At 63.3% G+C, this 50,777-nt stretch carries 70 protein-coding genes and 2 pseudogenes (1 of these 72 running past the window's edge); 51 read left to right on the plus strand and 21 right to left on the minus strand.

Annotation, left to right across the window (positions count from 1 at the left end; genetic code table 11):
- From MUG78_RS17675 to MUG78_RS17685, 3 genes are all read right to left on the minus strand, one after another.
- Positions 1 to 940, minus strand: the start of a protein-coding gene (locus MUG78_RS17675; protein ID WP_246997573.1) for a DEAD/DEAH box helicase family protein. It extends 2,357 nt beyond the left edge of the window; 940 of the gene's 3,297 nt are visible here — the first part of the coding sequence; the start codon lies at positions 938 to 940; the stop codon falls past the left edge of the window.
- The gene (locus MUG78_RS17680; protein WP_246997574.1) at positions 933 to 1,481 is read right to left on the minus strand and encodes an outer membrane protein assembly factor BamD; all 549 of its coding nucleotides are present in this window, start codon (positions 1,479 to 1,481) and stop codon (positions 933 to 935) included. Before MUG78_RS17680 ends, MUG78_RS17675 begins: the two co-directional genes overlap by 8 nt.
- Before the next feature lie 844 nt (positions 1,482 to 2,325).
- Positions 2,326 to 3,639 carry an ISL3 family transposase gene (locus tag MUG78_RS17685; protein ID WP_246997576.1) on the minus strand — a complete coding sequence of 438 codons (1,314 nt, stop codon included), beginning with the start codon at positions 3,637 to 3,639 and terminating at the stop codon, positions 2,326 to 2,328.
- 526 nt (positions 3,640 to 4,165) lie between these two features.
- On the opposite strand from MUG78_RS17685, the gene MUG78_RS17690 reads away from it, so the two are divergent.
- The gene (locus tag MUG78_RS17690; RefSeq protein WP_246996860.1) at positions 4,166 to 5,185 is read left to right on the plus strand and encodes an IS30 family transposase; all 1,020 of its coding nucleotides are present in this window, start codon (positions 4,166 to 4,168) and stop codon (positions 5,183 to 5,185) included.
- A 796-nt stretch (positions 5,186 to 5,981) separates the two neighbouring features.
- Here MUG78_RS17690 and MUG78_RS17695 read toward each other — a convergent pair.
- The 3 genes from MUG78_RS17695 to MUG78_RS17705 form a co-directional block, all read right to left on the minus strand.
- Positions 5,982 to 8,507, minus strand: a complete 2,526-nt coding sequence (locus MUG78_RS17695) for a DEAD/DEAH box helicase family protein (RefSeq protein ID WP_246997578.1) — start codon at positions 8,505 to 8,507, stop codon at positions 5,982 to 5,984.
- The gene (locus MUG78_RS17700; protein ID WP_246997580.1) at positions 8,504 to 10,717 is read right to left on the minus strand and encodes a site-specific DNA-methyltransferase; all 2,214 of its coding nucleotides are present in this window, start codon (positions 10,715 to 10,717) and stop codon (positions 8,504 to 8,506) included. The genes MUG78_RS17695 and MUG78_RS17700 overlap by 4 nt, the downstream gene beginning before the upstream one ends.
- Before the next feature lie 90 nt (positions 10,718 to 10,807).
- The gene (locus tag MUG78_RS17705) at positions 10,808 to 11,254 is read right to left on the minus strand and encodes a hypothetical protein (protein WP_246997582.1); all 447 of its coding nucleotides are present in this window, start codon (positions 11,252 to 11,254) and stop codon (positions 10,808 to 10,810) included.
- 184 nt (positions 11,255 to 11,438) lie between these two features.
- Here MUG78_RS17705 and MUG78_RS17710 point away from each other — a divergent pair, with 184 nt between their 5' ends.
- The 11 genes from MUG78_RS17710 (at position 11,439) to MUG78_RS17760 (ending at position 17,882) form a co-directional block, all read left to right on the plus strand.
- Positions 11,439 to 12,752 (plus strand): ISL3 family transposase, encoded by a 1,314-nt coding sequence (locus tag MUG78_RS17710; RefSeq protein ID WP_246997584.1) that lies wholly within the window; start codon positions 11,439 to 11,441, stop codon positions 12,750 to 12,752.
- 1,278 nt (positions 12,753 to 14,030) lie between these two features.
- On the plus strand, positions 14,031 to 14,438 hold the full coding sequence (locus MUG78_RS17715) for a hypothetical protein (RefSeq protein WP_246997586.1): 408 nt from the start codon (positions 14,031 to 14,033) through the stop codon (positions 14,436 to 14,438).
- Positions 14,439 to 14,595: 157 nt separating this feature from the next.
- Positions 14,596 to 14,838: a hypothetical protein gene (locus tag MUG78_RS17720; protein ID WP_246997588.1), complete on the plus strand. Its 243-nt coding sequence runs from the start codon at positions 14,596 to 14,598 to the stop codon at positions 14,836 to 14,838.
- Positions 14,839 to 14,860: 22 nt separating this feature from the next.
- The gene (locus MUG78_RS17725; protein ID WP_246997590.1) at positions 14,861 to 15,601 is read left to right on the plus strand and encodes a cutinase family protein; all 741 of its coding nucleotides are present in this window, start codon (positions 14,861 to 14,863) and stop codon (positions 15,599 to 15,601) included.
- A gap of 66 nt (positions 15,602 to 15,667) precedes the next feature.
- Positions 15,668 to 15,826: a hypothetical protein gene (locus MUG78_RS17730; RefSeq protein ID WP_246997592.1), complete on the plus strand. Its 159-nt coding sequence runs from the start codon at positions 15,668 to 15,670 to the stop codon at positions 15,824 to 15,826.
- A 17-nt stretch (positions 15,827 to 15,843) separates the two neighbouring features.
- The gene (locus MUG78_RS17735) at positions 15,844 to 16,113 is read left to right on the plus strand and encodes a hypothetical protein (protein ID WP_246997594.1); all 270 of its coding nucleotides are present in this window, start codon (positions 15,844 to 15,846) and stop codon (positions 16,111 to 16,113) included.
- Between the two features lie 9 nt (positions 16,114 to 16,122).
- Positions 16,123 to 16,488: a hypothetical protein gene (locus MUG78_RS17740; protein WP_246997596.1), complete on the plus strand. Its 366-nt coding sequence runs from the start codon at positions 16,123 to 16,125 to the stop codon at positions 16,486 to 16,488.
- 150 nt (positions 16,489 to 16,638) lie between these two features.
- On the plus strand, positions 16,639 to 16,875 hold the full coding sequence (locus MUG78_RS17745; protein ID WP_246997598.1) for a hypothetical protein: 237 nt from the start codon (positions 16,639 to 16,641) through the stop codon (positions 16,873 to 16,875).
- A gap of 129 nt (positions 16,876 to 17,004) precedes the next feature.
- The gene (locus MUG78_RS17750) at positions 17,005 to 17,244 is read left to right on the plus strand and encodes a hypothetical protein (RefSeq protein ID WP_246997600.1); all 240 of its coding nucleotides are present in this window, start codon (positions 17,005 to 17,007) and stop codon (positions 17,242 to 17,244) included.
- 60 nt (positions 17,245 to 17,304) lie between these two features.
- Positions 17,305 to 17,586, plus strand: a complete 282-nt coding sequence (locus MUG78_RS17755) for a hypothetical protein (protein ID WP_246997602.1) — start codon at positions 17,305 to 17,307, stop codon at positions 17,584 to 17,586.
- A gap of 65 nt (positions 17,587 to 17,651) precedes the next feature.
- Positions 17,652 to 17,882: a hypothetical protein gene (locus MUG78_RS17760; protein WP_246997604.1), complete on the plus strand. Its 231-nt coding sequence runs from the start codon at positions 17,652 to 17,654 to the stop codon at positions 17,880 to 17,882.
- Between the two features lie 91 nt (positions 17,883 to 17,973).
- Here MUG78_RS17760 and MUG78_RS17765 read toward each other — a convergent pair whose 3' ends face one another.
- The 4 genes from MUG78_RS17765 to MUG78_RS17780 form a co-directional block, all read right to left on the minus strand.
- Positions 17,974 to 18,252 carry a hypothetical protein gene (locus MUG78_RS17765; protein ID WP_246997606.1) on the minus strand — a complete coding sequence of 93 codons (279 nt, stop codon included), beginning with the start codon at positions 18,250 to 18,252 and terminating at the stop codon, positions 17,974 to 17,976.
- Positions 18,253 to 18,270: 18 nt separating this feature from the next.
- Positions 18,271 to 18,774 (minus strand): hypothetical protein, encoded by a 504-nt coding sequence (locus MUG78_RS17770; protein WP_246997608.1) that lies wholly within the window; start codon positions 18,772 to 18,774, stop codon positions 18,271 to 18,273.
- Positions 18,775 to 18,854: 80 nt separating this feature from the next.
- Entirely contained in the window at positions 18,855 to 19,094 is a 240-nt protein-coding gene (locus MUG78_RS17775) for a hypothetical protein (RefSeq protein WP_246997610.1), read from the minus strand.
- A gap of 119 nt (positions 19,095 to 19,213) precedes the next feature.
- Positions 19,214 to 19,459: a hypothetical protein gene (locus tag MUG78_RS17780; protein WP_246997612.1), complete on the minus strand. Its 246-nt coding sequence runs from the start codon at positions 19,457 to 19,459 to the stop codon at positions 19,214 to 19,216.
- 308 nt (positions 19,460 to 19,767) lie between these two features.
- On the opposite strand from MUG78_RS17780, the gene MUG78_RS17785 reads away from it, so the two are divergent.
- From MUG78_RS17785 to MUG78_RS17910, 26 genes are all read left to right on the plus strand, one after another.
- The gene (locus tag MUG78_RS17785; RefSeq protein ID WP_246997614.1) at positions 19,768 to 20,082 is read left to right on the plus strand and encodes a hypothetical protein; all 315 of its coding nucleotides are present in this window, start codon (positions 19,768 to 19,770) and stop codon (positions 20,080 to 20,082) included.
- Positions 20,082 to 20,390 (plus strand): hypothetical protein, encoded by a 309-nt coding sequence (locus MUG78_RS17790; protein ID WP_246997616.1) that lies wholly within the window; start codon positions 20,082 to 20,084, stop codon positions 20,388 to 20,390. The genes MUG78_RS17785 and MUG78_RS17790 overlap by 1 nt, the downstream gene beginning before the upstream one ends.
- 46 nt (positions 20,391 to 20,436) lie before the next feature.
- A complete protein-coding gene (locus MUG78_RS17795) occupies positions 20,437 to 20,733 on the plus strand; it encodes a hypothetical protein (RefSeq protein WP_246997618.1) in 297 nt (98 codons plus the stop codon).
- A 325-nt stretch (positions 20,734 to 21,058) separates the two neighbouring features.
- Positions 21,059 to 21,367, plus strand: a complete 309-nt coding sequence (locus MUG78_RS17800; RefSeq protein ID WP_246997620.1) for a hypothetical protein — start codon at positions 21,059 to 21,061, stop codon at positions 21,365 to 21,367.
- A gap of 509 nt (positions 21,368 to 21,876) precedes the next feature.
- Complete coding sequence (locus tag MUG78_RS17805) at positions 21,877 to 22,122, plus strand: hypothetical protein (protein ID WP_246997621.1); 246 nt, start codon at positions 21,877 to 21,879, stop codon at positions 22,120 to 22,122.
- A gap of 67 nt (positions 22,123 to 22,189) precedes the next feature.
- The gene (locus tag MUG78_RS17810; RefSeq protein ID WP_246997624.1) at positions 22,190 to 22,438 is read left to right on the plus strand and encodes a hypothetical protein; all 249 of its coding nucleotides are present in this window, start codon (positions 22,190 to 22,192) and stop codon (positions 22,436 to 22,438) included.
- Positions 22,439 to 22,485: 47 nt separating this feature from the next.
- A complete protein-coding gene (locus MUG78_RS17815; RefSeq protein WP_246997626.1) occupies positions 22,486 to 22,716 on the plus strand; it encodes a hypothetical protein in 231 nt (76 codons plus the stop codon).
- 24 nt (positions 22,717 to 22,740) lie between these two features.
- Positions 22,741 to 22,914, plus strand: coding sequence for a hypothetical protein (locus MUG78_RS17820; RefSeq protein WP_246997627.1), 174 nt, complete (start codon positions 22,741 to 22,743; stop codon positions 22,912 to 22,914).
- Positions 22,915 to 23,038: 124 nt separating this feature from the next.
- On the plus strand, positions 23,039 to 23,395 hold the full coding sequence (locus MUG78_RS17825) for a hypothetical protein (RefSeq protein WP_246997629.1): 357 nt from the start codon (positions 23,039 to 23,041) through the stop codon (positions 23,393 to 23,395).
- 115 nt (positions 23,396 to 23,510) lie between these two features.
- The gene (locus MUG78_RS17830) at positions 23,511 to 23,777 is read left to right on the plus strand and encodes a hypothetical protein (protein ID WP_246997631.1); all 267 of its coding nucleotides are present in this window, start codon (positions 23,511 to 23,513) and stop codon (positions 23,775 to 23,777) included.
- Positions 23,778 to 23,890: 113 nt separating this feature from the next.
- A complete protein-coding gene (locus MUG78_RS17835) occupies positions 23,891 to 24,157 on the plus strand; it encodes a hypothetical protein (protein ID WP_246997633.1) in 267 nt (88 codons plus the stop codon).
- A 79-nt stretch (positions 24,158 to 24,236) separates the two neighbouring features.
- The gene (locus MUG78_RS17840; RefSeq protein WP_246997635.1) at positions 24,237 to 24,410 is read left to right on the plus strand and encodes a hypothetical protein; all 174 of its coding nucleotides are present in this window, start codon (positions 24,237 to 24,239) and stop codon (positions 24,408 to 24,410) included.
- A complete protein-coding gene (locus MUG78_RS17845) occupies positions 24,407 to 24,673 on the plus strand; it encodes a hypothetical protein (protein WP_246997636.1) in 267 nt (88 codons plus the stop codon). The genes MUG78_RS17840 and MUG78_RS17845 overlap by 4 nt, the downstream gene beginning before the upstream one ends.
- Before the next feature lie 57 nt (positions 24,674 to 24,730).
- Positions 24,731 to 24,904 (plus strand): hypothetical protein, encoded by a 174-nt coding sequence (locus tag MUG78_RS17850; protein WP_246997638.1) that lies wholly within the window; start codon positions 24,731 to 24,733, stop codon positions 24,902 to 24,904.
- Between the two features lie 104 nt (positions 24,905 to 25,008).
- Entirely contained in the window at positions 25,009 to 25,350 is a 342-nt protein-coding gene (locus MUG78_RS17855; RefSeq protein WP_246997640.1) for a hypothetical protein, read from the plus strand.
- A gap of 255 nt (positions 25,351 to 25,605) precedes the next feature.
- Positions 25,606 to 25,947: a hypothetical protein gene (locus tag MUG78_RS17860; protein WP_246997642.1), complete on the plus strand. Its 342-nt coding sequence runs from the start codon at positions 25,606 to 25,608 to the stop codon at positions 25,945 to 25,947.
- A gap of 125 nt (positions 25,948 to 26,072) precedes the next feature.
- Positions 26,073 to 26,315 (plus strand): hypothetical protein, encoded by a 243-nt coding sequence (locus MUG78_RS17865; protein WP_246997644.1) that lies wholly within the window; start codon positions 26,073 to 26,075, stop codon positions 26,313 to 26,315.
- A gap of 65 nt (positions 26,316 to 26,380) precedes the next feature.
- Positions 26,381 to 26,581, plus strand: a complete 201-nt coding sequence (locus tag MUG78_RS17870; protein WP_246997645.1) for a hypothetical protein — start codon at positions 26,381 to 26,383, stop codon at positions 26,579 to 26,581.
- A 7-nt stretch (positions 26,582 to 26,588) separates the two neighbouring features.
- Positions 26,589 to 27,119 (plus strand): hypothetical protein, encoded by a 531-nt coding sequence (locus MUG78_RS17875; RefSeq protein ID WP_246997647.1) that lies wholly within the window; start codon positions 26,589 to 26,591, stop codon positions 27,117 to 27,119.
- A gap of 233 nt (positions 27,120 to 27,352) precedes the next feature.
- Entirely contained in the window at positions 27,353 to 27,553 is a 201-nt protein-coding gene (locus MUG78_RS17880; RefSeq protein WP_246997649.1) for a cold-shock protein, read from the plus strand.
- The gene (locus MUG78_RS17885; RefSeq protein ID WP_246997651.1) at positions 27,553 to 27,804 is read left to right on the plus strand and encodes a hypothetical protein; all 252 of its coding nucleotides are present in this window, start codon (positions 27,553 to 27,555) and stop codon (positions 27,802 to 27,804) included. The genes MUG78_RS17880 and MUG78_RS17885 overlap by 1 nt, the downstream gene beginning before the upstream one ends.
- Before the next feature lie 809 nt (positions 27,805 to 28,613).
- On the plus strand, positions 28,614 to 29,417 hold the full coding sequence (locus MUG78_RS17890) for a hypothetical protein (protein WP_246997653.1): 804 nt from the start codon (positions 28,614 to 28,616) through the stop codon (positions 29,415 to 29,417).
- A 503-nt stretch (positions 29,418 to 29,920) separates the two neighbouring features.
- On the plus strand, positions 29,921 to 30,265 hold the full coding sequence (locus tag MUG78_RS17895; protein WP_246997655.1) for a hypothetical protein: 345 nt from the start codon (positions 29,921 to 29,923) through the stop codon (positions 30,263 to 30,265).
- Between the two features lie 91 nt (positions 30,266 to 30,356).
- Positions 30,357 to 30,620: a hypothetical protein gene (locus MUG78_RS17900; RefSeq protein WP_246997657.1), complete on the plus strand. Its 264-nt coding sequence runs from the start codon at positions 30,357 to 30,359 to the stop codon at positions 30,618 to 30,620.
- Between the two features lie 131 nt (positions 30,621 to 30,751).
- Positions 30,752 to 31,150: a hypothetical protein gene (locus MUG78_RS17905; protein ID WP_246997660.1), complete on the plus strand. Its 399-nt coding sequence runs from the start codon at positions 30,752 to 30,754 to the stop codon at positions 31,148 to 31,150.
- Positions 31,147 to 31,500 carry a hypothetical protein gene (locus MUG78_RS17910; protein WP_246997661.1) on the plus strand — a complete coding sequence of 118 codons (354 nt, stop codon included), beginning with the start codon at positions 31,147 to 31,149 and terminating at the stop codon, positions 31,498 to 31,500. Before MUG78_RS17905 ends, MUG78_RS17910 begins: the two co-directional genes overlap by 4 nt.
- A gap of 489 nt (positions 31,501 to 31,989) precedes the next feature.
- Here MUG78_RS17910 and MUG78_RS17915 read toward each other — a convergent pair whose 3' ends face one another.
- Positions 31,990 to 32,271, minus strand: coding sequence for a hypothetical protein (locus MUG78_RS17915; RefSeq protein ID WP_246997663.1), 282 nt, complete (start codon positions 32,269 to 32,271; stop codon positions 31,990 to 31,992).
- 131 nt (positions 32,272 to 32,402) lie between these two features.
- Between MUG78_RS17915 and MUG78_RS17920 the strand changes: the two genes are divergently transcribed.
- The 3 genes from MUG78_RS17920 (at position 32,403) to MUG78_RS17930 (ending at position 34,369) form a co-directional block, all read left to right on the plus strand.
- Complete coding sequence (locus MUG78_RS17920; protein ID WP_246997665.1) at positions 32,403 to 32,558, plus strand: hypothetical protein; 156 nt, start codon at positions 32,403 to 32,405, stop codon at positions 32,556 to 32,558.
- A gap of 275 nt (positions 32,559 to 32,833) precedes the next feature.
- Positions 32,834 to 33,076, plus strand: a complete 243-nt coding sequence (locus MUG78_RS17925) for a hypothetical protein (RefSeq protein WP_246997667.1) — start codon at positions 32,834 to 32,836, stop codon at positions 33,074 to 33,076.
- Between the two features lie 1,053 nt (positions 33,077 to 34,129).
- Positions 34,130 to 34,369 carry a hypothetical protein gene (locus MUG78_RS17930; protein ID WP_246997669.1) on the plus strand — a complete coding sequence of 80 codons (240 nt, stop codon included), beginning with the start codon at positions 34,130 to 34,132 and terminating at the stop codon, positions 34,367 to 34,369.
- 309 nt (positions 34,370 to 34,678) lie between these two features.
- Here MUG78_RS17930 and MUG78_RS17935 read toward each other — a convergent pair whose 3' ends face one another.
- Entirely contained in the window at positions 34,679 to 35,698 is a 1,020-nt protein-coding gene (locus MUG78_RS17935) for an IS30 family transposase (protein WP_246997703.1), read from the minus strand.
- Positions 35,699 to 35,765: 67 nt separating this feature from the next.
- The gene (locus MUG78_RS17940; RefSeq protein ID WP_246997671.1) at positions 35,766 to 36,110 is read right to left on the minus strand and encodes a hypothetical protein; all 345 of its coding nucleotides are present in this window, start codon (positions 36,108 to 36,110) and stop codon (positions 35,766 to 35,768) included.
- A 201-nt stretch (positions 36,111 to 36,311) separates the two neighbouring features.
- Here MUG78_RS17940 and MUG78_RS17945 point away from each other — a divergent pair, with 201 nt between their 5' ends.
- Complete coding sequence (locus MUG78_RS17945; protein WP_246997701.1) at positions 36,312 to 37,565, plus strand: IS256 family transposase; 1,254 nt, start codon at positions 36,312 to 36,314, stop codon at positions 37,563 to 37,565.
- Positions 37,566 to 38,206: 641 nt separating this feature from the next.
- On the opposite strand, the gene MUG78_RS17950 is transcribed toward MUG78_RS17945, so the two are convergent.
- The gene (locus tag MUG78_RS17950; protein WP_246997673.1) at positions 38,207 to 39,190 is read right to left on the minus strand and encodes a hypothetical protein; all 984 of its coding nucleotides are present in this window, start codon (positions 39,188 to 39,190) and stop codon (positions 38,207 to 38,209) included.
- An 18-nt stretch (positions 39,191 to 39,208) separates the two neighbouring features.
- Positions 39,209 to 40,330 carry a DNA methyltransferase gene (locus MUG78_RS17955; RefSeq protein ID WP_246997675.1) on the minus strand — a complete coding sequence of 374 codons (1,122 nt, stop codon included), beginning with the start codon at positions 40,328 to 40,330 and terminating at the stop codon, positions 39,209 to 39,211.
- Between the two features lie 182 nt (positions 40,331 to 40,512).
- Between MUG78_RS17955 and MUG78_RS17960 the strand changes: the two genes are divergently transcribed.
- Positions 40,513 to 41,370, plus strand: a complete 858-nt coding sequence (locus MUG78_RS17960) for a hypothetical protein (RefSeq protein WP_246997677.1) — start codon at positions 40,513 to 40,515, stop codon at positions 41,368 to 41,370.
- A 34-nt stretch (positions 41,371 to 41,404) separates the two neighbouring features.
- Here the strand turns inward: MUG78_RS17960 and MUG78_RS17965 are convergent, their stop codons facing one another.
- Both MUG78_RS17965 and MUG78_RS17970 read right to left on the minus strand, forming a co-directional pair.
- The gene (locus tag MUG78_RS17965; protein ID WP_246997679.1) at positions 41,405 to 42,172 is read right to left on the minus strand and encodes a hypothetical protein; all 768 of its coding nucleotides are present in this window, start codon (positions 42,170 to 42,172) and stop codon (positions 41,405 to 41,407) included.
- A gap of 165 nt (positions 42,173 to 42,337) precedes the next feature.
- Positions 42,338 to 43,096 carry an HNH endonuclease signature motif containing protein gene (locus tag MUG78_RS17970; RefSeq protein WP_246997681.1) on the minus strand — a complete coding sequence of 253 codons (759 nt, stop codon included), beginning with the start codon at positions 43,094 to 43,096 and terminating at the stop codon, positions 42,338 to 42,340.
- Positions 43,097 to 43,114: 18 nt separating this feature from the next.
- On the opposite strand from MUG78_RS17970, the gene MUG78_RS18205 reads away from it, so the two are divergent.
- On the plus strand, positions 43,115 to 43,243 hold the full coding sequence (locus tag MUG78_RS18205) for a hypothetical protein (protein WP_281500424.1): 129 nt from the start codon (positions 43,115 to 43,117) through the stop codon (positions 43,241 to 43,243).
- A 170-nt stretch (positions 43,244 to 43,413) separates the two neighbouring features.
- Here the strand turns inward: MUG78_RS18205 and MUG78_RS17975 are convergent, their stop codons facing one another.
- Both MUG78_RS17975 and MUG78_RS18505 read right to left on the minus strand, forming a co-directional pair.
- A complete protein-coding gene (locus tag MUG78_RS17975; protein WP_246997683.1) occupies positions 43,414 to 44,436 on the minus strand; it encodes a hypothetical protein in 1,023 nt (340 codons plus the stop codon).
- A gap of 529 nt (positions 44,437 to 44,965) precedes the next feature.
- A pseudogene (locus MUG78_RS18505) lies at positions 44,966 to 45,298 on the minus strand (transposase); the annotation flags it as partial.
- Positions 45,299 to 45,422: 124 nt separating this feature from the next.
- Between MUG78_RS18505 and MUG78_RS17990 the strand changes: the two are divergent.
- Entirely contained in the window at positions 45,423 to 45,605 is a 183-nt protein-coding gene (locus MUG78_RS17990; protein WP_246997685.1) for a hypothetical protein, read from the plus strand.
- Positions 45,606 to 46,008: 403 nt separating this feature from the next.
- Here MUG78_RS17990 and MUG78_RS17995 read toward each other — a convergent pair.
- Positions 46,009 to 46,227 (minus strand): annotated as a pseudogene (locus tag MUG78_RS17995) (transposase); the annotation flags it as partial.
- 847 nt (positions 46,228 to 47,074) lie between these two features.
- Between MUG78_RS17995 and MUG78_RS18000 the strand changes: the two are divergent.
- The 6 genes from MUG78_RS18000 (at position 47,075) to MUG78_RS18025 (ending at position 50,201) form a co-directional block, all read left to right on the plus strand.
- Positions 47,075 to 47,416: a hypothetical protein gene (locus MUG78_RS18000; RefSeq protein ID WP_246997687.1), complete on the plus strand. Its 342-nt coding sequence runs from the start codon at positions 47,075 to 47,077 to the stop codon at positions 47,414 to 47,416.
- Positions 47,417 to 47,588: 172 nt separating this feature from the next.
- Complete coding sequence (locus MUG78_RS18005; protein ID WP_246997689.1) at positions 47,589 to 47,834, plus strand: hypothetical protein; 246 nt, start codon at positions 47,589 to 47,591, stop codon at positions 47,832 to 47,834.
- A gap of 46 nt (positions 47,835 to 47,880) precedes the next feature.
- The gene (locus MUG78_RS18010) at positions 47,881 to 48,198 is read left to right on the plus strand and encodes a hypothetical protein (protein WP_246997691.1); all 318 of its coding nucleotides are present in this window, start codon (positions 47,881 to 47,883) and stop codon (positions 48,196 to 48,198) included.
- Between the two features lie 194 nt (positions 48,199 to 48,392).
- Complete coding sequence (locus MUG78_RS18015; protein WP_246997693.1) at positions 48,393 to 48,530, plus strand: hypothetical protein; 138 nt, start codon at positions 48,393 to 48,395, stop codon at positions 48,528 to 48,530.
- Between the two features lie 492 nt (positions 48,531 to 49,022).
- Positions 49,023 to 49,511, plus strand: coding sequence for a hypothetical protein (locus MUG78_RS18020; protein WP_246997695.1), 489 nt, complete (start codon positions 49,023 to 49,025; stop codon positions 49,509 to 49,511).
- 348 nt (positions 49,512 to 49,859) lie between these two features.
- Positions 49,860 to 50,201: a hypothetical protein gene (locus MUG78_RS18025; RefSeq protein ID WP_246997697.1), complete on the plus strand. Its 342-nt coding sequence runs from the start codon at positions 49,860 to 49,862 to the stop codon at positions 50,199 to 50,201.
- 395 nt (positions 50,202 to 50,596) lie between these two features.
- Here MUG78_RS18025 and MUG78_RS18030 read toward each other — a convergent pair.
- Positions 50,597 to 50,777, minus strand: a 181-nt coding sequence (locus MUG78_RS18030; protein ID WP_246997699.1) for a hypothetical protein, incomplete at its 5' end; no start/stop codon positions are given.

Here is a 50,777-nt window from a genome sequence, read left to right on the forward strand (position 1 = left end):
GAGCCTTGAACGGGGTGCCCGACAGGTGCAAGGTCCAGGTTCGATGGATCTGGTCGAACGCGACGTCGGTCTTGGTGGTATCGATGCCCTCGTGCGCCTCGTCGATGACCAGCAGATCCCAGTCAAACTGGGCGATGTGCTTGAGCTTGTCGTAGGGGCCTCCGAAGTACTGCGATCCCTTCAAATCCTGCAGCGAGAGGAACTCGACGACGCGCGGCTCCTCGCTCTGATGGTTCAGGGAGTAGACGCGCCACTGCTCACGTGACATGGGAAGCCGGTCGGCCAGCGACGGGGAATCTGAGACGAAGCGGAGCTCCGTCTGGTGGCCGATGAAGCGTTCGAAATCGTCGAACCAAGAGTTCGCGATCGCGGGACGGTTGGTGACGATCAGGACGCGTCGGACGTCCAAAGACCGCATCAAGTGGTAAGCCGTCAGCGTCTTACCGAACCGCGGCTTGGCATTCCAGAGAACCTCCTTCCGGCCGGACTCGAAGGCCCCGACGGCTTGGTCGACGGCAGCCTGTTGTTCGGGGCGCAGCAGGTAGTCGTCTTCCCTGCAGCGGCTCGGCAGCTCCGGAAAGTCCTGGCCCGCAAAGTCGTTGAGGTACTCCAACGACGTCTTAGGCGCCGGGGCAAAGTGGTGCCATTCGGTGCGCTTAGGCGTGATCTCACGCTCCACTCCCTGCTGCTTGAGATACGCGTGAAAGTCCCGGTCTGTGAAGCGCCCGCCGGCTACGGAGGTAAACAGAGCCTGTCGAACCCACGCTGTCTGCTTCTTGACGGACAGTTGGGACGCCTGCTGGGAGATCCGGTCGTCTGCGCTCTCCAGCTCGGTGTACCCGATCTTCTCCCAACCGGCGTACTTGGGGATGTCCGGTGTCGTCCAGGAGTAGATCAGCGGTTTGATCTGACGGAACGTGCTGATTCTCGGACTAGACATCGGCCCTCATTTCCTTGTGGACCTCATCGATCCGGCACGCCTGGTAGCTGTCGTAGGTGGTGAAGTCGATGGCGTCGCCGTGCAACGACACGAGGGTGAACGGTTCACGATGCACCAACCCGGGCGATCCGGCTACACGGTTCCACCACGAGAACTGAATGTCCTGGCCGGTGAGGGTCTGGCCAGTGAGCATGTTGCCGCAGACGATATTCGTAGCGATGAGGAACTGCGCCGCGTGGTACAAGTCAGTGTCGGCGCCGACTGGAACTCCGTGGGACTGATGGAAGCTGAGGAACTCGGCCAGCATGACCGCCTTCGCCTCCTGGTGGTTGTCCTCAAGCAGCTCGACGCCGTAGATCGATGCGATGGCGAACAGAGACTCCTGAGACCACTTCGCGGTCGGGTACCGCTGCTCGATCGCACGGAGCTTGCGGCGCAAGATCGCCGCGAGGAAGTTGCCGTCTCCGGCGGAGGGCTCAAGGAAGGTCTTATCGACGAAGTCCGGTCCGGACTCCACCTCGTCACGGACCAAGTCGAGCATGAGGTCGACCAAATGACGCGGAGTGAAGACCTCTCCGTAGGTCCTGACTCGGTGCCGGGACTTCACCGTCTGTTCCTCGACAAGCGTCTGCGTCACTTGTGCCTCCGGGGGAGCCTGTGGAGAGCAACGGAGGTCGCGGCTGAGGGCCTGCCGGCCAGCCTGTCCGGCAAGTCGGAGAACCGGTCATCTAGAGATGGCGACACATCTACTCCAATTTCTGCAAGCGGTGGTTTCGCAGCACCACGCTAGTGGCCCACACCGACACTTCGCGGCCGGCAGTGGTGTGACGATTGACGGTACCGCCACCTGATGGCCGAGCGGGCGCGGACCGGCACCATCGTGAGGGGTTCTCCGGGCAACGAGCCCTGGGGGCGCGGAGCCGCGTCCAGTGTCCGGGCTCCGAGGGCCTACTTTCGGTGGGTCATCCTCGGGGGGATTGGAGCGCCTCCGTACAGCGGGGAAGCCGGGGTCCACAGGGAGCAGCGACGAACCGCCGGGCTGGCTGGGAGGGGTACGATCCGGTCGGCATCCAACGCCCGTCGAATCCGTGGCGGATTCGACGGCGCGGACCGCTTGAACTCCCTGAGTGCCTAAAACGTTTTCTGACCATAAAGGATGGCGCCGTGACTGATTTTTCGGACCGACCGGATCACCCTGACTTCTGGCTCCTCAGTGAAGTCCTTCTGGATCTCGATGCGCAGTCAGATAGTGGTGCCGACCTCTCGGACATCTTCGCGCGAATGATCCCCGAAGAAGTCGCCCTCTACGCAGCTAGGCAGCGTAGCCTACGTGCTATCCAGGCAGGAATTGCGCCGCCGAGCGCAGAAATGGGGCTCTTCGGATCTCAGAGTGCGTTGATGCGTCCGGCGAGCTGGCCGGAGTGCAGTAGTGATCGCAAGATGTAGTGGTCGAGGTTGCGGAAGCCTTGTGCGATTCCGCGGAGGTGTTCGAGGCGTCCGTTGATGGCTTCGACGGGTCCGTTGGAGACGCCGGTGTCGAAGTAGGCGAGGATGTCGGCGCGCCTGTTCCATAGGCTTCGTCCGAGTTGAGCGAGCTCGGTCAGGCCGGCGGGTAGTCCGGTGCGGATCCGTCGCAGGATCTTGTACATGAGTTTCTTGCCCTCGCGGCGGTGTCGGTGTTCGTAGGCGGCGATGAGTTGCTGATACACCTGATGGGTGATCTCCACGGCGGCGTGTGCGTCGTGGCTGGTCAACGACTCGAACAGTCGGATCTTCTGCTTGTCGGTGAGGAGTTCGGTGCGGGTGTGCAGGATCCGGCGGATCTTGTAGAGCGGGTCGTCTTTGCGGCCGCGGTGCCCGCACACCTGCTGCTGGATCCGTTGCCGGCACTGGTCGAGTTTGCTCGCGGCCAGGTGTACGACGTGGAACGGATCCATCACCACTCGGGCGGTGGGGAGTTCTTCGGTGGTGGCGCTCTTGTAGCCGGTGAATCCGTCCATCGCCACGACCTTGATCCGATCCCGGAACTGCTGGTCTCGCGCCTGCATCCACTGCTTGAGGACCTGTTTGGATCGTCCGCCGATCATGTCGAGCAGCCGTGCCGGGCCGGTCCCGTCGATGACCGGAGTCAGGTCGATCAGGACCGTGACGAAACTCGGTTCCCCTTGTCCGCGAACGTGTTTCCACTTGTGCTCGTCCACGCCGAGGCAGCGGACCCCGTCGAGGTGGTCGCCGTCGTAGACCAGTGCTCGTGCGGCGTCTGTGGCGATCTGGTTGACCGTGTTCCACGAGATCGCGAGGTTCGCGGCCACGGCGGCCACGCTCATCTTGTCGACCACGATGCGCTGCAAAATCCAGCGTTCGGTCCTGGTCGTGACCACTGCTCGCGGTCGGGCGATGTGGTCGATCCTCGCGCGGAAGACCGACCTGGAGCAGTCGCTGGTGTGGCAGACGAACCGCGGAACCGCCACGTGCAGGAGGACTGGATGGCCGGCGGCGGGCGTGTCGGTCAGGACCCGTACGACCCGATCGCGTGGTTGACCTGCCATATTGCAGTCCGGGCAGCGTCGATCGGGGTCGAGGACCTCGCAGAAAATGTGGGTCCGGTCATCGGCGCCGACGGCCGCACCGGTGATCGTCACGCCCAACTCGACGGTTCGGCAGATCGTGTCGGCAACATCGGAAGTAAGCTCAGCCATGGGTCCTGTGGTGTGCGTCGGGGTTGTTGAGGAACTTCCATGATCACACCCAGGGCCCGCCTACATCTTGTGGTCGCCCGCGCTCGTCCCGAACCTCACCTACGCACTCTTAGATCCGAAGAGCCTCTATAACTCGATACGGACGAGGAGGAACACCATGACGATCCATCACGAACTCCGAGACGGAGGTGCGGTGTGCGGTGATGATCTCGCACACCTGTTCGTATTCTCGCACACAGAGGGCCGAGGCCGCTGGCATGGAGAGAAGACTGGCCCAGTCCTTCACGCGGACCGCCGACCTGTCCACCACAGAAGTCGTACGGGTTCTGGCCTCATCACCGAATCGCGCCGCCGCCCCTTCCCGCCGCGCGCCGCGCCGCCCCTTCCCCGCACCCCTTCTGTACCCACTCTCTCTGTGATGCCAGGTAATCAGGGAATGGCGGTGTCATAGCGTCGTAGCAACACTGCAGGCCACCAGGGGTTGCAGGTAGCACGACGGGAGACCCGGGTGGGGCTTGGACGGATGATGCTGACGGTGGCGGATCGAACGGAGATCGCCGTCGGCAGACGGGCGGGGATGACGGTCACCGCGATCGCCGAGCAGATCGGCCGGGACAAGTCGATCGTGTCGCGAGAGATCAAACGCAACGCCACCAAAGCCGGCACCTATCGCGTCATACACGCCGACAAGCAAGCGAAGGCACGACGAGCCCGCCCACAGACCAGAACGATCGACACCGACTCGGTACTCGCCGAACGAGTACGATCCGACCTGCGCGCATCGCGGACACCCAGACAGATCGCTGGCCGATTGAAACTCGAGTCCGAAGACTCCACAGTGGACCCCATGACGGGATCACCGAACGCCCACGGACGCCGCATTTCACACGAATCGATCTATCGGTGGATCTACGCTCTCCCGAAGGGAGAGTTGGCTGCTCAGGGCATCCTGCTGCAGTCCAAACGCACCGTGCGCACACCGAGGAAGTCGGCCGGTGAGCGATCAGCGCGGATCGTGGGCATGGTCAGTATCGATGACCGCCCCGAGACAGCATCTGATCGGCGGGTGCCGGGCTGGTGGGAGGGGGATCTGATCGTCGGGAAGGCCGGCCAGTCCGCGGCGGTAACACTGGTGGAACGCACGAGCCGGTACACGCTGATCCTGGGTCTGCCAGACGGGAAGAAAGCGTCGGGTGTTGCCGATGTGCTGATCGATCACCTGCGGGGACTACCGCAGTTCATGCGGAAAGGGCTGACGTGGGATCAAGGCACTGAGATGGCTGAGCATGCCAGCGTCACCGTCGCCGCCGACCTGCCGATCTACTTCGCTCATCCCCGCTCACCATGGGAACGACCTACCAACGAGAACACCAACGGCCTGATCCGCGAGTACCTGCCCAAGGGCACCGAGATCCCGTCCGACCAGCTCTACCTGGAAGCGATCGCCCGCGAGCTCAATGAGCGGCCACGCCAATGCCTGGGCTTCTACACCCCGAGGGAAGCCTTCGAACGCCTACTCAAAGACAACGTTGCTTCCACGATTTGACACCGCCAATCCCTGTTCTCCTGATTACCTGGCATCACAGAGAAAGTGGGTCTGCTGAAAGCAGAAAGAAAGAACAGTATGAGATTCACGAAGGGAGTCGGAGAGGTATCCGAGGATGTCCGGTATCGGAGGAAGCGTAGCGTACCGGAGATACCGGACATCCTCGGATACCTCGGAGACGACCGGAGTGAATCTCATACGTTTGAAAACGGATCAGGTATCTTGGAACGAAGTGAGGAGATATGGTTCTGTGGGATCAGATGAGGGATTGAAGCGAACCTGTGAGTGAAAGTCATCATCTGATTTCATAGAATCAATGATTCGTTTTCCTTTGCGGCGGGGACCGATTTTTGGAAAACCGCGACGTTTCTTCCCACGATGTCGCCACACTCTTCCCATACCCCCAGGTCAGAGAGGTGGGGGTGGGCCGGTAATAGTTCGGGGAGGCGATTTCGGCCATTTCGGCGGGAGAAAAACATAGGTTTTCTATCCCACGTTGTCGCACATCTGTGGAGATGGGGTGGTGGCAGGGCGGGAATCAGTGGAAGTGGGAGGTGGTCGAGGCGGTTTCGTCGGTGGCCGGAGGGTGGGAATCAGGAAAACGCGGAGCGGTGAATCAGGGAAGAAGCGGGTCGGGGAAGCCGGTATTCGCGGAGAACGTGGGGCGTGGGATGTGTAAGGGAATCGGTGATGCCAGGCTCTCGGGCGGGAAACGCCGCGATGACGAATCAGGGTGATGGTGATGCGAGAGAGGCCGGGATTTACGTGAGAGGCTCCCGTCCCCCACACACCCTTCTCACGACGCGAGCGATTTCATCTTCTGCCAGGACTCGTGCGCTTCCCGGATGTCGGTCTCGGTCAGCAGCAGGTAACCCCACTGGACATTCGGAGTCTTCCCGGAACTGTTCACGATGTTCGCCCAGACCTTCGCGGCGTTCTTCTTCCCCTGGACCTCGGCGGTCGGAGCGTCCTTGTCGGACTTGACTTCGACAAGCCACGCGCGCCGGACACCTTCGACTTCTTCGATCACCACGAAGTCCGGGTTGTAGGTACGGCCCTCGCGAGTCCAGGTAATCGGCAGATCGTTGCGGTGCAGACGCGCCCAGACGACGACCTCATCGGCGTTGTCGATCACCCGCGCGGTCTTGTACTCGGGAGAGGAGTCGAACGTCGCTGCCGGGTACAGCGAACGCTTCCACCCCTCGTAGGCCAGCGCGCGGTCGAACGTGGCGCGGTCGGCGGTGACGTACTCCTTCTTGGTGATGGTGCGCGGAGAGTCGAGCGCGGCGGTCAGCACCTCGTCGTCGTAGGTCACTCCTTGCGTCCCCGCGCTGAGCAACGTCTCGCGCACCAGACCGGAGGTGCGCTGCTTGGCGCTGTCGAGGTAGGCCGACAGGTACGCCGCCGCGTCGTCACCGATCCCGTCGATCACCGCGTCAGCGATCCGCTGCGCCGCGCCCAGTTCAGCCGTCTTCCTCGGCACGCCGGGGGTGTTCAGGATCGCGGTGATGAGGTCTTCCCGCGTGGTCTCCAACGGGATGTCCACGCGACCGGCGCGCACCGTCTCGGTGTCTGTCACCCCGGTCAGTTTTCCGTGCACGCTTTCCAGGCGCGTGCGCTTCAAGTCGTCGGAGGCCGAGACCCCGATGGACCTCCCCAGTTCGGTGAACGGGGCCAGGTTCGTGATCTGGTTGAGCGTGACTTCCGGGGAGATCGGTTTCTGATCGACATACGGCAGGACGATCTTCTCGCGGTCCGCGATCACCTCGAAGACGCGCGGCTTCTTCTCCGAAGCCTCGCGCGCCTGGCGCTCGGCTTCGGCAGTCACCTCTTCCAGCGAGGTGACCGAGACCGGTTCGGGGGCCGGACCGGGGCATCCACCCTCGCCGGAATCCTGAGCCGGCTCAGGGTTCACCGGGGCCGACTCTCCCTCTCCCGATGACGGGAAGATCGCCGGGGTGACCGGAGGGGTCTCTTCCTTCTCGATAACCGTGTTGCCCTCGGAGTCGGTGCGAGTGCTCATCCACACGGCGTAATCCACGAACTGCTCGTTCAGCGATTCGCGCTTGCGCAGGATCGCCTCGTACCGCTCGTGGGCCAGGACTTCCAGTGAGTCGAGGAACCGCACCCCGGTGTAGGAACCGAACGGCAGGCGCATGCCGCGTCCGAGAGTCTGCTCGGTCAGCACCGAGGAGATGGAGGGACGCATGGAGGCGATGACCCAGACGTTCTTCACGTCCCAGCCCTCTTTGAGCATGCCGACGCTGATGATGATCCGCACCGGGGAGGCCGGGTCTTCCACCGCTTCCAGTTTCGCCAGAGCGTCTTCCTTCGCGTCCCCGGAGAGGTTGGAATGGACCACCAGGGTCTTGCCGATCCACGCGCCGTTGTCGAACGCTTCGCTGTCGAGGATCTCGCAGAACTCGTCGGCGGCAGCAGTGGAATCAGCGATCACCAGCATGACGGGATTGACGGTCGGCAGACCGTTCTCTTCGCAGTAGGCACGGGCGATGTCGGCCTTGCAGCGCAGCAGCGTCACCCCGTCGAGCAACTTGGTCGTGGTGTCCTTGCGGTCATCGTGACGGGCCACCAGGACGGGAGTCTTGACGTACTGATCCCTGATCGCGTCAGCCAGCGGGTAGCGGTAGACGATGAGGTCTTTCTCCGAGTCGAGCGGGGTGGCGGTCATCCCGATCACCACCTCGGGGGTCAGATCGGTGATCGTCCGGGCGAACCCGGCGCTGCGGTAACAGTGGGATTCATCGGCCAGGATCACCAGGTCTTCGAGGTTCTTCAACCACTTGTAGAGCGATCCGCCGAGGGTCTCCTGGAACTCGTGGGTTGCGCGTCCCTCGCCGGACTTGGAGGTGAGCGCCTGGACGGAGAAGACGAACAGTTTGGTCTTGGTGGTGTCGGCCATCGCCGCGACCGTGGCCGGGGACTTGAAGTTGTCGGCTGTGACCAGATAGGGCCGCGAGACCATCGAGCCGGTCAGGGACTTGCGGTGGCCGGGGGTGAAGTTCTGGATCGTCTTGTGGCGGATGGTCCGGCCCGGTGCCAGGATCAGGAAGTTCCGCACCGGGGTCTCGATCTGCGAGAAATACTCGATCAGCCCAGCCATCACGTAGGTCTTGCCCACACCGGTAGCCGAGTCCACGACGCACTCGAACGGCGGCGGCTCATGGTCTACGTCGAAGTGCTGGGAGGTCGCCAGGGCCACCGATTCCAGGGCTTGCCGGTTCGGCTCTCGCAAGTCCAGGCGTGCGCTGATTTCTGCGACCAGATCGAGGTCGGCCAGGCTCGGGTAAGTCATCTCGGTCATCGGGTCTCTCCTTCGGCGGGAGCCGTGGTGGTGTCGGGCGCGGAGGTCTGGGCCACGTCACGCCGGAACGGGGAACGGGTGGCCTGAGAGCGCCTGTAGCGGTCCAGAACCGAGGCCGGGATGGTGTGGAGGGTCGAACCCTTCCGGGCCGTCCTGAGCGCGTCTGCGGCCTCGGGATCGACCTGTGTGGCCCAGACCGAGACCACCGCATCCTCGGGCAGCAGATCGGTGATCGAGGCGATGGTCGAGGCGCGCACCAGACCGTCGATGACGACGTACCGGGTCTTGCCCTGGGCGGCGGCGAAGATTCCCTCGGGGGCATACCGCACCCCCAACTGAGCACACATCGCTTCGGCCAGTTCCCCATTCACCGCCCAGTCCGCCAGGAACACGCGGCCTTGCTCCTCGGTGAACATGGACTCGCGGACGACCAGGTGCCGGAATCCCCCGCCACCGTGCCAGTTGGTCACCGTCTCGTCGCGGGTCTTGGCAGCCTTGCGGAGTGCGCGAGCGGCCTCGGGCATGAGGTCGATGGTGCCGGAGTCCTCGTCGTCTGAGTCCGCAGTCGTAGCCTTTCCGACCTTGCCCAGCAGCCGCAGCAGAGTCTTCTGCTCCTCGGGGTCCAGGGCCGGGGTGGCGGACTTGCCTTGGGCGCGGATCGCAGCGGCAGTCTTCTTGAACAGGTCGAGGGGGATCTCGACCTCCTTGGCGAACTTGCCGAGAACACTGAGAAACTCCTGAGCCGGCTCAGGTTCCACCCCGTCCGGCAACTCCACTCCCTCGGCGGCGATTCGGGTGGTCGTGGTGGTGATCCCGCCCGGATCGTCACCGTCGATGACCTTGCGGAGCCTGGGCAGTGTGTAGCGTGCGACGGTCTCGGGGAGCAGTTCGGAGGTGACCCAGCGACGGCCCATCTTCTGCGCCACGGCAGCGGTGGTGCCAGACCCCGCGAAGCAGTCGAGCACGATGTCGCCGGGGTTCGTGGCGATATGGATGATTCGTTGCAGCAGGCGCTCGGGCTTGGGAGTGTCGAAAGCATGATCGCCAGGAAACAGCGCTTTGATTTCCGACTTCGCCGTACGGTTCGATCCAACCTCGCTGAACTGCCACCAACTCGTCGGAACCGATCCTCCCGTAGGGATACGGAGTTTGAACCCTATTCCACCCTCACCACCGGACCGCAACACGATATCGGGCCAATTCCCAGCGGCATATCGCTCCCGAGCCTGTTGAGCGGCTTCATCTAGCGGCACGGCAAGCATGACGGCGGTGACAGCCTCACGGATTTGATCGACCCCGACTCCGCACACCTCTGCGCGAGCGTCAGCGTCGTTGATATCCCGCAACTCGTAGGGCGCGTACTCTGACATCTGCGCGAGAATCCAGTCCTGGGACTTCGCCCAGTGTCGGCTCTTTGTGGGATAGATGAGACGGCCAGTTATCGGGTGTTGAATGGCATGAATGTAGTCGTGGTGCTTGCGGTCACCCCGGACTGTTGGATTATTGTCAAACCATCGGTCCAGATCACCGTCAGGTGACGTGTACTTCGTGTCAAGCGCCGCCGCTCGATCCATTCGGTTTGGCCGCCAGTTTGCAGACTTTCGGTATACAAGCAATACGTCATGAGCAATCGAGACGCCCTGATTGTTACTACGGCTCGCATCAGATTTCTGCCATGCAACCTCAGCGACGAAGTTGTCAATCCCCAGCACCTCGTCCATCACCATCCGGCAGCGGTGAACCTCCACATGGTCAAGGTGAACCCAGACCGAGCCATCCTCGGCCAGCAGCGGCATGATCTGGTCGAGGCGGTCCCGGAGCATGGTCAGCCAGATCGAATGGTCGATGTTGTCGTCGTAGTTGTCGAACGTCTGTCCCGTATTGAACGGCGGGTCGATATAGACGCACCTCACCTTGCCGAGATACTCATCGGCGTACTCGGGAATCTTCGCCAGCGAGTCCAGGACGTGCATCGAGTCCCCGGTGATGAGCAGGTTGTCCGTGGTGGGAGCCGGGAGGTCGTCGGGGCGCTCCTCGGGGATGTCGGCCTCGTACGCGCCCATCTCATCCAGCAGCCGCACTTCGGCCACCCGGTAATCGCCGGGGTCCACGAACGTGTAGTCGTACTTGCCGTCCCCGACCGATAGGAGCGCCTTGTCCTTGTCGGTCCAGGTGAGTTCGAGTGCGCCTGAGTGTCGCGTGCCTGCCACGAGAATCGTCCTGTCTCTTGGGTTCCGGTTGAACAGTAGTGGAGCGGGTGTGAGCGCGGTCGGTGCCCACGCCGGTTGGTCGGTCGGAGGTCAGCAGGGGTAGGGCTGGCCGATGGCATCGCAGGCACCACGCTGGTTCGCCTCGCTCAGTTCCTCGGGCGAGTTGTAACCGATGTCGCCCTTCGGGGTCCAGGGACACTGTTCCATCAACTCACCGGTCACACTGTTGGCGACCCAATGACAGCCCTCGGGAAGTTCTGGCTGTGCCGCTTCGGGCAGCGGCTCGGTGTAGACCGGTTCCTCGGGGGCCGCTTCTTCGGGTGCCACCGGCCCCTCGGTTTCCTTCGCTTCGGATTCCTTGGCTGGCGGGGTGGCCGTGGTGTGATCGGACGTGACCGGTGATTCGGTCGTCGTACTGGTGAGCGGTGAGTGCGGGGCGGAATCGTCTACCCCTGATCCGCAGCCGGTAAGGACCAGGACAGCAGATAGGGCGGACAGGGCGGACAGGGCGAGTGCGGGTTTCGGATTCATCTTCATACCGGGAAACTAGGCTCCTGCGATCCTGGTGACCGCGCGCCCATAGGGGCGGATTTCCGGCTCTTCGGATCTAAGAGTGCGTAGGTGAGGTTCGGGACGAGCGCGGGCGACCACAAGATGTAGGTGGGCCCTGGGGTGTGATCATGGAAGTTCCTCAACAACCCCGACGCACACCACAGGACCCATGGCTGAGCTTACTTCCGATGTTGCCGACACGATCTGCCGAACCGTCGAGTTGGGCGTGACGATCACCGGTGCGGCCGTCGGCGCCGATGACCGGACCCACATTTTCTGCGAGGTCCTCGACCCCGATCGACGCTGCCCGGACTGCAATATGGCAGGTCAACCACGCGATCGGGTCGTACGGGTCCTGACCGACACGCCCGCCGCCGGCTATCCAGTCCTCCTGCACGTGGCGGTTCCGCGGTTCGTCTGCCACACCAGCGACTGCTCCAGGTCGGTCTTCCGCGCGAGGATCGACCACATCGCCCGACCGCGAGCAGTGGTCACGACCAGGACCGAACGCTGGATTTTGCAGCGCATCGTGGTCGACAAGATGAGCGTGGCCGCCGTGGCCGCGAACCTCGCGATCTCGTGGAACACGGTCAACCAGATCGCTACAGACGCCGCTCGCGCCTTGGTCTACGACGGCGACCACCTCGACGGGGTCCGCTGCCTCGGTGCGGACGAGCACAAGTGGAAACATGTTCGCGGACAAGGGGAACCGAGTTTCGTCACGGTCCTGATCGACCTGACTCCGGTCATCGACGGGACAGGTCCGGCACGGCTGCTCGACATGATCGGCGGACGATCCAAACAGGTCCTCAAGCAGTGGATGCAGGCGCGAGACCAACGGTTCCGGGATCGGATCAAGGTCGTGGCGATGGACGGATTCACCGGCTACAAGAGCGCCACCACCGAAGAACTCCCCACCGCTCGGGTGGTGATGGATCCGTTCCACGTCGTACACCTGGCCGCGAGCAAACTCGACCAGTGCCGGCAACGGGTCCAGCAGCAGGTGTGTGGGCACCGCGGCCGCAAAGACGACCCGCTCTACAAGATCCGCCGGATCCTGCACACCCGCACCGAACTCCTCACCGACAAACAGAAGATCCGCCTATTCGAGTCGTTGACCAGCCACGACGCACACGCCGCCGTGGAGATCACCCATCAGGTGTATCAGCAACTCATCGCCGCCTACGAACACCGACACCGCCGCGAGGGCAAGAAACTCATGTACAAGATCCTGCGACGGATCCGCACCGGACTACCCGCCGGCCTGACCGAGCTCGCTCAACTCGGACGAAGCCTATGGAACAGGCGCGCCGACATCCTCGCCTACTTCGACACCGGCGTCTCCAACGGACCCGTCGAAGCCATCAACGGACGCCTCGAACACCTCCGCGGAATCGCCCAGGGCTTCCGCAACCTCGACCACTACATCTTGCGGTCCCTACTGCATTCCGGTCAGCTCGCCGAAAGGGTCAACGCACTCTGAAATACGAAGAGCCAGTGAACTGCCGCGTAGCGCTCCTTGGTCTCAGCGGGAAGATCGTTATAGGTGCGTGGAATGCTCACAGGCGCGTCTCTCTGATCGTCGGGTGGCACGGAACTGGCCCGTGCCGTAGTTCATGGTTCCACAGTGTGCCGACAGCCCCAATGTCTCCGCAGGTGGGGCGGCCGGAGGAAGGGACCCCGGTCGCAGCCCTCAACGTGAGTTCATCCGACCCCCTGCCCCATGCTGTCGAGCGCGTGACCGTATTAGGGGCCGACGGGGCGCGTGTCGGCGCACGCGCAGTCGGGGCACGCCCCGTTCTCACAGTCACAGCCCTCGCACGGACAGCCGCAGGTAGCGCAGCTCTCCACGCCACACCCGCACGTCAAGCAAACGTCGTCGACGCACAGGCACGCCTCTGTGCAGGAGGAACACCCACACACGTCGCAGCAAGCGTCGCCAACGGCGACTGCGACGACTGGGAACTCAACTAGGGCGTCACAGCTAGACGCGGGGGCCGCCCGTGTCGTCGTCCCAGATGAGCCGGTACGCACTGTGCGAATCGGGGTGGCCGGCCTCCTTGGAGCAGATCCAAGTCCGCCCATCCAGGTCGTGGTGAGTGCTTTGGCACTGCACTCGCTGTCTTCTCCCCATGATCATGACTGCAGTGTTTCACCTGTCGCCTACGCCCGGCGCAGGTCGCCGATCCGGGCGCGATCGGGGCCGGTATCTCCTCCACCAGACGGTGAACTGGCGGATCCGGGAGGGCCCCGGCAACTGCGAAGATGTCCACCATCCATTGGGCTCATATGCGTGAGTCCTCACGACGCGGCAAAATGCTTCGTCACGAACTACTACCGCGAGAGAGAGGACTGGCAATGGGATTTACTCGGTACTGGACGAGGACAGAAAAACCTCTGACCGCAGAATTCCTCGGTGAGGTCGAGAGGATCATCGGGGCGGCGGGAGATAGGGGAATCAGTGTTCGGGGCCCTCTGGGGGACGGCGAACCGTTGATTAGCCGTGAAGAGATCATGCTTAACGGTGATGTCGAGAGAGAAGAGAGCTGCGAGACATTCCATCTCGGTATCCGCGGGGGTCGCTGCTTCTGCAAAACACGCGAAAGGGCGTACGATCCGATCGTATCCGACATCCTCCAGTGTGCACTCGGTTACGGCCTCGTCGTTGACGTAGGGTCCGATTAACGCGATCTCTCCGAGGCGCCTCAGTTAAGTGCGTGGTGAAATAGATGAAGAGAGAGGGAGCTCTGTGGCCGTAACAATGACCGAGCTGGATGTCGCGACGGAAGGGTATGTCCAAGCCCTTCTACTTACGTACCTCGATGACACACATGCGGATCACGATCAGGGGTCCGGTGACGGACCGTTTCTGGACCGCACCTACGTCGTCACCGACGTACACGCAAGCTACATGGAGGCGTGGCGCGAAGTCGTTGCTGCCTTCATCAACGAGAATGAAAGTGATGTACGGGAATACGTCGACGCCTTTTCTGATGGGAGAGAAGGGTGGTCGATGATCGGCTATGACCTGCTACTGACGCGCAGTGGGCACGGGCCAGGATTCTGGGACCGAGGATTGACCGACGTTGGGGGACGTCTGGCGGGCGCAGCACTCGCACTCGGGCAGGGCCCTCCCCTGGAAATTGCCAACGTATTCAACCGCGTCTAGGTGAATCTGCAGCGAGCGGGAGCGTCGGGCGCTACCAAAATGTGGTGCAGAAATAGTGGGAGTGAGCACCATCCGTGTGACAGGTGAGGTCCTGTCCGGGGCGACATATAGGCTACGCCGACAAGTCGCAGTGACAGGAAGAAGGGAAGAGGGCCAGATGAGCGACATCACTCATATTCAGTTCTGCGCGGACGATCAGGACATCTCGTCCGAGCCCTACCGTGAGCTCGACGCCACGGAGGTTCGGGTCTGGTCCGAAGAGGGAGTCGTCGTGGCTGTCAGCTCCGGCGCCGACGGCAAGTGGCACTACGAGTCGAGCGACTTCGGCCCCAACCCGGAGTGGGACACCGACGGAACCTTTGACAGCTGGGAAGAGGCGCTCCGTGCCTTCGGTTACTGACGCCTCGTCGAAGGAGGGGGCCGTGGCGGGCCGGCTGGGCGGCACGCCGAAAGGCGTGCGCGTGGGCAAGGCCGTTGTAGCGGGGCTCATTGTGGCGGCTGCCGCGGTCGGACAACTGTTGCCCTCTGGTGTAGGCGTCGCACATGCGGTGTCATGCGCTGATGTGCAGCTGTTGTTCGCCAGGGGGACGAACGAAGTGGGTGCGCCGATCGGACTCACAGGGCAGGCACTGCATCGGAGCCTGCAACTGCGGTTCGCAGGCAAGGACGTACGTGTCTCGCCGGTCAGGTACGCCGCCAGCGGTGACTTCCAAGAAGGAGTGGTGTTCCTGCGGACCGTTGCCGCGGGCGTGCGGAACGCCCAGCGGCAGATCAAGACGCTCACCGTTCGGTGCCCGCAGGCACGCATTGTGGTGGGCGGCTATTCGCAGGGAGCGGTAGTGGTCACCTACGCGGTGAGCGATCAGCTGGCCCAGGTGCCGGCGATGGTGCGTGAAGTTCCGGCCCCATTGCCGTCGCGTGTGGCGTCGCACGTGGCGAGTGTGGTGGTCTTCGGTCAGCCCTCCGACCGATGGTTCCGCGATGCGCACGTTCCACCGATGCGGGTCGGGCGCCTGTACCGAACGAAGGTTCGCGACTACTGCATCCCCGGGGACCCGATCTGCGATGGGGCTGGGATCCAACGGCCCAAGCCGGTCCACGGACTGTATGCGGTGAACGGTATGACCGCTGCCGCTGCCGCCTTCACCGCTACCCGGCTGTGATTGCGACGCGAGCGCGGGGAAGCGCCGATCTGGACCCTGTCGGGGCCGACTGTTAGCTTCGGCGCCATGATCACCACCGATGAACTGCGCCGCTGGCTCAACACGATTACTGACCCGCACATCGCGATCGATGACGGCGGACTGGCGCTGTACGCGCTCGACGCCGCCGGCCGTGAGACCGGGCCGTCGATCGAGCTCGGCGGAGTGCCCGCCGCGAGCGACTAGGGAAGGTGAAGACTCCGATGAACCAGGCCGACGGCGACGTGGACACTGAGTTGGTCTTCCACTTGGAGGGCGACGATCACGAGAGCCGCACGATTGTGGCGGCGACGGAATCCGAAGCGCGCACCTTATGTGCTGAGGGATTCAACTCGCAGTACGACGACGCTGACTATGACGGCTCCGAGTTCGACTTGCGCGGGGTGTACAAGCACGACGAAGACCTGTTCGACGACTTCGACGAAGAGATGGATGTCAGGGAACTGGTCAAAGTCGACCGCTGGGCGCAGTAGCCGCGCTCGATGTCAGGGGAAGGGAACGTGATGTTCCGATACTTTTTTGATCAAGACTACGGAGTGCCTGCGCACACCTTCGCGGCGCATGAACGTGCCGGGGACTGGAACGGATTTGTGGTTCCGCTCGTCGACGAAGCGACGCTCTTGGCGACCCTGGCCAGATTCAATGCGCTCGCCGAGGAAGACGACGGTGACTACTGCGCGAAGGCGGAGGTGGCGGCCGACGGAGAGATCACACTCTTCGAGTACGCACGCCCCGTCGGCGACAACGACCAACCGGTCGCCGCGACCAAGGTGCCGCGACACCCGGCTGGGTATTACGAGCTGTCGTTCGGCTGGACACTGGTCGCCGATGACCACTACGAGTCGTGACCGCACTCCGGCGGTCACGACTTCGGGACGCGACGGGGCGTTTCGCCAGTTCCGTGCCCCGACTGGGGATGGTCCGGCTGTCGGGCCGATGTGCCAGGCTCGGGACGATCGCCGCACACGACGTGCAGCACCAACTGAGGGAGTCTGACCATGGGGAATCGAGCACTGTACGTCGACGAGGCAATGCAGCAGCCCGACGGCACATTCACCGTCGTTGCCTCCGAACGCGGCGTCGCGGGATACGTCAACGTCAGTCCCGGATGGGCCTCCTTGGCCGCGGCAAAGGCATACGCGGACCAGGCAAACGCAGAACTCGGACTCACCCCGGAGCAGGCACGCGAGATCATCGCCTCCGCGATGGCCGAGCCGCCTGGCCGGGCGAACTGAAAGAACCGCAATCACCGGGGGTGTCCAACTGCCGGTAGAACCGCTCGCGGTCAGCTCTCGGAATCCGTTCAACGGTGCAGACCAGAGCCTTACAGACAGTGCGTTAGGTAAAAGGAAGGGAAGCGAATAGTGAGCGAAACGGTGACTGTAGGTGACGGCGGCGCAGCCGTGCAGATCTTCGCGACCACAGGCGCAGAAGACGGCGCTCTCATTATCGACATCGATACCCGAAATCTTCCAGCAGATCGGGTCCTGCGGGTGTACGTCAATGACGGCTCTGTCTATAGTGCGCGCATTGGGGCTGGCGACCATAATCTCGACTACATCGGCGAGTACATCGACGAAGTCAATTCGAAGTCTGGACTATAAAGTCCGAGGTGTTGACATTCGTTGGGTGTCACAAGGAATACCAAGAAGGAAGAATAGGGTATGGCTGAAATGATCCACTATGATCCGTTCGATACGGATGTGCGCGGTTGGTTTGAAATTGCCGAGAATCAGGAAAAGGTGGCGGCAAAGATCGCCGCAGAAGCTCGATCTGTATCGGATTCGGGTCCCTACTCGGTGGACTTGACGGAACACGCCATCATCGCAATATTCAGATCGCTCGGACCGGCGTGTCCCCGCACGGGCGGCGAAATTGAGATCGTGCGCAAAGCCTTCCATGACCACTACGGCCAGAACTCTCAGTACCGGATCGTTACGGGGTGAGATAGTAGCTGGCGTCACAAGAGAAGTGGCCACAGAGGGTATTGAGCGAAATTGGGAGAATCCCGATGGCAACGATAATTGTTTCAGAGATTGTTGAGTACGACAATGAAGGTACTCCGATTCTGGACAACGTTCCGCCCGACGGAATGAGCGAGCAAGAATACGAAGACCGGAAGGCCGCGGCCGTGGCGGCGGGCAACAGCTGGGTTGCCTTGCGTGGGGACGACATCCTCAAGATCGGCACCTGGTCGGCGGTGTCGTCCACGCCCGGATGCACGGTAGCCCTCATGGTCTAACGGCGTTCGCAGGCGGCACAATCGACGGCCGCCTGGATCTCCGCTCGCGGTGAGTCTCGATCCTGCCAGTGCTCTACGTGCCAGGAGGCGGTCAGTGTGCCGCAGGCGTGCCGCCAAGAACGCCGCCGCCAATGTAGTGGCCGACGCCGTGCTGCGTGCGGGCCACTGTTCGCGCAGCAGGATCCCCGAGTGTGCCTTTGAACCAGTACGTTTGCACGCCGCCGACATTCTTGACGACGACCCCGAAGTGGCCGGGAGGAGTCTGGACGTCGACAAAGGCCTCGCTTGCAGAAGTCGAGTGCTGGAGAAGTTCGCGGTAGGTGACCGCAGTCGAATCAGGCTCGTCAGCGACGGGAACGGGGTTGGACACAGTGGCGCTCCTTGAGAGTCAGTAGCTGATGAGTGCGGCTTCGTCGGCGTCGAGGTCATCGATGATGAGGACTCCGGGGCCCGAAAGCGAAGCAGTGACCTCAGCGAGCGTGGCTGCCTCGGGAAAAAGGTCCGCCTCGCCGACGTCGAACGCACCTGGCTGCGCCGAATGCTGAGCCAGCGCGAAGACATGGATCGAGATTTCGCCGCCGAGTGCGAGTGCAACCGGGACGATGGCCACGTTCTGGCCGCTGCCATTGAAGCCACTCTGCGCCCGCTGCAGCAACACTCCCAACTGCGTATCGCCGGTGACGGGCACCATCGGGCAGCTCGGGTCCCAGCCGGTGGCCGCAATGAAATCGTCGAGCCCCGCCACCGCACTTCGGCGCAGTCTATCGATCGTGATCCTTGCCGTGTGCGCGATGGTGGCGGTGTCGGGATGGCTCCGTGGATCCGCGGCCCGCGCCTCTTGCGCGGCGACGTCACTGCTGCGGATGAGGGCCGTGAATCGGGGGTCGGTCATCTCAGGGTTCTCGTTTCGGTTGGCTGTAGGTGGAGAGGAACAGCTGCTTCGGGATCGTGGCGAACAGGGTGGAGCTGGGACTAGCGGATCCAGCTCAGCACCTCGCTCAGCGAGGCGTCGCTGTAGGAATCGGCGACGGCCTGCTCCAAATTGCCGGCGTCGCCATCGGGGTTGTGGTCCAGCATGTGAAGCGTCGCGTTGACGAGGAGGTTCAATGCGTCGACGGTCCCCTCCTCGGCGAGGTCCGCAGCGGCGATGATCTGGTTGGCGGAGACGTTGATGGCATTCGAGACCTGGTCGCGGGTGAAGGTGCTGGACATGGAAATGCTCCGATCGATTTGGAGGGGAAACCGGACTGCTGTGCCCGGTGCCGCCGCAGGCGCGGGGTAAACGGGACTGTATCGAGAGTCGCCGACACCGTTGGCGTGCCAGCCCGGGGCTAGCGGAGCCAGCCCAGAACGTCGGTCAGCGTGGTGCCGTCTTCGTAGATATCGGCGACGACCTGCTCCAGTTCGACAGTGTCGCCAGCGGGGTTGTGGTCGAGCATGTGGAGCGTGGCGTTGAGGAGGAGGATCATCGCGTTGGCGGCCGCCTCCTCGCCGAGTCCGGCGGCGTTGATGATCTCGTCCATCGAGATGTTGAGGGCGGCCGAGATCTGGTCACGGGTGAAGTGGGGGTTGGGCATGGAACTGTCCTCCGATCGATTGGGGCGCCCGGACTGGTTGTGCCCGGTGCCGCCCGCAGGCGCAGGTGGGGGGCCGCGCGTGGGGTGAGCGGGACTGTATAGACAGTCGCCGACAGCGTTGACGTGCATCGCTGCACACACACTGCATGAAGTGGAAGCGGATCCGCGCTGCGGTATGGAGAAGGCCTGTCCGGGGCCTGTGGCAGCCTCCCTGGTGAACGAGCCAATCGAGAGGATTCCCATGCGAAGTGTTCATCAGAGGCTGGAAGTCGCCGTGACGCGGCAGCTCGGCCGGGAGGCGTAGACAGATGGCCACGAACGTGTGGGTCGCGTCCTTCTCGCCAGCGGGCACTGATGGTGGTGCTGGCGGTTTTATCTGGGCGCCGGATCGCCCGCGAGCGGAGGCGGTCTACGACAGCGACGTCCAGGATTCCGAGGCGGCCGGCGGGACGCATGTGGTGCGCCTGGTGCAGATCGCCGTCGAGTCCGATCCCGTCGCTGACCGCACCGGCGTGACCGATGAGATCGATCGTCGACTCGACGAGGTGGAGTCCACGTTGGCCGCGCACCGGCAGTACGTGCCAGCCGACGCACACTATGTGCCCGAGGGTGGAGTTCTCTGATGGCGGTCGGAGACCGGCTCACCGCCGACGAAGCGGCCGAGTACCTCGATCACCTCGGAGGCGCTGACGTCGTTCTCATCTGGGGTGCGGACTGGGACGGCAATCCGATGCCGCGAGCAATCCGGTCCACCACGGTGAGCGCACTCATCGGCAAGTTCGGGGAACGGTTCGACCTCCACGGGCCACAGGCAACGCTGTGCGGGGAGTGCGGCGAACTGCTCGTCAGCGGCCGGGGGGAGTCGCTCGTAACGATGCAACAGAACCATCTGTTTCGTGAACACAAGATCAGTGCCCCGCTGCTGCCCTGATCTGGCCGCAACTGGAGCATTCAAAACCCGAGGAATGGAGAACAACATGGCAACGATGTTCGAAGTGTGGGGATTCGGCAACGTCGTCGCAGCGGGGCCCGAGGACGACTACCTCGCCCGCATGCAGACGGGGCTGGCCGCCGGTGCAGCCGATCGCGGCATCGACGCGACCGAACCCAGCGACGCGCTCGACATGGCCCGCGACATCATTCTCACCGACTGGATCGGTGCCGACGACTGGAAGATCGTCGACGGCACGCTCTATGTCACCTACGGAGGTATCGGGATCAGCCTCGATGCGCTGATCGCCGAGCACGCCGACCCCTTCCTGGGCGGCCAATGAGATGAGCTCGGCGGAAGTGAACCTTCCCGATCCGGAGTCCGCGGCTGACATCGCCGAGTGCCCCTGGTGTGCGGGCGCGCTGTTCCCAAGCCCGGCACCCGGCCCGGTGGGGTGGCGGTGGTCCCACGACCCCGACCCCGGCGAGTATCGGGGGTGCCCCAACGCTGACTCCGACGCCGGCGAATGAACGCCACTCAGATCCGCCCGGCGGTCATGAAGCCACGGCCCAGAGAAGCTCTGCGCAGCGATACCAGGTGTGCGGGGCCGTGAACGACGGGGCCGCAGTGCGACCAGCAGGAAAAAACACCAGAAGGGGTGCGTAGCAGTGCCAGATACAGCGCGAGTTACCTACGAGACAGTCACGCCGGAGAATGTGGTGATCGACCCGGCCTTGTTCCTCGACGAGCATGCCCAACCGCTGTGGGACACCGAGGATCGCGAGGACATGATCCGCGCAGCGACCAGCATGAAGAACAAACAGGCGCCGATCGTGATCAACGCAGTCGACTACGACAGCAACGGATTCTGCGACGTATCCGTAGAGGTGCACCCGTGGGCGATCACGCTCATGAACGTGCCCGCGTTGCTCGACTATCTACTGGATCGAGCATCGACGCCGTGGTTGGGGCGCTGAGTCGGTGGCACCGCGGCGCCGGGGCGGGGTCGGCCGCCGCAATCCGCGCCACGCAGCAATCCGCGGTGTCGGGGGCCTGTGCCACTCTGCCCGCAGCCCCCTCGTGCCTGCGAGTTCCCGCAGGCGAGTAAGCGGCCCCAAGGTCCGAAGTCGGTTCTGGGGGGGGCGGGGTCTCAACCCAAGGCGCACTGCTCGTGCCGGCGCCATGACGACGAGGTGGAATGTATGGCAATCAGCTACGACAACGGGCCGCTCGGCAGGCGCGTCGTTGGTCCGATCAGACGAACGCTGGACGGCGGACTGACCCGCACGGACGAGTGGGTATCCGCGGACGGCTCGGACCGGGAGCCATCGGTACTCCACGTCGCTGCAGTCGATGACGTCAGCAATGAGAATCGGACACTCTCGCCAAATGAGTGCGGATGGTGCTGGTTGGGTGCTCCGCACAGTCAGGACGCACACGACCGAAAGGTGGCGGCCCGCTCCGCCGGAAAAGAATCGGGAAACTGATGAGCGACATCGGCCCCATCTGGATTCTGAAAGACAACTACTCTGACGCCCCTTCCGACATCCAGCTCTATGCAACGCAAGCGGCTGCATACCGTGCGCTCGCAGAACGAGCCCGCGATGGCGGACTCCCCGACGAACTGTGGGATCCCAAGATGAGCGACGAGGCGATCGCCGAAGAGTTCCTCAAATACTGGGATAACGAATGTGAGTTGGAGTCACGAGAAGTCATCACAGATCGCGCATAAACAGCCGCCGTCATCCTTGCTGTTCTATGCTTTGCAGAAAAGTGCGAGAAACAAAGGGTAACTCATCATGAAGATCACGATCCTGTTCACCGACGTGTACGACGGAAAAGAATTCACGCGCACCGAAACACATGACATGACGATCGCGCCGGACGTCAACGACCCGAATCATGAAGACGTTGAGGACTGGGCCGAAGATAACGTCTTTCCGCATACCGGACTCGGGAGAAGCGGTGAGGCAGGCTACTTCGCCAAGATTCTCTCCTGCGAAGAGCGCCCCTACCTCGTAGGACACGAATTCACGTGGGGCGTCTGACGGCAATATAGGCCCGCCCAAGAAAAGTAGCAGAAAAGGAATCCAAAATGGCACCGACTCAGCCCGGCACCCTCAAAGAGCTGGCAGATCAGATTGACCCGAAGGCCGCCCAGATGTTCGCCGCGCAGGTGCTCACGATTCTCGGCAGTGCTGAGAGTTGGGGAGGCGACGAGATGAGCCGCATCAACGATGCATTGATCGCATCCGATATCGGGCGCGGTCGCCCGCACTGGTACGAACAGAACGACGCAGAGCTCAACTACTGGCAGAGCCTCTAACGCCTGCCAAGAGAAAGGCGAGTAATGGCCATTTACGAAGACACTCCGGCGCAGAAACTGGCAGACCGCTATGGCGGTCAGTGGCGTGAACATCGGGACTGGCCGGTCGAATCCTGGCAGTACGAAGTCGCCAACGGTGACACGCGCCAGGGCTACTGGGAATGGGTGTTGAAGAACATCGAAGAAGCCCGGGAGTAGGCGATAGAGGTCTTATCCAACATCATCCGAACCGATTCGGAAGATGGAGCGGCGCCCGGACGATGTCTGCGCGCTATGGGACGATCAGGTCCACACCGACAACATAGATGGAGAGTGAGGGCATATGAGCCTCGATGACCACCACGGACTGGTGCAGATTCTCGACGCCATCGTCGACGCCGAAAGCGTCGGCGGTGAGCGCATGCAGTGGGTGACGCCCGACGACTACGGCAACGACAACCGGGGATACGCAGCCCGGATTCCGGGATTCGACGTGTTCCCCGGGCCCGACTCCGAGCCGAAGTACACCCACGTCGTCGAGCTGCAGCACGTGATCGGCGGAAGCCAGATCGTGTGGCTGAGTTCCGGCGGCACACGAGGGAAGGCGCCGGCGCCGAACGGAGACCCGTTCGGGCCGATCGACAGCCGGCCCGACGAAGTCAAAGAGCTCTGGAACGAGATCGAACACCGCCTGAGCTGATCGCTGGCCGACGACCAAAACTGAAACGGAAGCGCTATCGCCTGCCCGCGCCGGCAGCAAACGGGAATATCGCGCAGTGCCCCCTGGGGCGCAGGAAGTGAAGGAAGAGGACAAAATGATAGCGACAGCATGGGGTGAGGATCCCGACAACGTCGAAGCACGGATTGTGACCGACATGTACGGGAGCGTGACCGTTGGCGTCCACGAATTCCTGCGCGACCGGGCGGTCACTCCTGCGGAGTGGCAGGCATTGAGCAGCCACTTCGGATGGCGAGGGCACGGAAAGATCTGCGAGTGGGTGAGCCGACATTCCACCGACGCCGGCCGCTACGACGCCTACAACTCCGAACGGGCACTCGATCGGCTGCAGCGCAACGGATAGTGCGACCCCGCCCCGCAACGACTCGCCGGCCGCCAGAGGCCCCGGTGACGCTATAAGAAACAATCCCCCCGCACCTGCCCTGCACACGGGGCTGCCAGTAGGAGCACTAAACGATGAGTGAACAACCCCAGCTGTACTCCGCCGATATCGTCGTCGCCGCAACCGCGTACGTCAAGGCGCGCAGCGAAAGCGAAGCCCGGCAAATTCTTGTCGATGCCACGAAGGACTACACCGTCATCAACGCAGAAGGCGCCGATTGCGAGGAGATGCCGATCACCGGCATCCAATTCGACGACCCCGATCTGCCCGTCGTGTCCCTGTCTCCGATCATGACGGTCCAAGAGACGACGCTGAAAACGCCGGTCGAACTCTGCGACTAGCTAGTGTGCGCCGACCAGCCAACGAATAGCAGGTAGCGGGCCGTGCCGGCCCTTCCCGATAACCCGTAGGAGGAACGTGATGGCGAAGACTCAGAGCAGCGCGATGTGGCTGGTCTACGTGGACGAGGGAGGGGGCCACCACTATCAGCCGTGGGGAGATCTGACCGAAGCCGGCACACTGATCGACCCCGAGAACGGCGACGACATGGACCTCATCGGCTGGACCACCGAGCTGCCCGAGGCGCAGGAATGACGCAACGCATGTGCGGGAACGAAGAGACCCGAGATCACCCACTGATCGGGACGACACACACCGTCCGCAACGCCCCCGAAGCGGGACGCCAGCTCACCAACGACGACCATGGCGTGACACCCGGACTGTCCGTCGAGATCGTCGGAGTATTCCAGAACTGGAACCAGGTTGCCGGGCTGGACATGCTGTACGTGTGGGTGCCGGCGAACAAAGTGCACGTACACCTCCAGCCAGCAGAGCTGGGACTCCCACCGCTGAGCTAGTCGCCGCGCGAGCAGAGTCGCCGGTGCGACGGCACACACCAACATCAGGAGGAGTACATGGACGAGATTCAGACAGGTGACATGTGGCTTGTCTACGTGGACTCAGAAGGAGGCCACCACTACCAGCCCTGGACGGAGGTCGTCCAGTCAGGCAGCCTGGTCGATCCGACGACTGACCAGGACATGGAGATCGTGGGCTGGGCAATCGGGGCAACCGAGGATCCGCGCTGATCTTCACGCAGTCGCTGGCTGCGGAGAACAAAGACACGGACGCTCAATCGTGGCCGTCTGTACTCGGCGGAGTCACCGCCTATCGCGAGGATGGAGTCCCCATAATGCTCGACCAGAGCAAGATTGACATGACGAATGCCGAAGAGATCGTGCATGCGGTCGCTGAGGAGCTGTACGAGCAGGGCCTTATCTCCAGCGTAGAAACACTGCTGGCCCCATCAGCCAGGGCAGACTACTGCAAGGCCACGTATCTCGTTGCCGGCGATGCGATGGCGATCGTGGCTGAGGTCTACAGCGCTCCCGATCCGTCCACCAATGTGCCCGGCCCTGGATGGTCAGTGTCCGCCCACTTCGAATCCAGCCGGGCACCGCTGGAAGGTGCCGACTCCTGGGCGCAGGACGACCTGGCGGAGTTCGTGGAACAGGTCCGCGTCGCACTCGCATAAACAGGCGGAGCGTAACCGCAACGGCTACGTGCCACAGGTAGCCGACACCTGGCGGGTGCTGACCTTCAGGTCCGGCCGTCCCCCGGGGGACGGCCGAACGCCAGACTGGCCTCTCGTGGACGCCTGCGGTACGTGGGATGGGACCCGTAGCTGCGTCGAGTTGCCCTGGTCGTCGTCGCGCGGGTCCTGTTGCGTTCCCGCTGTCGGGGAGGTGTGTGATCCTTCGTGGGACCAGAGACTGGAAAGGGATAGACAATGAGCCGAGATCGATTTCGTGACGAATACGCAGACCTTCTCACCGCGCTGGACGAAGCTGGGGTGGATGCCTTCCTGACCGACGTGGGCGGGGGAGGCTTGGCCGTCGAGGTGACTGTCCCCGACACCGCAAACGCGGTCGGTCACTACGTGTGGATCAGCGACGGAGACGGCCCACTGAAGCCCCGCTCGGAACAGACCGGATGGTCCGTGGGTCGCTACGAGGACGGCGGAGAAGTGGTCAACAGGAACTTCGAGATCGACTCGGACGCGCTGGCGACGACCACCAGCGTGGAGGTGGCCGCAGCCGTGGCGATGGTCAAGGAAGCACTCAGCTGGTAGCGGGCCCCCGCGGCCCGGCCATCGCAGCAGCAAGTGTCCGCATGTGACGTGGGCCGGGCGAGCGGGGAGCGGCCACCTCACCGACAAGCGGCACCGTTCCGGTCAGAGAAGAAGAGTTGAGCAACATGGGCGAGTGGAAGACCGCGGAGTGGAAAGACCTCCTGGTGGACGGCACGGTGATGTGGTCCGGGCCGGTCCACGACGTGGACCGACCCGAGGGGGTGGCAGCCACAGAACGCGAGGCCCAACGCCTACGCAGCGAACCCGGATACTCCGAATCCGGGCCCTACACGGTGAGCGTGTCCGCGGACACCGTGCTGGCCGACGGGGGACGTCGCGCGAAGGACGAAGAAGTGCGGTCCGAGTAGGAAGTACCCCCCCGGACGGCACCATTGGCTAGCGGCCAACGGGCGAGACGACGAGAGGAAACGACGTGGTAGGCGAGAATCAGGACGAGCTGCAGATCACGGTCTACGCCGAGATCCTGCCGGGGAAAGTAGATCCGGCTTCGGTCGCGGCCTTCGCCAACAGCAACCGCGCAGCCACGTACGCGCAGCAGCTCGCTGCTGAGCAGACGTACTCGCGAGTGGCCCTTATCGATCACAACGGCACCGAGTGGGACATCAGCGAGTAGCAGGACCGTGCCCGGGCGCGCCGTCGAGCGATTGTCGGACATCGCGCACGGACTCACGCACTTCCCGGTGAACCCCGACCGGGGCAGATCCGCCGATACAGGAGAAGATGTGACGGACTATCGCGGCCGCCATGAGGCGCCAGACCAAGACAGTGGACAATGTTTCACCACACTCGGCACGTGCGATTCGGTCTATCCGCTGGACGTGCTTGAGCACCCCGACTGGTACGGGGCGCTACTGGGGGAGACCGCCGACCTGATTCGACAGGCGACCGGGATTCGCCGGCTGACGATCTACCGGGCAGTGCCCCCCGGCGTCGGCACCATCAACCCGGGGGACTGGGTCGCGATCAGTGAAGAATACGCGCGACGGCACAGCTACGGGCTGATGGACGGAACCATTGACGATGGCAGCACTGACGGTGTCATAATCTGCGCCGAAGTTGAATCTGCCACGCTCTGGGGGGAAGGCGTGCTCGAAGAATGGGGGTATCAGGGCCCGGCAATCGTCGGGACTCTGGTGGAAAAAGACTTCTGATGGCGACTCGGGGGAATCCGGTGCCAGCCCGTATGTCTAGGCGTTGCTCTCATTGCTGGTCGGGAAGTAGTTTCAGTGGGAAAGGGCGACAAACAGTGGAACGGGAGTGTCATGGATGACATTCAGGTCGTCGACACGGGAAACCGTAGCTGTTCGTACGTGTCGGTAAATCCAGGGGTCCTGGCTGGGTTGTCGGAAATAGTGGGGAAAAAGACGAAAGGAATGAAATAGATATGCAGGGAACAGTGAAGTGGTTCAATTCCGAGAAGGGTTTCGGATTCATCTCCCCGGAAAGTTCCGGCCGCGATGTCTTCGTTCACTACTCAGACATTGAGGGCGCGGGCTATAAGAGCCTGGAGGAAGGGCAGCGCGTGGAGTACGAAGTCAGTCAGGGCGCTCAGGGGCCGCAGGCAACCGGCGTGCGGGGGCTCTGATGGCGGGCCTGGAGCTGGCGACCAACGGCAGCGAATGGGTGGGCACCTTCGGACTCACTGTCGGGTTCGCCGTAGCAGACATCCTGAAAGACGGGCCTGTCTCCGGAGTAACCGTCGTGTCTGAGCAGCAGGGACAGCTGCAGGGGGAACTCACCGACCTCGTCGTCAACTCGCAGGGCAAACAGGTATTGATCCTCGGGGGCGTAGAGGTTGAGATCGAAGACAACCTGACTCGAATCACGTTTGACTAAGAGGTCCTGCTACCGGGGTCGGGCAGTCCTGCGATGATGTGAGGAACGCGAGAATGGGAGCAAGTATGACGGAAGGCTGGCTGACGCCGGATTCGGACCGTTGGCGCGAGGCCGTCCGATTCAAAGACTGGTGTTTCAATGTCGAGTACGACAGCGGAGCGCAGCGGTATTCCCTCGTGGTTCGGGGCGGGCTACGCAAATGCGACGACCTCTCCCGCGAGAAGAAGGCAATGGAAGTGACTCTCGCTTCCGCCCCGGGCGGGTCGGAGTGGCTTGCCTTCGAATATCGGTGTCCGCCGACACAGCTCAGGGTGCCATTCAGTTCTGAGTCGGCCGACCCGCTGGAGAACGCAGCGCAGAGCGCCGCGGCGTTCTTGACCTTGCGCGGCTGGATTCCCTTCGGTCGAGAGTCGGACTCTTGTTGCTAGAGCAGTCCATGCCGCCAGTGGGCAATGACTCGGGCTAGGATTGGGGCCCGGGAATGCGACCAGCCGGGGCCCGCTGCCGCGCGGCGGTGCGTGGCATACCTTCTGGTGAACCATCACCGCTCTAATGGTGCCGGGTGCAACTAAGTCGGGATCCTGTCGGCACGAGAACCCGTGAGTCGCTGGGGGCGCTACGATGTCGGGGCTGTTCGACTCGGCGTTGAAGCGACGCCGAGGAGCGTGGTTGCCAGGCCGGGTTGTCGGGGACGTTCTGCCATGTGAACACGCGGTCAGTGATCGAGCGTAAACAGAATCGCTCGGGCAGATTCAGCAGTAGGTAAGGTGCGGCCGCAGGTGGCGTGGCACCGCGCGCGAAAGGCGACAGTGGCGGTGGAGAAGGAAGAGTCAGTGCGACAGGCGTCGGCGCCGCAGGATCGGCGCCCCGGATTGGCGGCACTGGGGACAGTGCTACTGGGCCTGGCAGGAATTTTCGGTGTGGTTGCACCTATCGGAATGTTCATGGACCGGAAGGACCTCAACGCCGAAGGGCACAGCGTAGCGCTCGCCATCCTGGGGGTGGTGCTGTTTGCAGTCGTGTTGGCAGTCGCGGGGGCGTTGCTGCGGGGGCGGTACGGAAACCCCCAGCGTCCCCCTAGCTACCGCGGCTGGGCGGTATTCGCTGGGGTGGTGGTCGTGCTGGCGATCTTCCAGGTGGTTGGAGGCGGCCAGCGGTCGGCGGAATCGCAGATGGCAACTACCCCAGGCTCGTCTGCAACGCCGGCGCCGGAACCTACGTCGCAGCCTTCCGCCGAGAAATCCCCGTCGGTTCCGTCGACAACCGAGCACCGCGAGTCTCCGCCTGCGACGACGTCGAAGCGTCGTGGAGCCAGTCCAACGAATTTGGAATCGGGAAGCCGGATGTGCAAGCTCGGCTCTGCCCCCAGCGACACCCTCTACCTGTACCTCGTCAGCAAGGTTGATCTGGACTTTTCTGCCTGTGACAATGCGCCGACTGTGTACCAGGACGGCTACTCCATTTTCGACGCGTACCCCGATGTTGACCGCCGCTGCATCATCGATCCGGGGCCGTTGTTGGGCCGTGCGATCGGAGCTGTGTACTCAGCGCCAGCTGCGAGTAAGTCGGCATACGAGTTCTGTGAGCTCATGGGCGGCTACGACTTCAACTAGCTGGACGAGCAGGTAGTTTTGTAGGGGTCCTACGCGCAGCCCGCCGGAGGGCCGCCCGGGTTGCCTATTCCAGTGCGAACTGGGGCGCCGTCGCCTAGCGCGCGGCAACACAGGTCCCATGTCCGGTCAGGGTCTGCACCGAGTTATGCACGGGCAGAATAGAGGCGTCGGCGAGCCTTGATATATTCCGGCCCACGGCGAGATCACGAATCGGCGAGAGAGGGGAATGTGATGTTCCGTTCAGCAACGTTCTGGCGAGTGCAATGCGACACCTGCATTTCGGAGCCGGCTGTCGACTTCGAACTGGACCAGAACGACGCCGTGGAGACCGCTGGCAACCTCGGATGGTGGCACGGCGAGAGGTCAGAGAAGGACCTCTGCCCAGAATGCTGGGATGACGCAGGTCGTCCAGACGAGTGAACAGCGATCTATCGAACACCGCCGACCAGAATGGCGGCAGGCCCTGGTGAACAGAAGACGACACGACGACGAGGACACTCGAAATGGGTAGCAACGCATACGCAGACAAGATTGCCGAAATGGCACAAGAAGAGCTTCCATCGAGTTTCGCGCTGGAAGCTCACAACATACTGCCCGGCGAAGTGTTCTGGCGGCATACCGAAGGCGGAACGGGATCGGTCGCGCTACGCCGTATCCGGAACGCAGAGGTCGACAACCGAACGTCGCCGACTCCGGAAGACGTGCGACAGCTCGTCGAGCTCATCGGCAAAGACGTGTCCGACCAAACCTGCGACCCGCGCTATACCGAGGAAGCGCGCGAAATGGCGCGATCGGCACGGGCCGACATCGCCGAGCAGCCTCGCGCGGACGGGCAATCGCTGTCGTAGTTGCCGGGTGTACCGCACGCGAACCGGCTGTCGGGGGGCTATGAAACAGTCCATTGCACGGCACGCTACGGCCCACGGAGGATGAATGAGAATGGCCTCGAAACTGATTGACGAAGCACTCAGCGCACTTACTGTGGCCGGGTACTGGGCAGAACGTAGCAAGGGCGCGGGGCCGCGGGGGGAAGCCGACGCCCACAGCGCGCTGGTGCTCTGCAGAGAACGCGGAGAATCGGCCAACGCCAGCCGCGAGCAGATGGAAGCGGCCGAGCAACACGGCGCGAAGCTCTGGGCCGCCGGACAGCGGCCGAAGGGTGCCTGTGGTTCCCTGGCCGCGTTCCTCGATGAGCTGCAGTGATTGCGTGGTCCGATCGGCAACCGGCGGTGCGGGCGTTCCGCAGCGAGCGGGGGGCCTGCGGCGACTCCCATCAACACGTCGATTTGGTCCGATGTTCCCACTCTTCGAGATCGTAAGGAAGGCGGCCAGCAATGACCGTTCGTACCGATGTCAGCGGCATTCCCCTCACGGAGGGGATGATCGCGCAACTGATTCTGGACCCGGGCGTCGGAACTCGGCGTGAAAGGGCCGTCGGGGTCATTACCCATCTGGACGAAAACTCTTCTGAGTACGTGTGGTTCTCCCCCCAGTACTGGTGGAACATCTACGGCGACGTCGACTGGACATCCTCTCAGGAGCCGGTGCGGACACACACCTCGCTGCTGTTCCAGATCGCTGAAGTCGTCGACACCGATGCGGCAGAGGTGATCGCCGGGAATGTCGTCGACTGTCCGCCCCCCGCTCGGATTGAGGAGCTGCGCGAGATCGACTCGGTCGCGGCCAGCATGTGGGATGACCGTACGCGTACGGCTGGAGGGGGTCAGCGATGAGCGTCACGGACCCATTCTGGGAGAGCGTCCGACAATGCGGGACGGCGGTGAGAGCCGCGGGGACAGTCGATTCGGCGATCTCAGCGTTCAACAATCACTTCCCGCTGTCGGACTCGGGGTCCGGGCGAGTTTGCCGCCCGCCGGCGACCGCTGAAATTGCCGTCGACAGCGACGCTGACGCGTTCTTCGCCGGCAGCGGCGGCGACGACACCGTGTGGGAGATGTTGGAGGACGCTGGATGGAAGATCATCTGGAGTGAAGCCGACTACTTCTTCGTCGCACAATCCCCCGAGGGGGACTGCCTCACCTACATCGAGGGTGATATCTACCGGGGTGATCGCCGCAGCTGACCTGTGTGTGGCACAACTACACGCTCTACATCCTGTCAGCCCGACCGTTTACGCAAATCAACCGCTCTCTCCGAATATCGGAGGGGGCGGTTTTCTGCATCACCCACCCCCGCTTACCCACCGGGAACTGGCGACGCCGGGCCAGCACATCAAGCGCGGCCCGCACATCGGGACCCACCGCAGGCTTTTGCGAAGGGTGGCACCGCAGGCGACATCATCCGGGTCGCGACCAACACCCTGTCCCTGTCGCGGAAATCCCAGTCGGGCATGGGGTCGCCGCACAGGGCGGTGTCGGCGGCCAGGGTGGTCATGTCCCGCGACACCCACCACAGGGCGCCGAACTCGAGTCCGCGTCTTCGGCTTCCCACAAGCGGGCGACCAGCCCGGCTTGCGGCTGTTCGGCCGGGTCGAGTGCGTGGACTCTCTGGGCGTTTGCTCTCAGGCCCGCGACCATGTGGCCGCGGACCTGGGGGATCATTGGGGCCCGGATCATCGGGTGCGCAGCGGCGCGGACTGCTCGCAAACCCAGTCTCCGGCATTGTCGGTGCCGGTGACGGTGAGGCCATGCGCTTCGAGGGCGGCGATGTAGGGCTGCTCGTCTTCGGACGAGGCGACCTCGATGACGAACGCCCAGCTGCCCGGATCGGTGGAGTCATCGACGATGGCGGACGGGTCGTTCTCGGGGTCGGCGATGTCGGCGCCGAAGACGTAGAGGCGGTCGTGGTGGCCGGCTTCGTCGATGACGTTGTGGGCGGTGATGAGGTTCGACATTCTTGAAAGCTCCTTCGGCGGAGTAGTGGTCGGGGGCTGTTTCCCTGACCTGACAACTACATTCTTGCTGCCGTCTTTAGGAAGCGCGAGTGCTCCAGCACCTTCATCCGATCAGCCGACGTCCAACCGCCATGACTCACAGCGCGCACACCACCATCGCCCTCGACGACCGCAACATCACCAGCCCCGGCGGCACCGCAATCACCGAGGCAGGCGGATGGGTCGAACTCGCCCTCTCCGCCGACCTCCGGGCAATCTTGGACCCACCGTTTACCCACCGCAAATGAACATAATCAGCACCACCACGAACAGCCGCTACCCACACGACCGAATACGACGGCCCGATGGGGTCAAGGGCTTCACCACGGTGCGTGTGACGATCAGCCCCTGACCTCCGCGGACATTGACGCGGCCCGCAACGGGATCGCGCTCATCGCTCAGTGCTGGGCTGCCCGCCGATCGAGCAGGTAGCCATACCTCCCGCCGGAACCAACTACGTCCATCAGTCGTCGATCAGTTCCAGCCCAGGGCCTGTCCGGGACGCGCACTAGGGTGCCCCAGCATGAAGGTCAAACTGAGTCACCGCGACATCGCCGTCACCGACTTCTCGGACTATCCAGTGGCCAGCGATGGAACCTACCAGCTGAATCCAGGCGACGTGGATTGCCCGTTCCTTTCCGTGGACACCGAGTTCGAAGGCGGGTCATACGTCGACCTCGCGGTCATACCACAGCCGAATGGAACCGTTCGCATTGTCGTCACCGGGGATCCGGACGTTAAATTCGAAGTCCTGGACGACCGGTGACCAACACCGTGCGGGGGGCTCGCCGGGATAAGTCCGGGGGAGCTCGCGCGACGTCTGAGAAATCAGCGCGTACGAAGGAAGGTGTGTGAATGCAATTCGTACTGAACCCAGACGACTGGGAGCCGGGGGCTCCGGTACTCGAAGCTCTGGGCCAGGAATCAGGATACCCGGTGGTCACCCACGCGCAGCTGGCGAGCTTCGTCGAGGAAAACCGAGCCAACGACCCGAATGGCAACTGGGCCGAGGTCCATGTCCCGACGGAAGGCCCCCACGCCGGCGAGCTCTGCATGACGAAGGCAGATAGTGCCGACCCAGATGAATGGTCCTACTTCCAGCCCGCAGGAGCTCTGTGGAGCACTTCCGGAACGAAGGCGTGGGTGCTCGCGGGGTGGGCCATGAGGCCCCTTCAACCGTGACCGCAAAGTGCACAAGAGGGGGGAAAATATTTCGGCATTGCTGCCGCAGAAAGGGGGGGGCTCTCCGCTGGAATGGCCCGGGGCCCTGATCCCCGCCAACCGGGTACGAGACTTTGCTGCGCGATGCCAGCCCCGCAGATGGCCACAATTTGTCGCATGGGCGCGACCAGTTCGCGACGCGTGCGCACAATATCCCCGCCGACAGATTTCGAGGGGGCCCGAACAGCCGGTTCGAGCTCCACGCTAAAGGAGAAAGGGCGAGCACAGAAATGAACGACCAGACACAGTCCGCGCCGGACCCGCGAAGCGCCGAAGACGCGCCGAACAGCACCTGCGAACGACACGGTGGAGCGTGGGGCGAAGACGAAACCTGCGAGAGGTGCACGTACGAAGATGGGCGCCCACGTCCGCCGGCCGATCCCGGGCCGATGTCGGGGAAGTGACGTCGGGCGAGTACTGGCCACAGACGATGCCACCGCCCGCGGCAATAGCCTGGGTGGCGATCGCCGATCGGGGTATGCGGGCCGGGGGTGCGCGCACCAGACGTAATGCCTCGGGCGGCGGTGTCGGTAGCTCTCGATACTGTGCGCAGACCGACACAGAGACGCTGTGACGGGGAGACGAGGAGCAGGAGACCATGCCCTATCCGAACGATACCCATCCCGAGTTCAGCTTCGCCACGGCGTACGAACACGATTCCGATTCGCCGTACGACTACATCGGGAATCTTGATACTGCCAAGACGATGGCGAACGACGGCTACCGCGTGGTGATCCACGAAGGCGACGGAAATCGGACGAAGGAAGAGCTGCAGAAGGCGATCGACGACGAGCTTGCCCGCGCGGTCGACTGCTTCGGTGAGGATCACCGCAAGTAGTCCGGACGCTGGGCCCCTGACACGACGTTCGGGTTCGCGAGGCCATCTGGGCCGCCGCCGACCTGGACGCCTTCAGCCAAGACTCGCATGATGAGTTCACGCAGGAGACCAAGGCCGCGTTCTGCTACGCGTGCGGCACGCAGGAGGACTACGATAACAAGACGCCCGATTGGACTCCCGAGTTCGACACTTCAGCGTATGGGGGATCGCGGCCATGCTGGGTCGTGCAGGCCGGTCAGGCGCTCGGCGGTGATGAGCCGGAGATTCCTGTGGAGCAGGCGTCATGGCAGTACGAAGCCGATGGCGGTGTCAAATCGTGGAAGCAACGTTGTCTTTGAGTAGGCGTTCGAAGGCTTCCCTCGGGGTGTAGAAGCCCAGGCATTGGCGTGGCCGCTCATTGAGCTCGCGGGCGATCGCTTCCAGGTAGAGCTGGTCGGACGGGATCTCGGTGCCCTTGGGCAGGTACTCGCGGATCAGGCCGTTGGTGTTCTCGTTGGTAGGTCGTTCCCATGGTGAGCGGGGATGAGCGAAGTAGATCGGCAGGTCGGCGGCGACGGTGACGCTGGCATGCTCAGCCATCTCAGTGCCTTGATCCCACGTCAGCCCTTTCCGCATGAACTGCGGTAGTCCCCGCAGGTGATCGATCAGCACATCGGCAACACCCGACGCTTTCTTCCCGTCTGGCAGACCCAGGATCAGCGTGTACCGGCTCGTGCGTTCCACCAGTGTTACCGCCGCGGACTGGCCGGCCTTCCCGACGATCAGATCCCCCTCCCACCAGCCCGGCACCCGCCGATCAGATGCTGTCTCGGGGCGGTCATCGATACTGACCATGCCCACGATCCGCGCTGATCGCTCACCGGCCGACTTCCTCGGTGTGCGCACGGTGCGTTTGGACTGCAGCAGGATGCCCTGAGCAGCCAACTCTCCCTTCGGGAGAGCGTAGATCCACCGATAGATCGATTCGTGTGAAATGCGGCGTCCGTGGGCGTTCGGTGATCCCGTCATGGGGTCCACTGTGGAGTCTTCGGACTCGAGTTTCAATCGGCCAGCGATCTGTCTGGGTGTCCGCGATGCGGGCAGGTCGGATCGTACTCGTTCGGCGAGTACCGAGTCGGTGTCGATCGTTCTGGTCTGTGGGCGGGCTCGTCGTGCCTTCGCTTGCTTGTCGGCGTGTATGACGCGATAGGTGCCGGCTTTGGTGGCGTTGCGTTTGATCTCTCGCGACACGATCGACTTGTCCCGGCCGATCTGCTCGGCGATCGCGGTGACCGTCATCCCCGCCCGTCTGCCGACGGCGATCTCCGTTCGATCCGCCACCGTCAGCATCATCCGTCCAAGCCCCACCCGGGTCTCCCGTCGTGCTACCTGCAACCCCTGGTGGCCTGCAGTGTTGCTACGACGCTATGACACCGCCCCCGCCTTTGGACATGATCTCACCCACGACCTGGTTGCGGATCTTGTTCCTCGGTGTGCCCGGCGTATTCGTTGGTTCGACAACACGATGACTGGCGGCATTGATGCCTACCCATTGAGCATCGCGTTCGACCGCCAGCTCGCGCGCGTCCGTCGCATGCACGCGCATCAGGACCGGCGATCCACTCACCACGCCGTCGAGCGCCCAGCCGACCACCATGACCAAGGTCCCCTCGTTGATCATGTGCCTTGACGTGTAGAAGCGCGCGGTGAGCGGGTCCTTCGAGAGGACATACCAGGTCTTCGCTTCGATCTCGAACAGCACGTTCTCTGGATCGGCCCGCTCGACCAGTTGGATGTCTGGGAAACCGATCGTGAAGGGGTGAGTCCCCTGGAGTGGTGGGGTTTGGTGGCTCGCTGAGGGCGGTGGACACGCCGGAGAGCTTGGTGTCGCCGTTGGGGTGGGCCATCGCGTGATGATCAGTGAGTTACCTCACAAGTGACTCAACTGAAAGGCAATCACGCGATGACCCACGACCATTCTGCCCTGCTCGAGCAACTGACTGAACTCGGCACACTCCGATCCGACGAACTCGGTCTTGCCGGAGTGCTCCCGGAGATCCTGCGGGCCGGCTTGCAGGCCCTGATCGAGGCCGAGGCGACAGCGGCGATCGGCGCCGGCCGTTACGAGCGCTCGGCGGACCGAACGACGGTCCGAAACGGGCATCGACCCAAGACGATCTCGACGCCGGCCGGTGATGTGCGGGTGAAGATTCCCAAGCTGCGGGCTGGGTCGTTCTTCCCGGTCCTGCTGGAACGACGCCGCCGGATCGACAAGGCCCTCTACGCGGTGATCATGGAGGCCTACGTGCAGGGTATCTCGACCCGCAGTGTCGACGATCTGGTGCGGGCCATGGGCGTGGACTCCGGGGTCTCCAAGAGTGAGGTATCCCGGATCTGTGCAGGTCTCGACGCTGAGATCGCCGAGTTCCGGGAGCGTTCACTGACCCACACCGAGTTCCCGTATGTGTTCTGCGACGCCACGTTCTGCAAGGTCCGTGTCGGCGCGCACGTGGTCTCCCAGGCGCTGATAGTGGCTACCGGCGTGTCGATCACCGGCACCCGCGAGGTCCTGGGTACCGCTGTCGGGCAGAGCGAATCGTACGAGTTCTGGCGCGAGTTCCTGGCAAGCTTGAAGGCCCGTGGGCTGCACGGGGTGCATCTGGTCATCTCTGACGCCCATGCAGGATTGAAAACCGCTGTGGCACAACAGTTTACGGGTGCCACGTGGCAACGGTGCCGCGTCCATTTCATGAGGAACCTGCACGGAGCGGTCGCGGCGAAACAGCAGCCCGTCGTTACCGCCGGAGTGCGGACTATCTTCGCTCACACCGAAGCGAAAGATGTTGCCGCGCAATGGGATCAAGTCGCCAACACCTTCGACGGGCCGTTCCCCAAGGCGGCAGCGATGATGCGGGACGCGAAAACCGACGTGCTGGCATTCTCAGCGTTCCCGAAGCCGCACTGGCAGAAAATCTGGTCGAACAACCCGATCGAGCGACTGAACAAGGAAATCAAACGACGCGCCGACGTCGTGGAGATCTTCCCGAACCCCGCCGCGTTCCTCCGACTCGCGACCGCCGTCGTGATCGACGCACACGACGAATGGCAAGTCACCCGCAGATACATGTCCGAGGTCTCCATGGACGAGCTACGCGAGGTCCTCGCCGAGAAGGACAAGGCCGCCGCACTCCTGGACGCGCAAGCCCAAATCGCATAGCGTTCACAACGACTCGTTGATCAGAACGCGTGACTCTACGCCCGATCCGAAGTCCACCACCCCAAGGGGCACTATCTCGTGAAGCGCCGGAACTCGAAGGCGCCCAGCGTCCCGCCCTCGTCCCACGTAGTCGACCGGACACTGTTCAACATCTCCGGAATCCGATCCTCGACGATGCCACTGATCAATGACGCAGCCTTCGAGAGGTCCTTCAAATCTCCAGGCAGCGGGAGGGTGAGATCAGCAATCACACTCCCTTCGATGGCCAGCACGCCCTCCCGCACGGCATCCGCCGAAACTACGGGCTTCGGTGCGCCAGCCCCAGTTGTTGGTGAGCCCGTCCCACCCAAGTCGTTCTCACTGGCAGAGTCATCGGCTCCCGCAGGATCGTGATTCTCGTCATCGCCCGCCGGTTTGCTCAGATCAATCGTCCACAGGCAAAACATACTGCGCCGCCAGCACGTCCTGGCCCGACTCGCCTGAACAGCGCCACACGACACAGAACGCCGTAGTCAATCTGGCTACGACGTCCTGCATTACAAGAGCCTCTAAGAGAGCTGCTCGCGGTGTAGTCCAGCTCCAGCTCGTTGTCATCGAGATCGAGCGGACCGCCCGCGGACTCCGCCGCCCTCGATCAGGCGCTATTCGTCGCCATCGGCGTGAAGTGCGAGCTTGGATACCCATAGCTCCAACAGCTCGCCGAGTTCCTCGGACTCCAGGCCCTGCTCACGCCGATAATCAGCCAACTTCTTGGCGATCCGGTCGTGCAGCTCGCCGGCCTGAGCGCCCTCGGCGTACGACTCGAAGAACCCAACCCAGTGGCGAGCCTGAATACCGGCGACCTGGACCTCCAGCATGGTCGAGATGTAGTCGTCCATCAGCCCCCGAGAACGCGCTGAGCGCCCGAAGTTGCCGCCGCTGTCGCGCGCGGCCTTGTCTGAGATCTTGGTCTTCGGCCCTGGATATGGGTGCGGTTCATTGGGAGGGCGGACGTCGTAGTAGTCCTCGCTCCGCGCAGTGCTGGCCGCCTCGTCCTTCTCACGCCGCATCGTCGTCCAGTAGTAGGTTCGCATGTCCGAGGCGAAACGCGCCGATTCGACGAATGGCGCGTAGACGATCGGAGCGCCAGCGAGCACGTTGTCCAAGCGCCACGGAACCACGACTAGCAGGTCATGGACGTCGCAGGCCAGTCGGTTCGGCGTGTATCGGAACGAAGGCTTGCCTTCACGGCTGAGCAGGTACCAACCCTTGAGCTCGATCCCGAGCATGCACTCCTGTCCCGCGGCCACTCGTGAAGGGCTTTCCGTCACCAGTCGCACGTCAGGGAAAGTCTGCGCTGACCGACGGAACTCGTACTCGGCCCACTCCTCGTCCGGGTCCCAAACGGCTCGTAGTTTGTTCAGCGACTCGACCACCTGGATCTCGATGCTGCCACCGAGCATCGAGTTCAACGAGAACAGGTCACCTGCCTCCAATCCCTCAATGTACGTCCGCGTCGCGAAGTGCACTGGCAAGGCCGCCAGCGCATCCTTGACGCGTTCGACCAGATCCGCCCGAGGACCCGCGGGAAGTGCCTCTCGAACCGGCGTGGGAATCGGACCTCGGATCACCCCGTTATCCAGCATCGGCGCCGTACACCGAAGTCACAAATCCTCCTGAGTTTTGAGCACCTCGATCTCGGCCTCAGTGGCCAGGTTCGCCGCCGCGTCCTCCAAGCGCCCCTGGGCGATCTCGGCAAAGTGCGGGTCGCGCTCGGCAGCGAACGCCCTCCGGCCCAACGCCACGGCCGCGACAGAGCCCGTGGCCAGACCGCCGAACGGCTCCCACACCACGTCATCGGGCCGCGTCGTGGCGTGCACCAGCCGCTCCATGAACTCCAGCGGCTTCTGGTTCAGGTGCGTGGTGCTGGCCCTGGTCGGCTTGTAGACACGCGGTGCCGATCGACGCATCGAGCCCTTCAGACGCTCTCCGTCGTGCAGCGGAGGACGGCTCCAGACGTTGGTCAGCCCGTGGGTGTGCGTCCACGGGTAGCGCATCGCGTCCCACTGGGCCGCAGTCACCGATGCCTCGCCGTCGAGCGAGAAGTACGGCCGTCCCGACTCCAGTCCGTGCTTGTTGCAGTAGGCGGCCATCTTCGCCACCGCAGCGCCCGGTGGCCAGTACCAAAGCCAATCGCGGGTCAGGTACTTGCGGGTGGCCGCGTTGGCCACCCCACAGGCCTCGTTCGACAGGTACATCGGCAGGCCGGAGCGCTGCCACTCGTGCCGCAGCCAGTCCTGCGCACCAAGCGGCCCCTCGTCAGTCTGCACGTCGAAGCGGCGCTGATAGAGCACGCACACCTCGGTCACGATCGGGAACTGGCGGATCGTCTTGCCGTTGACGTTTCCGGCGATGTGCGACAGGCCCTTGTCCCAGACGATCGTCTGGACGTAGTCCCACCCTTGTGCTGTCAGCTCCGCGTGCACAGTCGCCCAACCGACCTCGGTTCCCCAGAACCACAGCGCCGTGCCTGGCTGGGACGCCGCCGTCCACGCGTCGATGTGCGGCCTGTACCACTCCACGAGCCCCTCGGCGTCAGTCGTGTCGCCGTGGAATCCGCGAACCCCGTAGGCTCCATCGGAGATGATCGTGTCCGGCGCCGGCCAGCTCGCGTACGCCTCTGTCACGTCGCCCTTGTGGAGCGTGAACGGGTGGTCCTTGACCACGGTCAGCGCTGGGCGGTCGACCTCTTCGCGCGCCTTGGCCGTTCGTGCAGCCCTACCCATCGCTCTTCGCATCCGTTCGCTCGCCCTTCATGGGGCTGAGTCTATGGGGCGGGTGTGACGAACAGACGCATTTAGTCATCGAGGCAGCGCATGACGTTGCGCACCCTCGTCCGCAGCGCGATCCACAGAAGGCTCCACAGCCTCGGAGGTAAGTGTCGCACCTCGCGGCTACTCTTCATCCCGTGAAGCCGTGGGACTTCTGGACCGAATGGACGGTGCCGGCCGTCGACCCGTTGGAGCGTGGCACCGTCGAGAAGGTGCTCGATACCGACAAGCTCGATGCGATCGTCGCCGGGCCGCTGCCGGACTACCCCGACGTCGAGACTGCCGTCGCGCTGGCCAGGTTCGTCCACGAGCAGTACGAGTCGTACGGCACCAACTGCGAGGATCTCGTCACCGACGATGAATCGCTCACCATCCTCCGCACACTGAAGGCTCTCCTCAATCGCCTAGGAATCACAACGTTCGACCCGCCCTTCCGCGACTTCAAAAGCTTCCGCAGCTACTGGATCCGCAACGACTGCTCCGGGAGCTGGCAGGCCCGCCGGGACGTCCTCGACGAGATCTTCGAGCCCCTGCACAGGGTCCTAGATGAGCGCGAGGCCGGCTCCATCTCCTCGACCCTCGCCACCGCGATCTCGCCGCGCAAGGTCACGGGCTGGCCGCGTGTCGACGAGGAGATCTCTGAGTTGCGCCGGCACTTCGAGTCCGCCTCGACCCAGCAGGACTACTCCAACGTTGGCAACGACTGCGTCTCGACCTTGGAGGCGCTGTCGGAGGCCGCGTACGACCACGCCAAGCATGGCAGTCCGGGTGAGGACGAGCCGCCGGTCGCCAAGACGAAGGACCGCCTCGACCGGGTAGTCGAGGTCGGCCTCGTCGGCCCCGAGAACGCCCACCTGCGCAAGCTCGCCCGTGCGGCAATCGAGCTGGCTCAGGCCGTCAAGCACCGCCGCGAGACCGCCACCAGGGCCGAGGCTGGAATCGCCGCCGACGCGGTGATTCTGCTGGCGAACATGATTCGCAGACTCGGCTCCTGAACCGCCTCGACGGCCAAGCTCACCGCGTCGACGATCAGTGCCGTCGCTCTGTGCCGAGATGAGTCACTTCGCCATTCTGGCGTGCGAAACGATGGCCGCCAATCGTGAACTCGAACACCACGTCAGACATCGATTTGGTGATGATCTGCCGGGCATTGCTCCCTGGTTGTACCGTCATCGTCGCCAGCATCTCGTCGAGCGTCCCGCCGATCCATTTGAAACCCCACACTCGGCCGGGCGCGACGAGCTTGTCTTCCCGAAACGTCTGGCCGCGTATTTGAAACACCCTCACGTCATGGACAGGCTCGCCGATTTCATTTCCGAACTCGAAGAGCACCTTCACGATCTTGCCGTTGTTGACCACCGGCTCCGAGCGGAGCACGCACATCATCGCCTTGGCCCGGGCGTCCCGGAGTTCAGCGCACCTGCGTTCCTCGACCTGACTCCTTGCCAATTGCTCCTGCGATCTGGCGATCGACAGCATTGTCTGCTCGATCTGCCGACGGTCCTGTTCGTGCTCCTGTGCCGCCGCGGCCTGAGCCCGCTCCATCTGCCGACGGTCCTCATCGCGCTGCTCTGCGGCCTTCCCCTGGGACCAGGTGAGCCACAGTGCGACCACCGCAATGACTACGCCGCCAACCCATGAACCGATCGCTCCGAACAACTCCGTGTCGAAGCCGCACTTCTCCCCGCAGGTCGACCACGTGCCGAGCTTCCATCCGCACACCCCCCCGGCCGCCAGCGCGGTGCCGAGGCACACTATTGGGTGGGCCCGAATCCTGTCTTGCAAGTTCCAGATCACTGGTCCATGTTCACATGCGCTACCGTCCAGTGTCCGCAAGCCGGTCGCCTACCGAGACACCCGCGCGCCACCAGTCCGTTCGGCGTAAACGTAAGCCGGGCTGTCTCACAAGACCCGTACTGATCCGGCTCGCAGTGGCCGGGCCTGCTGCGAGACGACCGATATCTATGCCGTTCCCGGAGCCGGACCCACCGGTGGAGCGCCGTCGGCTGGCCCGAATCGGTCCCCGTCCCAGACCAGCAGCCCCGCGTCGTAGGCGCGATGGTGGTTTGGGCACATCGGCCGCATGTTCTCCACGCTCGCCGCGCCGCCCTCCGAGTCTGCGATCAGGTGGGCGGCCTCAACGATCTCCGGGACGTCCTGACCACAATAGGTACAGGCCGTCCCGTAGTGCGCGAGCGTCAGACGCCTGATCTCGGGCTGGTGTAGGCGCTGGTTCACAATCCGCTCGGCGTAGCGGCGCTCGATCTCGTCTCCCACCGAGATGGCAGCAGCCAAGTCGGATTCTGACTCGTCGACCGAGGAGGGGAACAGCCCTGATACGTCCAGGTCCCGCGGGGTGATGTCGAGTTCGTCGCGCGGCGGCATCTCCCTCAGCCCGCCTCGGTTTGACGTCTTCTCGTCACGGACGCCCTGGTACTTCGACGGCTGGCCGGGGCTTTCTTCCCGCACATCGACGAGCCTGGTCGTCTGCGCCCGATAGGCGTATTGCCACCCCCGGCCGAAGTCGACAGCGATGACCGGCCAGCCGACGCTGCCGCCGTACTCGTCGGTGCGCTCTCGAAGGTCGTCCTCGACCAGGTCTCTGCTCCGGCTGACCGCTTCCGGCTTCGAGCCCGGGGCGCTGAAGTGCTCGTTGGTCTTCCACCAGCCGAACTTGATGGCGCCTGCGTCTCTTGGGCTGAAGTCGTCCTCATCTGCCATGCGAGCAACCTATACGTGATGACAACGAAGGGGCGCATCAAGCAGGCCACCACGCTCACCGACGCGAGCGCGACGCACTTCGACAGCGCCGCCGACCACAGCGAGTGGGCCCGGGACGCGCTGGATCGCGCGGCCCTGACTGCCTGACCCTCACCAGCACCCCCGCACCGAGTCCGGTGCGGGGGTGCGTGTACTTCACGCAGCGGCGCGGCCCATGGTCTTCGCGACCCTGTCGAAGGGTTGGGTTTCGGTGCAGCCGGCGCGAGTAGATCGATTGCGCGTCCGCAACCGTTCTCCCTGCCCCGCTAGCGGGGTGGCTACACGTACCGCCACGGCTGCTCGGCGAGGGCGTCGATGACCGCTCGGGGATTGTCGATGAGTCGTGCAAGGCCAATGAGCTTGGCGGGGAACGCGCTCGGGGCAGCGGCGTACCCGGCTTCATCGAACTCGACGTTGAATCGCGCCCGTCGCATCGATGGCAGTCGGTCAGCGACCTCTTCTCGGAGCGCCCCGGCTTCGGCCGCGAGCGGCGTCACCGGTACGCGGTGGCGACGAAACAGCTGTTCGATCTGATCGTCTCCGTCCTCCGGCGGCTCCTCCACCGCGGGTTTCCCCGCTTCGGCGAGCAGTCTCTCTGTGGCAGCGCTCAGCTCGGAGTCGTCAGCGTCGACCGCCAAGGGAATCGGGATCGTCTGGACCCGCCAGACCGCATCGATCTCGATGGCGAGCGACACGTTGGACGGATCTTCGTGGACGTTGACGTAACGGAGCGCGTTGACGCCGGGGCCGCACTTGCCCGCCAGTTGTGCATCACCGACGAAGTCGGTCGGCTCCCTGTGGATACCCGGTTCGATGACGCAGTCGGTGCGGAGCTGAACACGGTGGAGGTAGAACTGGCTCCCCGCGTCGCTCTGGTCGGTCATCCTTCGGAGCATGTTCTCGATCGCCGCCTCGTAGGTGCCGACGTGGAGCGCCTTGGACCTCTGCCGTGCCGCCCAGCGCTCGACGGCTCCGGGAAACAGTCCGTCGTGCTCCATCATCTTTTTGGTGTCGTCGGTGAGCTGCGCCGTGGGGTCGAAGTCCCTGTCGGGCCAGACTGCGTGCGTCGACGAGTGATACCAGTACAGGTCGCGGACCGTGCTGTCGTCGTGAACCGGGTCCTGCGGCCGCACCCAGAAGTTCGGGCAGTTCTCGCTGGTGCAGTCAGTCCCGCACTCCGGGCACGGCTCGTCGCCCGTATCGAAGCGATCGAGCCACTCGGTGTCGACCTCCCACTCATGAGAGCAAGTTCCGCAACGCATGTAGCGGAGGCGTTCGAAGTCGACCGTCCGTTCGATCATCGGGGCATCATCCCATGCGGGCCGTCAGGCTCCGCAGCGCTGACTCAACCGACGGCACAGCCGTCGGTTGAGGACATCCTCGACACCGATCGAGGAGGCCCGTTCTTCATGTCCGTACCCGCACCCTTCACCAGTACCGCGACGCGCGATGGCGCCAGGATCGTCGTCACCCGCCACGACGACGTCGCGGCCGGCGAACCGTTGATCACGATCCTCACCGACGGTTTGGGATTGCTGAGCCTGGCGCCCGGTCCCGCTGAAGTCCTGGGCCGGCTGCTGCTTCGTACCGTGGCCGACACCGCCACCGTCAGCGTTGCGATCGCCAATAGCTACCCGGAACTCGGCCAGCGTTTCGCTCGGACGGAGCGCGTTACCCTACCCGCACCCGCCGACGGCGAGGACCTGGACGAGTGGACCCAAATGCATCTGCTCCCGCTCACTGGCGAAGGCCCGGAGTACTCGTCCGCCCATGGCGTCTACGGAGTGCGCATCAACTCGGCCCCGGTGCCGTTCGAGCATCTGATCGGCCCACTGTGGAGTCTTCGGACTCGAGTTTCAATCGGCCAGCGATCTGTCTGGGTGTCCGCGATGCGCGCAGGTCGGATCGTACTCGTTCGGCGAGTACCGAGTCGGTGTCGATCGTTCTGGTCTGTGGGCGGGCTCGTCGTGCCTTCGCTTGCTTGTCGGCGTGTATGACGCGATAGGTGCCGGCTTTGGTGGCGTTGCGTTTGATCTCTCGCGACACGATCGACTTGTCCCGGCCGATCTGCTCGGCGATCGCGGTGACCGTCATCCCCGCCCGTCTGCCGACGGCGATCTCCGTTCGATCCGCCACCGTCAGCATCATCCGTCCAAGCCCCACCCGGGTCTCCCGTCGTGCTACCTGCAACCCCTGGTGGCCTGCAGTGTTGCTACGACGCTATGACACCGCCGATAGCTGCACGGGCGGGGTAAGGTTCGAATAGAAGAAGAAGTATGGGGTTCACATGACCATCGGTAATTCTGGAATGACGACTTCCCAGATTGCAGCTGCGCTGAATAAGAACGCGCTGACGGAGGTGTCGGTGCTCGACGATTCGGCGGGGGAGATTCAGATCACCTGCCGGCCGCAGGGATCCAGCCGTACCTTCGTGCTCAGGGCAGTCATCAACACCGCAGATGAGATCTGATTTGCTCATCCTGCTTGAATCGACGTAAACGCCGGTTTCCGTCGTGGCGGTGACACACTAGCTAGTCGGGGACCCAGCAAGGAATGTATTCCATTCCTGCGTCTGCCCATGCGGCAGTTCGGTGGCCTCCACCCCACATTCCTAGCGAGCTACCGTCCGAGGTGGGGACGAGTAGCAGCGGGGGGAGCTGGTCGGCGTTTTTGGTGAGGGACTCAACGTATTGCTGGTCGTCCGTGGTGAAGTTCGTCGCTGACTCATGGCCGGGGGGGAGTGTTCCACTCGGGTTCGCCGATATCGTGGCCGGCGGAATTGTGGAGGTATCGGGCGGCGCTGTAGCAATGTGCGCCGTGGGTGCCTTCGTGGCAGTCGCCGGTGTCTCCGATGATTTCCGGCTCTTCGTATTTCAGAGTGCGTTGACCCTTTCGGCGAGCTGACCGGAGTGCAGTAGGGACCGCAAGATGTAGTGGTCGAGGTTGCGGAAGCCTTGGGCGATGCCTCGGAGGTGTTCGAGGCGTCCGTTGATGGCTTCGACGGGTCCGTTGGAGACGCCGGTGTCGAAGTAGGCGAGGATGTCGGCGCGCCTGTTCTATAGGCTTCGTCCGAGTTGAGCGAGCTCGGTCAGGCCGGCGGCGGGCGTGTCGGTCAGGACCCGTACGACCCGATCGCGTGGTTGACCTGCAATATTGCAGTCCGGGCAGCGTCGATCGGGGTCGAGGACCTCGCAGAAAATGTGGGTCCGGTCATCGGCGCCGACGGCCGCACCGGTGATCGTCACGCCCAACTCGACGGTTCGGCAGATCGTGTCGGCAACATCGGAAGTAAGCTCAGCCATGGGTCCTGTGGTGTGCGTCGAGGGTGTGTAGGAACTTCCATGATCACACCCAGGGCCCGCCTACATCTTGTGGTCGCCCGCGCTCGTCCCGAACCTCACCTACGCACTCTTAGATCCGAAGAGCCTGATTTCCTCCAGAGGGAGTAGCCGGAGGCTGAAGTAGGTGTTGCCCCAGCCAGCGTCATCCGGGTGGTCACAGTCGGAGGGAGCATCGACGATGCCGACTAGTCGTTGGGTGTCTTCGCGGGGGACATCTTTTCCGAGCACATGCTGGTTGTGGGGGGCGGGGACGGCTCGGTGGGTGGGCATACTGCGGGCTTATCCTTGTCAAAGTTATGAGGGTCGGGATAGTTCTCACAGTACCGAGAATTGCCGACATCTTCGGGTCGGCCCGGGCGCGCGGGCAGAAGCGTAGATTCAGGCGGGAGGGCGAGGGCGCCTCACACTGGGCCGATCGAGGGCCGCGGGGCGTCCTTTTGGTACCTGTCGCCGCGCGGCACGCGAGGCCTGTGGCAGGCGGCGCCGACGGGAGTTCCGGCTCCATTGCCCCAGTGCCTGCATGGACGGCGCCCCAACGCTGTCCGGGGCGTTCGCTACGGTCGATCCAACATATTGATCAAGCGAGAGGATCCTGGGAATGGCGCCGACGCTCACGTATGAGAACGATCTTGCGGAGGCCGCGTGGCTCACCAGCCAGGACGTCTCCAACTCCGATTACACAGAAGGCCTGAGTGCCTCCCGCGGCGGGCAGCCGGGCGACGCCGGGTGGGAGGGGTATGTGACGGTGAACCTGAATATGCTCAGCGATCGCGGGCACGCGGAGCTGGCGGCGGATCTTCGCGCTGACTTCGGGATCAGTATCTTCGCTGCCTGGATCACCACCAACGGGAAGTCTGTCGCGCTCAAAAGCTGGGGACACGACGAAGGCCTGCGCTCTGGAACGGACATGCTCTGGCAGGCGTGGCAAGAGCAGAACTAGGCCACACTGCGCTCACACGAGAAGACGCAAAAACGCCCGACAGTGCTCTGAGGAGCACAGGCTAGTCCCTGACGTCCACTCTCCAGTTCGGGAGACGGCGTCGGAGTACGAAAGAGGGCTGTCCGGAGTGCTCGATATCCTGCCGTCACCGCAATCACGAAGGAGACCAAGAATGAGCAGCGAACCGATCTACATTGGTGCAGGAATTCCCGATGAGGAGGGGACAGACGAGTCCGGCCCCTTCGTCAAGACTTATGTGTCGCCTTCGCACGTCGCGCACTGCGGCTCCTGCGGCCGCCAGGCTGACGTCATCGTCCGCCGAGACCCCGATACCGACGACGAAGCATGGTTCGGATTCTGCTGCGATCGGCAAGGTGATGACCTGCCGGACGACCAACGCTTCCCCTACGGCCGATAGCGCGGCTGTATCACCGCGCCCACAGACAACCTGGAAGGAAGAAGAAGTGAGCAAGGAATTCACCTACAGCATTGGTGCTTTCGAAGAGGGTCAGGAAGTACAGAAGTTCCTGTCGAATGGTACGTACCCTGACATCGATCGAGCCAAACGGCAGGCTGGCGTCGACATCATGGCCTCACAACGCGGATGGGAACTATTCCTACCGTGGCGGAAAATGAAGACATCCGGCACCATCGGATGGTGGTACAACGATCCGATCAATATCCCGAAAACCCTGACCATGGTAATTATCGCACACCCTGCGTCAGCGACCGAAGAAGAGATCAATGCTGTGATCGACGAATTCCTCGCCGAGAGGCGGTGAAATGCGGGGGCCTTCCGCGTGAGCTGCCCCCCCGGGTGGCGGTCACCGCAAGGCGGCTCTGCCCCGGTTGAATCGTCACGGCGTCCCCAGCAAGTCGCCCTGCTTGGAGGAGGGGTGCGGTTCGACTCCGCGCCAGGGCACGAGTCCGAACCGGATTCAGGAGCACAAGGAAAGGAATGACCGTGGAGGAAAAGATGGTCGAACTAGCTACCGCCAAGCACAATGTCGCATGGCTGCTGGAACATGAGTCCGGGCTGGTGGACATGAAGGGCATCGTCTACTGGGCGGGCCGCGTGGAGGCCCTGCGCGCCGAGATTCGCAGCCTGCTGTAACGGGCCAGAAGGTGGCCTCTGAAGTGAAGAAGGTTGCACGGGAATGAATCGCGAATGGAGTGAAGTCTAGTGGAGGCGACGGAGGCTCAGGTGGAGGAGCTGGCGCGGGTGGTTGCGGATCAGGCCGCGGCCATTGCAGACGGAACTGTCGTCGGCCCGCGGTACGCAGCGGTGCTGCGGCTACGCGGGAACGTGGACACTTTGGCGGCGTGGGTTGATGACGATCGATAGTACGGGGGTGAGAATGCACGTTTCCCGCATGCCAGAAGTTTTACTCCAGATCAGCCGGCGGGTGTGTCCGTCGGGGTGGGTGAAGAACGTGGTCTCGAAGTACTCGCGCGTGGGGCGCGGTGTGAAGTAGTCGGGATCGATTGCCAGGAGTGCCGGCAGTGTGAGCGCCAACGCTGGACATATCCTCGCCCAGTGCTGACCAGATGACTGGCGTCAAGAGGGCCTGGCGGTGGGCTCCATGAAGAAGAACGGTAGAACTGCATGATCAACATCAACCAATACTGGGACAAACCCCTCGCCGATCTTTTCGGACTGGATCGACTCCAGCTTGACGACGTCGGAATGGACGATCCCCGCGCATACATTGTGACCGCAGACACTGACCGTGACTATCACGAGATCATATTCTGCGAGAGCCTTGCGTTTGCCAACGAGTGCAAGCACATCGCTGAGAAGGACCTCGTGGACGGGTGGCTCACGGCCTCTGCGCTCGATCGAGCCAAGGCCGCGATCAAGGCGATCCTTGCGGCGGAGACATCGATTTCGGCGGAGGTCCTCGATACGATCGAAATCGAAGACGGTGGAGTTGGCGACGAGCCGGGATTCGAAGTGTCGCTCTCTCTGCCGGTGAACTCGTCGCTCACCTTCGGGCTGGCGCACGATGTGGTCATTTGGCCGTTCTGGGCGACGATGATTAATATCTGCGATCCGGGCACATTCAACAGTCCATACCTGTGGAACCGCATTTGACCGGTGTTCGTCTGGTGAGCCTCGACTGTCGCAGTGCCGGCCGGGTGGGTCGCTCTAGATAGCAGCGACGGTAACGGGCTCGATTCGATCTGCGGTCTGGCGCACTCGGGGTTCCGTGCGGACATCCTGCCCGCTGGGGGGCCTCCGGTACGCGGGCGTCGTGCCGACGGACTTCGTGCCAGGTTGCGGAGTTCTAGGGTCTGGTTCGTGTTACGAGAGCGGCGGTGCCGCGATTCGAAGAGTCGTTCGGCGGGAAGTCCGAGGGCCTTGTTTGCCACGTATCCGGCCGCGCGCGTCTAGTCCACATATTGAATAAGGTAGGTAGCACGAACCATGGAGGATGATCTGATGAGCGATTCCATCGCCAATGGCGAATGCGCTGTCGAGGCTGGCCGTCAAGAGTGGCTCGCCGCCGACCGTAGTAGTCGGACGCTGACTGTCGGTGACTTAGTGGCTGAACTAGGTGCTCTCGACCCTGCTATGCCGGTTGTGTTCGAGGGGATCGACGAGCCCGTTGGTGACTACGGGGTCCGATCGGTTTCCGTAGTCGAGGGACTGGCCCGAGTCGACACATTCGCAGGAGACCCGCAGGGGGTCGATGTTTTCAAGTCCGCGCAGCATGTCTCTAGCGGGGAGCGCCCCCGCGCCGACGTGTTCCCCGCGGTGGTAGTTCTGTGCAGTGAGAGCTGATGCGATCTACCCCTGTTGGGGTGAGAGCGCTCCATCGTTCACGGTGGAGGCGAATCACTATCATGTGTGCCGACGTTGTGGGGCGGCGGTAGGGACGACGAACTCGGATTGCAGCGGAGGCACGGAGGGGTCCGGCGCACTGGCGGCACGTGGGCAGAGGTCGGGCGTAGGCGTACTGTCGTCGGCTGCGGTGAAGGTTTGCGGGTGGTGTTTTCCGCGGAAAACGGATGTAGCTCCGGGGGCGGTAGCTGCCTGGCGATTGGGTGGTGTGGGGCAGTTTATCGGCGCCCGGACGGGCCTTCTGCGAGTTCTTAATGCGCCGTTTATGGGGTAGCATTAGAGGCATGAAGAGCTCCCATTCGGTGCGTGTGTTTACCGCATTTATTGGGGATTGTTCAGGGCTTATTCCCGGCGCTTGCGCCGGGTTGTTTTGGGTTATTGGAGCCGCTTGCGGCGCCTATAACAGGGGCGCGGTAGGGCTGGTTCGTGAACCCGGAACGGGGTGTTTTCGGGTTCAGAATCGCCCGCAGGGCGATGTTCAGCGGGCTGCTCAACCCCACCACCACGGAGGCGCTT

Origin of the sequence: Gordonia alkaliphila (assembly GCF_023017165.1) — a bacterium.
GTDB classification, from domain to species: Bacteria; Actinomycetota; Actinomycetes; order Mycobacteriales; family Mycobacteriaceae; genus Gordonia; species Gordonia alkaliphila.

Bases quoted from the DNA above. Each gene is read 5' to 3' on its own strand.
- MUG78_RS17715 (WP_246997586.1), top strand. From the start codon at position 14,031: ATGACCGAGCTGGATGTCGCGACGGAAGGGTATGTCCAAGCCCTTCTA.
- MUG78_RS17820 (WP_246997627.1), top strand. From the start codon at position 22,741: ATGGCCATTTACGAAGACACTCCGGCGCAGAAACTGGCAGACCGCTAT.
- MUG78_RS17920 (WP_246997665.1), top strand. From the start codon at position 32,403: ATGACTCACAGCGCGCACACCACCATCGCCCTCGACGACCGCAACATC.
- MUG78_RS17795 (WP_246997618.1), top strand. From the start codon at position 20,437: ATGGCAACGATGTTCGAAGTGTGGGGATTCGGCAACGTCGTCGCAGCG.
- MUG78_RS17900 (WP_246997657.1), top strand. From the start codon at position 30,357: ATGGCCTCGAAACTGATTGACGAAGCACTCAGCGCACTTACTGTGGCC.
- MUG78_RS18025 (WP_246997697.1), top strand. From the start codon at position 49,860: ATGAGCGATTCCATCGCCAATGGCGAATGCGCTGTCGAGGCTGGCCGT.
- MUG78_RS17915 (WP_246997663.1), bottom strand. From the start codon at position 32,271: ATGTCGAACCTCATCACCGCCCACAACGTCATCGACGAAGCCGGCCAC.
- MUG78_RS17830 (WP_246997631.1), top strand. From the start codon at position 23,511: ATGATAGCGACAGCATGGGGTGAGGATCCCGACAACGTCGAAGCACGG.
- MUG78_RS17730 (WP_246997592.1), top strand. From the start codon at position 15,668: ATGATCACCACCGATGAACTGCGCCGCTGGCTCAACACGATTACTGAC.
- MUG78_RS17975 (WP_246997683.1), bottom strand. From the start codon at position 44,436: ATGATCGAACGGACGGTCGACTTCGAACGCCTCCGCTACATGCGTTGC.
- MUG78_RS17970 (WP_246997681.1), bottom strand. From the start codon at position 43,096: ATGGCAGATGAGGACGACTTCAGCCCAAGAGACGCAGGCGCCATCAAG.
- MUG78_RS17775 (WP_246997610.1), bottom strand. From the start codon at position 19,094: ATGTCCAGCACCTTCACCCGCGACCAGGTCTCGAATGCCATCAACGTC.
- MUG78_RS18005 (WP_246997689.1), top strand. From the start codon at position 47,589: ATGAGCAGCGAACCGATCTACATTGGTGCAGGAATTCCCGATGAGGAG.
- MUG78_RS17690 (WP_246996860.1), top strand. From the start codon at position 4,166: ATGCTGACGGTGGCGGATCGAACGGAGATCGCCGTCGGCAGACGGGCG.
- MUG78_RS17785 (WP_246997614.1), top strand. From the start codon at position 19,768: ATGGCCACGAACGTGTGGGTCGCGTCCTTCTCGCCAGCGGGCACTGAT.
- MUG78_RS17735 (WP_246997594.1), top strand. From the start codon at position 15,844: ATGAACCAGGCCGACGGCGACGTGGACACTGAGTTGGTCTTCCACTTG.
- MUG78_RS17815 (WP_246997626.1), top strand. From the start codon at position 22,486: ATGGCACCGACTCAGCCCGGCACCCTCAAAGAGCTGGCAGATCAGATT.
- MUG78_RS18205 (WP_281500424.1), top strand. From the start codon at position 43,115: ATGACAACGAAGGGGCGCATCAAGCAGGCCACCACGCTCACCGACGCG.
- MUG78_RS17860 (WP_246997642.1), top strand. From the start codon at position 25,606: ATGAGCCGAGATCGATTTCGTGACGAATACGCAGACCTTCTCACCGCG.
- MUG78_RS17935 (WP_246997703.1), bottom strand. From the start codon at position 35,698: ATGCTGACGGTGGCGGATCGAACGGAGATCGCCGTCGGCAGACGGGCG.
- MUG78_RS17790 (WP_246997616.1), top strand. From the start codon at position 20,082: ATGGCGGTCGGAGACCGGCTCACCGCCGACGAAGCGGCCGAGTACCTC.
- MUG78_RS17810 (WP_246997624.1), top strand. From the start codon at position 22,190: ATGAAGATCACGATCCTGTTCACCGACGTGTACGACGGAAAAGAATTC.
- MUG78_RS17930 (WP_246997669.1), top strand. From the start codon at position 34,130: ATGCCCTATCCGAACGATACCCATCCCGAGTTCAGCTTCGCCACGGCG.
- MUG78_RS18015 (WP_246997693.1), top strand. From the start codon at position 48,393: ATGGTCGAACTAGCTACCGCCAAGCACAATGTCGCATGGCTGCTGGAA.
- MUG78_RS17710 (WP_246997584.1), top strand. From the start codon at position 11,439: ATGGCTGAGCTTACTTCCGATGTTGCCGACACGATCTGCCGAACCGTC.
- MUG78_RS17825 (WP_246997629.1), top strand. From the start codon at position 23,039: ATGAGCCTCGATGACCACCACGGACTGGTGCAGATTCTCGACGCCATC.
- MUG78_RS17695 (WP_246997578.1), bottom strand. From the start codon at position 8,507: ATGACCGAGATGACTTACCCGAGCCTGGCCGACCTCGATCTGGTCGCA.
- MUG78_RS17925 (WP_246997667.1), top strand. From the start codon at position 32,834: ATGAAGGTCAAACTGAGTCACCGCGACATCGCCGTCACCGACTTCTCG.
- MUG78_RS17760 (WP_246997604.1), top strand. From the start codon at position 17,652: ATGGCAACGATAATTGTTTCAGAGATTGTTGAGTACGACAATGAAGGT.
- MUG78_RS18000 (WP_246997687.1), top strand. From the start codon at position 47,075: ATGGCGCCGACGCTCACGTATGAGAACGATCTTGCGGAGGCCGCGTGG.
- MUG78_RS17885 (WP_246997651.1), top strand. From the start codon at position 27,553: ATGGCGGGCCTGGAGCTGGCGACCAACGGCAGCGAATGGGTGGGCACC.
- MUG78_RS17780 (WP_246997612.1), bottom strand. From the start codon at position 19,459: ATGCCCAACCCCCACTTCACCCGTGACCAGATCTCGGCCGCCCTCAAC.
- MUG78_RS17685 (WP_246997576.1), bottom strand. From the start codon at position 3,639: ATGGCTGAGCTTACTTCCGATGTTGCCGACACGATCTGCCGAACCGTC.
- MUG78_RS17855 (WP_246997640.1), top strand. From the start codon at position 25,009: ATGCTCGACCAGAGCAAGATTGACATGACGAATGCCGAAGAGATCGTG.
- MUG78_RS17720 (WP_246997588.1), top strand. From the start codon at position 14,596: ATGAGCGACATCACTCATATTCAGTTCTGCGCGGACGATCAGGACATC.
- MUG78_RS17680 (WP_246997574.1), bottom strand. From the start codon at position 1,481: ATGCTCGACTTGGTCCGTGACGAGGTGGAGTCCGGACCGGACTTCGTC.
- MUG78_RS17840 (WP_246997635.1), top strand. From the start codon at position 24,237: ATGGCGAAGACTCAGAGCAGCGCGATGTGGCTGGTCTACGTGGACGAG.
- MUG78_RS17895 (WP_246997655.1), top strand. From the start codon at position 29,921: ATGGGTAGCAACGCATACGCAGACAAGATTGCCGAAATGGCACAAGAA.
- MUG78_RS17705 (WP_246997582.1), bottom strand. From the start codon at position 11,254: ATGAAGATGAATCCGAAACCCGCACTCGCCCTGTCCGCCCTGTCCGCC.
- MUG78_RS17755 (WP_246997602.1), top strand. From the start codon at position 17,305: ATGGCTGAAATGATCCACTATGATCCGTTCGATACGGATGTGCGCGGT.
- MUG78_RS17950 (WP_246997673.1), bottom strand. From the start codon at position 39,190: ATGCTGGATAACGGGGTGATCCGAGGTCCGATTCCCACGCCGGTTCGA.
- MUG78_RS18020 (WP_246997695.1), top strand. From the start codon at position 49,023: ATGATCAACATCAACCAATACTGGGACAAACCCCTCGCCGATCTTTTC.
- MUG78_RS17955 (WP_246997675.1), bottom strand. From the start codon at position 40,330: ATGGGTAGGGCTGCACGAACGGCCAAGGCGCGCGAAGAGGTCGACCGC.
- MUG78_RS17745 (WP_246997598.1), top strand. From the start codon at position 16,639: ATGGGGAATCGAGCACTGTACGTCGACGAGGCAATGCAGCAGCCCGAC.
- MUG78_RS17865 (WP_246997644.1), top strand. From the start codon at position 26,073: ATGGGCGAGTGGAAGACCGCGGAGTGGAAAGACCTCCTGGTGGACGGC.
- MUG78_RS17990 (WP_246997685.1), top strand. From the start codon at position 45,423: ATGACCATCGGTAATTCTGGAATGACGACTTCCCAGATTGCAGCTGCG.
- MUG78_RS17945 (WP_246997701.1), top strand. From the start codon at position 36,312: ATGACCCACGACCATTCTGCCCTGCTCGAGCAACTGACTGAACTCGGC.
- MUG78_RS17835 (WP_246997633.1), top strand. From the start codon at position 23,891: ATGAGTGAACAACCCCAGCTGTACTCCGCCGATATCGTCGTCGCCGCA.
- MUG78_RS17770 (WP_246997608.1), bottom strand. From the start codon at position 18,774: ATGACCGACCCCCGATTCACGGCCCTCATCCGCAGCAGTGACGTCGCC.
- MUG78_RS17845 (WP_246997636.1), top strand. From the start codon at position 24,407: ATGACGCAACGCATGTGCGGGAACGAAGAGACCCGAGATCACCCACTG.
- MUG78_RS17850 (WP_246997638.1), top strand. From the start codon at position 24,731: ATGGACGAGATTCAGACAGGTGACATGTGGCTTGTCTACGTGGACTCA.
- MUG78_RS17740 (WP_246997596.1), top strand. From the start codon at position 16,123: ATGTCAGGGGAAGGGAACGTGATGTTCCGATACTTTTTTGATCAAGAC.
- MUG78_RS17905 (WP_246997660.1), top strand. From the start codon at position 30,752: ATGACCGTTCGTACCGATGTCAGCGGCATTCCCCTCACGGAGGGGATG.
- MUG78_RS17910 (WP_246997661.1), top strand. From the start codon at position 31,147: ATGAGCGTCACGGACCCATTCTGGGAGAGCGTCCGACAATGCGGGACG.
- MUG78_RS17805 (WP_246997621.1), top strand. From the start codon at position 21,877: ATGAGCGACATCGGCCCCATCTGGATTCTGAAAGACAACTACTCTGAC.
- MUG78_RS17880 (WP_246997649.1), top strand. From the start codon at position 27,353: ATGCAGGGAACAGTGAAGTGGTTCAATTCCGAGAAGGGTTTCGGATTC.